We start from the raw sequence: 53,901 nt of genomic DNA, 5'->3' as shown, positions 1-53,901 counted from the left end.
ACAAAACCCCGATCGACGATTAGTATAGTATCAAGCAGCGGACTATAACTGATGCTTTCGTGATTTTGCAAAAAGAGTGTATAACCATTGGCACTTGAATCCACATAGATGTGGATATCCTGGGCAAGGCAGAGCCCTGCGCTTATTAACATTACACATAATATGTTTTTCATATCAACCCCCCCCTTTTTATTCTCCGGTGAAAACCAGAGAAACGAGATGGATACTTAAATGTAGTGGCTGAGCTTGCTCGACAATTTAAAGCGCAAACCTGAAGGTTTACCCTCCATTTTATCGCAACCCGAAGGTTGCGCTACATTCAATAGAAAGACCATGCGCAGGCTAAAGCCTGCGGCTACCATTTTACGGGCTATGACACAGGCTCTTCAGGTATGCGTTATTTCCATCCAAGGCATGGACAATATTCCTTATTAATGCTTTGACAAATCCTTATGGATAGATATAATTATCTGTGCAAAAGTCAAAATTTAATCTGTGGTATATAACACTTATCCTTATTTTTGCCTTTGTCTTTTGTCTTTCCCTGCGCAAGATCTATGACACCGATATTGGCTTCCATCTCCGGGGTGGAGAATGGATGCTCACCAATAAATCGTTTCACCACTATGACCAGTTTACCTATACCGTGCGCCATCACGAATATATCGCAATGTATTGGCTCTATCAGATAATTTTGTTTATTATTTTTAAAGTTTCAGGTGCTGGAGGTATTTCAATCTTCAACGGTATTTTGATTCTAATTTTTTTTACTTTATTATTTTTACGCCTGAAAAATTCCTCAATCCCTATCTGGTTGATATGTATTTTGATTCTGACGAGTCTTTTTTCATTTGAGATTAGATTCGGGGTGAGACCCGAGATATTTACTTATATTTTTATGGTACTGATGTTACTCATCCTTGACCTCTTTTACTTCCAAAAAAAGAATCTTCTCTTTCTCTTACCCATCATCCAGATGCTCTGGGTAAATCTTCATGGACTATTTATCCTGGGCTGGGGTATTCTGCTTTTCTATCTCATAAGCACATTTTTTAATGAAAGACCAAAATTCAAAGAATTACTAAAATGGACTATGTTATCCGTTTTCATTTCGTTTTTGAATCCTTATCATATCAAAGGCATTTTATTTCCATTCTATCTTTTTACAAGACTCCAAAATTCAAGCGTCTTTAAGGATGCAATAACCGAATTTGCTTCGCCCTTCTCGGCACGAGGATTTTTGCTTACATCGCATTCTGCACTTTTTATCTATTTCTTATTTTTAGCCTTGTCAATTTTTTGCCTGATTGTAAATCACCGCAAAAAAAGAATTCATGAATATCTCCTTTTCTTTACCTTTGGTTATCTATCTGCCACCGCGGTGCGTAATATACCTTTATTTATGATTGTGGCGATACAGATTATCGGGAGCAGTATTAACGAACTATTACCGGCGCTGAGAAAATTCTTAAAGATACCACGATTTTTAGAAAAAGGCGCAGCTTTGATTATATCAATATTTTCAATTCTCTTCGCTCTTCACATTATAAACAATGGCTATTATGCCCAGCGGGGTGGCGGGAAATTTGGCATCGGGTTTGACCCGGAAGTCCAACCCATTAAGGCCTGCGAATTTATAACCAAAAATGGTCTTAAAGGCAGAATTCTGAATGACCTGAACCGGGGAAGTTGGTTGATATGGTCGGTCCGCGAACCGGTTTATATTGACGGTCGCCTTGAAGTTATGAAAGAGGAATTATTCAAAGAATTCCATGAAAGTCATCAACCCGGAGGAATAATCAAACTCATTGAAAAATACCAACCTGATTTAATAATCTTTGATTATTCCTATCCTGAGGCATTCGTCTGGGATATTGATTTAGAAAATTCACCAGAGTGGGAAATCATTTACTGGGATGAAACCTCGGTTATATACGCAAGAAACGGTTATGCTGAACAATTTAAACCATTTGTTATTTCTAATACAATAAAGAATTTAGGAATTGATACTCAGTTAAATGAGCAAGAAATATGGCAGATATTGCGCAAACCTTCAAAATCTGGTTTTGTGCTTTTTTTTGAAAGTCTTTATAGAAAACAAATTTATCCTGTAGGTTTAACAAAAATGGCATTCTTTGCTTCTTTAAAACTGGATTTTCCCAGTGCCGAAATTCTTTACTTGAATGCCTTAAAGATTGCCGAATACCACCGTGCCGAGATATATTTTCGCCTCGGACTTATTTACCATTTTATGCAAAAATTTGATAAGGCAGAATACTGCTATAAGAGAGTTTTGCGCGAAAATCCTAAACATAGAAACGCCCAAGAAATGTTGAATCTACTGCGGCAAGGATTACCACCGGTGAGGTAATAAATTTTTAATCAATAACTTCACTGATTATTCCGCCTCCTAAGACAATATCATTTTCATAAAATACTACAGATTGTCCCGGGGTTATTGCCCACTGAGGCTTCTCAAAACATACCCTTGCCCGGTTGCCCTCAAAAGAAACCTCTGCTGGACTGAGTTGTGCCACATACCTGGTCTTTGCCAGCACCTTTATTTTCTTACTGAAATCCACCGGAACGACAAAACTCAGCTCATCGGCAATCAACATTCTTTTATATACATCCTGTCTTTTCCCCACATAGATTGCATTATTTATCGGATCGATCTTTAGCACATAATAAGGTTCTTTATCGCTTATCCCGATCCTTTTGCGCTGTCCCCAGGTGTAATGGAAGATACCTTTGTGTTCACCGATTTTCTTCCCATTTTTGTCATAAATCGGTCCTTTTTTCTCTTGAATAACGCCCCTCAAATATGTCGTATAATCCATATCAGGCAAAAAGCAAACATCCTGACTTTTTTTCCTGTGCGCAGTAGGTAAACAAAATTCTTTCGCAAGCTTCCTGACTTCTTCTTTTGTATAATCACCAAGTGGTAGTAGCATCCTTGATAATTGATTTTGATCTAACCGGTATAAAAAATAGGACTGCTCATTTTTATCTTTTCCCTTTTTTAGCAAATAAAATCCATCTTTCTTTTCGATTCTCGCATAATGTCCGGTCGCAATCATATCAAAGCCCATCTCAAGTGCCTTTTTTAGAAATAAGCCAAATTTTATGAGTTTATTACACAATACACAAGGATTGGGGGTTCTACCCGATTTATACTCTTCTACAAAATTATCTACAATAGTTTTTTGATAATAATCACTAAAATCAAATAAATAAAATTTTATTCCGAGCACTTCGCAGGCGCTTCGAGCCAAGGCAACCTCATCATCACCCACCCCCCTGAATATCATCGTTGCACCCGCAACCTCATATCCCTCCCTTTTCAATAAAGCAGCAGTAGTGCTGGAATCCACCCCACCGCTTAATGCAACAAGAATTTTCATTTTCTATTATAGTTTTTTATTTCTTTGTGAGAGGTGATATTGCTCTCAATTCTTTTACAATCTTAGGAAAATGTTCACAAACAAAGTCTATATCTTCATCGGTTGTGAGTCTTCCCAGTGTTATGCGGATGGAGCCACGGGCATCTTCAATCGGAACACCAATTGCAGTAAGAACGTGGGAAGGCTCAAGGGACCCTGAAGAACAGGCAGAACCTGTGGCAACTTCAATCCCGATCTGGTCAAGGCGCATCAACAATGCCTCGCCTTCAATATATTTCACAATCAGATGGCAGTTATTCGGCAGCCGCTTTTCCGGGTGGCCATTCAGAATGATATCATCAACATTATTGAGCAGTGATTTAATCAAGCGATCCCGCAGCCGTCTGGTATGCTCCACTCTTTGTGGCATCTCCTTCACCGCCAGTTCCGCTGCCTTTGCCATACCGACAATCCCCGGGACATTATGGGTTGATGCCCTTTTCCCCATCTCCTGAGCGCCGCCATGCAGGAGCGGTTCTATTCGTGTACCCTTTCTTATATATAATGCACCCACCCCCTTTGGTCCATAAAACTTGTGGGCAGAGATTGATAATAAATCAACACCGAGTCTATTAACATTTGTCTCTATCGCCCCAAAAGACTGGACCGCATCGGTATGTAAATATACCCCCTTTTCCCGACATATCCTGGCGATCTCTTCAATCGGCTCAATCGTTCCAATTTCATTATTGGCATGCATGATAGAAACGAGGATGGTTTTATCGGTAATTGCCCTTTTTACATCATCGGGGTCTACTATACCGTATCGATCTACCGGTAAAAATGTAGTTTGAAAACCCTGGGTTTGTAGAAAATGGAAGGGCTCAAGGACGGCATGGTGTTCTATTTTGGTGGTTATTAGGTGATTACCCTTTTTAGCCAGGGCATAAGCAACTCCTTTTATTGCCATATTATCCGATTCGCTACCACCGGAGGTGAATATGATCTCATCTGGACTCGCGCCCAGCGCTTCGGCAATGGTTTGACGTGCTTTTTCAATAGCATCCCGCGCCCGCTGGCCCGAGGTATGGAGGCTTGAAGGATTGCCAAACTCCTCCAGGAAATAAATTTTCATTGCATCCAGAACCTCGGGATGGAGGGGGGTTGTTGCTGCATAATCAAGATAGATTCTCTGTTGGTGTCTTTCCATCCCCAGATTATATGCCTAAATGGTTATCCTGTCAATATTCCGAATGCAAACGTAAAGGGACCTTGTTATCACTGTAAGAAAGAACTTAATAATAGGCCTCCCGGCTAATATTAAAGAGTTAACAAAACTTACTAAATATAGGGAGGCCTTATGGAAATAAATAGACTAAATTATTATAATCGTTGCTTTAAGGAAAATCAAGTAGTAAATTGCACTCTTAAGATATCTAAGAATGTGAGAGTGCAAAATTGCAAGATAGATAGATATAGTCCTCAGGTAGTGAAGAAAAGTTTAAGAAGCTGCGGCTTGAAAAAATCCTTAAAAATGCGCATTCGAATCCGCCATAGGTGTGAAATATTTGCCTGTCCTTTGAAAGGCGTTTATAATGCATTTAATAAAGCGATAGAGCCATTTTGAAAATCATCCTGGAGGTGCAAAAATGGTTAGCTTAGAATACAACCAACTTTTAAAGTTACACCCCTTATTAGCCCATCAGAAGATCGTAGATTGTTATTTTTATCAAGCCAATCGGAATATCTCCAGGACGGCTCAGATAATTTGTGTTTCACGGTCCACGGTTTCAAAATGGCTTAAGCATTTTTCCTTGATAGTGGGGTGGGTTTAAAGAATCGTTCTTCTCGTCCCCATTATTCACCGAATAAGACCCCGGAGCATGTTGAGCGTTTGGTTTTAGAGATTTTCCAGAAGACTAATTATGGTTTTCGGCGGACGGGTCGGCGCTATTACAATCTCTTAGATTTTAGGCCTTTTGCATTTTTCCAGGTGGATGTGAAGGAGATCAAGGATGGTGATACTCTGCCGGCTGAGGTTTATTGCTTACGGTCAAGAGGAGAGTTTTGCTAATGGCTGGGAGTTTATTGTCTTAGTGGTTTTATGGTTGCGGTCGTTTGGCATTAAAGGGCATATTGTGTTGCAGAGTGATTGGGGTGGTGATGAGGGTAAGATCGAGTGGGTGAATCGGTGTTTGGGGTCTCTGGATGCGGAAATCACGCGGATTCAGAAGGGTCGGAAAGAGCAGAATGAAAGATATCAATTCCCTATTTTTGATTGCTTACAGTTGGATAAAATGCTACAATACCCAGCGGAGACATATGGGAGATAATCTTGACAACAAGACACCCCTTGAGTATGCTAAAGAGATTATGCCTGAATTAAATCCCAATATTGCGCTATTTCCACCAGTGATATTGGATAATCTGACTACAAGTTCTTACTGGAGAACTGTAAATAAGGTGCCCAAACATTACATGGAGAGGTAAAATCTATTGTGATTGACTTTTAACCGCGGTTGGATATAATTTAATCATGGCGCGCACAAAAAGCATAAAAAGAGATATCTCTTTATCGGCAAGGGCCGAGCGTATGCCTTATTCGCCTATTCGCAAGTTATCCGCATTTGCAGATGAAGCGAAGAAAAAGGGTTTAAAGGTTTACCATCTAAATATTGGTCAACCAGATATTGAGACACCCATTGAAATTTTCGAGGCAATCGGCAATTACCGAGAAAAAGTCCTCGGCTATGGTCCATCTGGGGGGATCTTAGACTTACGCCTTGCGGTTCTTGATTATTACCGGAATCTGGGCTTTGATCTGGATCTGGATAACATCTGGATAACAATAGGTGGGAGTGAAGCGATAGTATTTGCCATGATGACCGTATGTGACCCTGGAGATGAAATAATTGTTTTTGAACCCTACTATACCAATTATAACGGCTTTGCGGTGATGTCTAATATCAAACTCGTCGCAATCGAAACCAAAATTGAGAACGGTTTTCACCTTCCTCCCGAATCAGAAATCAAAAAGAAAATCAGTTCCCGAACCCGAGCAATTCTTATTAACACCCCCAACAATCCAACGGGCACAGTTTTGACCGAAGAAGAAATGTTCATCCTCCAGCGGCTATGTAAAAGACACAATCTTTTTCTCCTCTCTGATGAAGTCTATCGGGAATTCATCTATGATGGTAAGCAACACATAAGTGCACTATCTTTACCAGAGATTGAAGACCGGGTAATATTAATGGATTCCATCTCCAAAAGATTTTCCGCCTGTGGTGCTCGGGTTGGTTGTATAATCAGCCGAAATAAAAAAGTAATGGATGCACTACTCCGATTCTGCCAAGCGCGGTTATGCCCACCAACCCTTGAACAGATTGGTGCGGTAGCGGCTTACAAGTATATCGACAAATATATCACCCCCATGATTAAAGAGTATGAGCACCGTCGGAATGTCTTATTTGAATGCTTAAAAGAAATTCCCAATGTCTATGGGCATAAACCAGAAGGTGCTTTTTACACGGTCTTGAGTTTACCGGTAAAAAACGCCGACCATTTCTGCCAGTGGTTATTGACTGATTTTAATCATCAGAATGCAACGGTAATGCTTGCTCCGGCAAATGGCTTTTATTCCACACTTAAAAAAGGTAAGGATCAAATAAGAATTGCTTATGTGTTAAAAGAAGAAGACATCCGAGCTGCCATCACCGCACTTGGCGTTGCCTTAAAACAATACCGGGGTTAATTGTATCAGAAAGTGTGAATATTGCGGTCAAACTCCAGAAATGTGGTATTCTGATCACCCGCCTTCTTCCGCTATCGGTCGCAGATAAGATCGGCAGGTTGCTCGGTGGTTTGAGTTACTTTATGTTGAAAAAGAAACGGAGTTATATTCTGAAAAATCTGCACTATATAGTGCCCGAAAAAGGCTACCACCATTATCTTTGCCGTAAAACGTTTGAAAAATTTGCCCGGTGTATGGTGGACTTTTTTCGGCTCGGTTTTTTGACAAAAGAGCAAGTGATAGAAGAGGTTATTGCCTCGGGATTAAAAAACCTTGATGATGCACTGACCTTTAACCGGGGATGTATTCTGCTCACCCTCCACATCGGCAACTGGGATTATGCAGGTAGTTATCTCGCAGCCCGTGGCTATCCGATGAATGCGCTCGTTGAAGAAACCGAACCCGAGATGTTCCGCTTGTATACCAGACACCGGGAAGCCACCGGCTTAAAAACCTATCCTCTATCCCGTGCCCAGGTGGCATTTTTGGATACCATTAAAAATAACCGAATTCTGGCGGTCCTTGCCGACCGGGATTTGACAAAACAAGGGATGGAGTTCCGTTTCTTTTCGGGCAAAAGAAAATTTCCCAAAAATCTTGCGGAGATAGTTGTAAAAAGAAAAATTCCCGTCGTTTTTGGATATATGGTCTTAACTGGAGAAGGAAGAAAAAGGTATTACGGTATTGTTGAACCGGTCCAATTATTTGAGAGTGTGGATAAATTCCATCGATACATGCTCTCCGCTTTTGAAAAGACAATAAAAAAATATCCGGACCAATGGTTTGTCTTTCATCCGGAATGGATAGAATGAAACCCAAAAGTGCGAAGAGTGTGGTTGGAACAGGCAAAAATAAGATTATATTAGAAGTAAAAATCAATGGGCTAAGGATTCCTGAATATCAAACAGCACATGCCGCGGGATGCGATTTATATGCCGATGTTGAAAAACCAGTGCTGCTGGAGCCTAATAGTTATTGTATCATTCCCACGGGGATAAAGATAGAAATTCCTGAAGGCTATGAAGCCCAGGTACGCCCCAGGAGTGGTCTTGCCGCAAAATATGGCATCGGGGTGTTAAATAGTCCGGGCACGATTGATGCCGACTATCGGGGTGAAATAAAAGTGGTATTGTTCAACTTTGGTAAAAAGAGCATAAAAATAAAAAAGGGAGACAGGATTGCCCAACTTGTCTTTGCTCCGGTTATAAAGGCAAATTTTAAAAAAGTAAAACGCCTGAGCCAAACAAAACGCGGAACTGGAGGCTTTGGACATACCGGAGGTATCCGGTGAAGATTCTGCTCGTCTCCGATATCTTTTATCCCCATACCGGTGGCATCTCGGAGCATATCTACCATCTCTGGAAAAACTTTAATCTAATGGGACACAATGCAAAAATCCTCGCCCCCTCTTATGGAAGAAACTACCCCTATGTCGATGAAAATATAATCCGGATGGGCCGGGCAATTAAGTTCCCCAAAAACCGTTCATTTTCGGTCTTGAGTTTTGGTCTTACCCTTCCTTGGCAGGTGCGCCATTTCTTGGATTCGGAAAAATTTGATGTGATCCATATCCATGGTGCGATTGCACCTACATTGCCATACCTGGCATTAAAATATTCCAACGCCAAAAATTTTGTAACCTTTCATTCCGCTTATGAAGAAAGCTTTGGGTATGTATTATGGGAGCCGGTTCTGGAACAATACTTCCGTCGGATTGATGGGATGATTGCAGTCTCCACTGTTGCCCGAGATTGCGTCCGCCGTTATTTTCAGATTGGTGAATGTCGTATCATTCCCAATGGTATTGATACCCAGAGGTTCCGTCCGGATATCCCGGAGATTGAAGAATTCAAAAAGTATTCACCCAAGATTCTGTTTGTTGGTCGGTTTGAACCACGCAAAGGTTTGAAATACCTTTTGATGGCTTTTCCCGAGATCGTGAAAGAATTCCCCGAGGCAAAGTTGATCGTCGTGGGCGAAGGCTTCCTGGAGCATTATTACCGGCGCTATATTGAAGAAAATATCAAGGAAAATGTAATATTTGTCGGTTATGTCAAACCCGAAGATCTACCCCGCTATTATGCCTCTTGTGATATCTATTGCTCCCCTGCCACCGGTGCCGAAAGCTTTGGCATCGTCCTGCTTGAAGCGATGGCAAGCGGCAAACCAATTGTCGCTTCGGACATCCCTGGTTATCGGACAATTTTAACTGAGGAAAGCGAAGGGCTTTTTTTTGAACCGATGAATGCCGAAGCGCTTGCAGAAAAAATTATCTTTCTTTTACGCCATCCGGACTTGATGAAAAAAATGGGCAGGGCTGGAAGAGAAAAGGCTGAAAAATATGACTGGAAGATTGTATCCCGAATGGTTCTTGATTTCTATGAGGAGGTATGCCATCGCCCGGATTAAATTTTGGAATATCTTAAAAATCAGGGATTTTTCAATATTTCTCTTCTCCCAGACGATCAGTCAGTTCGGTGATAAACTTGATTATATCGCTCTCATTGCCTTGATTGGATTGTTCCCAAAGGAACGGACACCATTATTGCTTTCCCAACTTGCCCTGTTCATTACCCTTCCTGTATTATTATTCGGTCCAATCGCCGGGGTCCTGGTGGACCGCTGGCACAAGAAGAAAGTAATGGTGATATGCGATACCCTGCGGATGTTATGTGCTTTTTCTTTACCCATCACTTTTTTGTATACAAAAAATATTTATCCGGTCTTTGCCATTGTTTTTTTTATGTTCCTGCTTGCCTTGTTTTTCAATGCGGCACGCAGTGCCATCATTCCCAATCTCGTCTCCAAAAAGCGCCTGCTCACAGCCAATTCCATATTAAATCTCGTAGGTCGGGGAGCAACATTTTTAGGAATGGCCACCGGTGGGCTGATAATCGATTGGCCCTTATGGAAAAATGTCTTTGGAATTGCGGGCTGGATTGTGGCTTTTATAATTGATGGCATAACCTTTGGCATCTCGGCAGTCATGCTTTATATCATGAAGGTGAATCTAAAGGAAAAGATAAAAATGAAAGAAGAAACCCATCTGCAGCCGAAAAGCTTATTCTTGATGTTGAAAGACAGTCTGGCAAAAATTCTAAAAGAAATAGCCTTCGCCCTCGCCCACATCATCAAGAAAAAAAATCTTTGCTTCGCAATGGCCACGATATTTTTGATGATCGTTGCGGGAAGTGTGGTTTATGTCCTTGCCATTCCCACTATTCAACAGGATATGGCATGGGGTACAAGAGGGGTTGGGGTCCTGGCTGCGGTCGGCGCCGTGGGATTATTACTGGGCGCATATCTTGCCGGAACACTTGGTCATTATTTTGATTTAAGGAGATTTATCATTTATTGCTTTATACTGATCAGCGCCGGATTATTTTTCTTTCCTTTTATTCACGAATTTTATCAATTCATCATCATTGCCCTGCTGGTGGGTATCGCCGCATCACCAATATTTATCGGACAGGATACCTTGATCCATCAATATGCTGATGAAGAGGTTCGAGGGAGAATTTTCTCTTTCCGGGACTGGCTTTTGAATCTAACCTTTGTTGTCGGCGCTTTGATCGTGGGCTCCCTCTCTTCGTTTCTCACCAAAAAATATCTCTTCATCATTTTCGGCGGCATCATCCTCGGTGCATCCATAACTTTCTGGGTCCTCATTACCAGGATTCGTGATGCTGAAAGCCCTGCAATTTCATAGCATAACAAAAAATTTTAAATTCGGAGGGACATGGAACTATCCCGCACAGCTTGAAAATTTCATCAAAACCATCCATAAGCTGGGTTATGAAATCGTTCTCCCGGATATGAAAAAGGAAGGCGTGGTGCTCGTCTTTGATGATGGTGAAGAAAACCTTTATCATTATGCATTTCCCATCTTAAAAAAATACCGCTGTCCAGCGATAATCTTTTTGATCGTGGGTTACATCGGCAAAAAAAATCTATGGGATATTTCACTTTTTTCCCGCCACCACCACCTCAACTGGCGGCAAATCATGGAAATGAAAGAAAATGGAATCGCATTCGGTTCCCATACCATGAGCCACCCCGATCTAACCAAATTATCTGCCGCGAATTTAGAATATGAACTATCCGAATCTAAACGTATATTAGAAAAATATCTCGGACCGATTGATTTTATCTCTTACCCCTTTAACCGGGTAAATCAACGGGTGATTAAAAAGGTGAGGGAAATTGGTTATAAATTTGGTTTTGGCGGTAAAGGAGAGGACAATTTGACAATAAAAAAAGAAGGTGTGTATATTACGGATAATGCGCGCAGCCTCAAAATAAAAATCACCGAAAAGCCGCGATCTTTCTACCACTATGCCCGGATTCAGCAAAAAGTCATAAACCTTTTCTCTATCGCCACACTGCTAAATAGGAGGAAGGCGAAATGATAAAAATGATTTGTATCACTTTTGTACTTTTCTTCACCTTTATTCAAGGGCAAACCACAGAGGAGATGATCGACCATGCGATAAACCTTTATACCACTCGTCACTTAACCAAAAACAATCTGATGAAAAGTTATGAAATACTCACGGATATTGTGCAAAAGGACCCTGATAATCTGCGGGCCCATTATGAACTATCACGGGTATGTTACCTTCTCGGCGATGAGCAAATTAATAAAGAGGATAAACTTAGATTTTATGAAGAGGGTATCATCCAGGGCAAGAAGGCAATTGAATTAGATAAAAATTCGGTCTGGGCTCATTTCTGGTATATGGTAAATTTAGGCCGCAGCGGTCAAACCCGAGGAGTTCTCAATTCTTTGGAACTGGTGCCAACAATAAAAAAAGAGATTGAGTTGATACTCAAGATCGATCCCCAGCATACCGGTGCACTGGCAGCAGCAGCGAATCTCTATTATGAATTGCCCAAACTCATGGGTGGTGATCTCAACAAATCCATAGCATATCTCAATCAGGCACTTGCCCTGGATTCAAATTACACAGTGCTTTATGTGGATATGGCAAAAGTGTATATTAAAAAGAAAGATTATGAAAAAGCCCGTTGGTATTTAAACCGGGTACTGACGATCCAAAAGCCCACTTATGAAGCTGATTATCTACTTGAAGACAAGCCCCATGCCCTAAAATTATTGGAGCAGATAAAAGATAAATAAATTTAATCCCGGATAACAAATTCCCAAGCACAGTAGTATTCTCCAGGATGAACATCAGGAGGACAGCAGAGACAATTGGTTTCTATACGCGGGTCAATCGTCTTAGCAAAGTAAGCATATTCCACCAACCCCACGGGTTTACAGGGAAAATCTGGTAGATTTTTTCTTTTACGTGCCTCCTGAACCCGGCATTCGTTCATCCGCAATACACACCTTTTTTCGGATACCTCAACGATCTCTTGTTTGTTGATAAATGCATACAGCCTAAATTTAAGTGCCTGGATCAGTCCCGGAATGCCACTGTATGCCGGAATCTTAAAGCGCTTCATTATTCGCTCGGCTTCAATCACCGTAAATTTCTCCCATGCCTTTTTATCCAATTCAATCGCCACTTCCATGCCGTACTTCTCCTCAACCCCTAAAAACCACAGTCCATCGTGGGCGAGCCAGTTCTTTGCCAAATCGGGTAGAAATTGAAGCAATTCTTCTTTTGTTAAGTCCTCAGGTTCAATTATCTTAAATTCTTTCATAGTAAACTACACCTCCATATTTTTTCTTTCTTATCTTTCCCGCCCGCCATAATTGAGCAAGGTCTTTGATCAATTCATTTTCATTGACCCCCAGACTTTTACTGATATCCTTGCGCGTTCCTGGACGGCGCTGTAGATAGCGAAGAATTAAATCCCTCTTATCTTTAATTTTTGCTACATTAATTTCTTTTTTAAATTCCGCCACCACCTCACTCGGTCCGCTGATCATCCTCTTTATCTGATTCAAATCTTGCATTTTGAGCGGCTGAGCGTAATCTTCGCTCGGTGGTCGGACCACGGTGTTGAGATGTACTTTATCCGGTTTGATTCTTGCTATCGCTTCTTTCAATTTTAAAATTTCCTCTGGTGAATCATTAAATCCCTTTATCAGCATCAATTCTAAATAAATCTTACCCGGATATTTCTTACGAAAATTGATAAGCCCGCCGATAACTTTTTTTGCCCGGATTTTTGCCAAAGGACGGTGGATTTTCTTAAAAGTCCTTTCGTCAGTGGTGGTTAGTGTGGGAAGAACTACATCGGCACCCATTAGATTTTTTTGAACTGCCGGATTGCTGAGCAAAGAGGAATTGGTAATCACGGCAACAGGAATATCCGTAAAGGTCTTTATCTTTTTTATCAAACGCCCCAGATTCTTATAAAGGGTGGGTTCACCTGAGCCCGAAAAAGTGATACAATCAATTTTGATTTTTTGTTTTAATACCTCTTTTAACTCCGCAATTAAAGCCTTTTCCGAAACATAATTTTTTCTTCTATTGGTAAGGTGGGTCGTATGCCCCAGCTGGCAGTAAATACAGTTATAGGTGCAGGTCTTGAAGGGAACAACATCTATGCCCAGGGAGTATCCCAGGCGGCGAGAAGGAACGGGCCCGTAGATATATTTCGGGTTACTTGATTTTTTTGATGTTGTTATTTTTATCAAGAAGGACAATCCTGGGTTTAAATTCTTCTACCTCATCTTGGGGGAGGAAGGTGTAAGCGAGAATACAGAGTCGCTGACCGATTTTTCCCTTTAGTGAAGCAGGTCCGTAAAGCACAAATCTTCGGGACTTCGGTTTTTCGGCGATCACATAGGTCTCAAGCCTTTCTCCATTATCGTAATTTAGCACCTGGACTTTTTCTCCGGGTTTAATATTGGCAGCCGCCAATATCTCGGCATCAATCCCCATACTCCCCTGATAGAATAACACTGTGTCGGTGATTGTGGCTTCGGTAATTTTTGATTTTAAAACTTCCAAATAGGGGACATAACGTTTTTGGATATTTATTCCTTCCTGAATTATCGCCCGATGACTGGCAAAGGGTATTGTAGGTAGTCGGTTCTCAGGAAAAAATCGTACATCCACACTGTCCGAATTTGGTCGCAGCCTGCCTCCGGTCATTTGCACCCGATAACCCAAAAGGAGTACTTCACCATAGACATCGGTATCCTCAACATAAACTCCGAGCAATTCCTTCACCGCTCCGCTTAAACCCGTCTCCTCTTTCAATTCTCTCAATGCACTCTGCTCCGGAGTCTCGCCCAGTTCAATAAAGCCAGAAGGCAACGCCCATTTTCCTTTTCCGGGCTCAATCCCACGTCTCACAAGCAAGATCTCTTTGCGCTCATTCTGAACGAAGACTGCGACCGAAGGAAGAGGATTGAAGTAATAATGCCAACCGCATCCCCCACATCTCACGAATCCTTTTTGAACCATCAAATTGCCCCGACAGTGTGGACAATAATGCCATTTTTTCATCATCATACTCCCTTGTTTTCGTCTTGGTTAAGATGCTCCAATAAAAGATTCACATCAACTTTATATTTTTCACATAACTCTTCAAGCGTCCCCCAGAAAGGCTCACCACAAACCAGACAGGGTAGCCCAAATTTAACAAATATCTTCACCTTATCCGGTGTCTGACTGATAATCTCTTCAACCCGGCTTGTTTTGGTTATCATATAAGTTTTATTTCATCACCTCTTTTTTTGAATAGTCCCTTTTTAAGGCGAATTCACTGATGTCATAGGGTGGGCTACCGGTTGCGATGTACTCTGCCGCAATATATCCGATTTCTGGACCAAGCATAAATCCGTGACCACAGAACCCGCCGATTACCCATAAGCCTTCTATATCAGTCTTATCCACAATCGGGTTACCATCGGGTGTCATCTCATAGCTGCCTGCCCACTGACGAATAATCTTCACTTGCGCCAGTTTCGGAATCAACCTTGCCATTCGCTTCCCCATCTCTCTGATAAATTCAAAAGAGGAACGTATATCGGTTCCAGGAATGTTAGGCACCGGAGTATAACATCCAATGATACTCCCTTGATTAGCCTTCTGATGAAAATAGCAGCCATCCGGGCGGTAGTCAACGATCATAGGCCGAAAAAATATCTCTATCGGTTCGGTGATAAGCGCTTCATGCCGCTCAGGAAATACCGGAATGTCTAAACCGAGATGCTGAGAAAACTCCCGGATAAAAGGACCGGTGGCATTGACAACATTCGGAGCATAGAAAGTATCTCCGTTAATGGTCGTCACCGACAAAACCCTGTGACCATCGAGATTTACCCTCTTCACTTCGCAATAAGTAAATATCTTCCCCCTTTCTTTTATTTTCCGGGCATATCCGTCAACTACTAAAAATGGATTTGCCTGGCCATCTGAGGGACAGTAGGCACCTCCGAGCAAACCTTCGGTATTTATTCCTGGGACAATCTCCTTTATCGTTGGAACATCAACATATTCCACATCCAGCCCCATTCGGCGTTGCAATTCAATTAACCTTTTATAAGTTTTTTCTTTCTCTTCACTGTGGGCGAGAAAGAGATAACCATCTTGTTCAAATTCTACATCCACGCCAAGTTCTTCCTTCATCATTTTAAATTTCTTCACCGACTCCATCGCCACCTTGATACTCAATTCCGTGGAGTATTGCTGTCGGATACCGCCGATGCATCTACCGGTGGAACCTGCGGTGAGATATTCTTTCTCAAATAGATAAACCTTTAAACCTCTTTTGGTCAGATAATAGCCAGTCGCACATCCGATTATCCCGCCGCCGATAATAATGACATCTGCAGTATTATTCATGAAGGAAAAAAGGATGATGATCAGGCTGCATCCAGATATGGATTATAACCCATACATAGCGATTATCTCATCTTTTTTCTTGCCAAGGATATTGTATTTAGCACCCACTTTTTTGAATGCTTCTATCGCTTTATCCAGATGCTCCTTTTCATGGATCGCCGAAATCTGAACGCGGATACGCGCCTGTCCTTGGGGAACAACTGGATAAGAAAAGCCGATCACATAGATTCCTTCATCATATAAATCCCGCGCCATATCTTGAGCAAGTTTGGCGTTGTAAAGCATGATTGGGACAATCGGGTGTACACCTTCTTTAATGTCGAACCCAGCTTCCTTTATCTTCTGACGAAAATACTTAGTGTTTTCTTCGAGTTTATCCCGCAAGGCGGTGGTAGTACCGATGATATCCATCACTTTATTTGCTGCAGCCACTACCACCGGCGGAATGGTATTCGAAAAGAGATATGGGCGTGCCCGCTGCCTGCAGAGTTCCACAATCTCTTTGCGACCACTTACACATCCACCACTTGCCCCGCCCATTGCCTTGCCAAGGGTGGTTGTGATGATATCAATTTTACCCATCACCCCGCAGTATTCATGGGTTCCCCGCCCATTTTTGCCCAGAAATCCGGTGGCGTGGGAATCATCCACCATCACCATTGCATCATACTTTTCTGCCAATTCACAGATTTTATCCAAGGGTGCAATGTCGCCATCCATGGAGAAAACCCCATCGGTGATGATCATCCGGAAACGACAATTCTGGGTCTCCTGGAGTTTTTCTTCTAAATGCGCCATATTGAGGTGTTTATAATTGTAGGTCTGTGCTTTACATAATTTCATCCCATCAACGATTGAGGCATGGACCAAGCGATCGGCGATCATCGCATCCTGCTGGTCTAAAACAACATCAAAAACCCCGGCATTGGCATCCATGCACGAAGGGAAAAGCACTGTATCTTCAGTGCCTAAAAATTCAGTAAGTTTCCTTTCCAATTCTTTATGAATATCCTGGGTGCCACAGATAAAACGAACCGAGGACATGCCGTAACCGCGGTTTTCCAACCCTTCATGTGCTGCCTTGATGACTTCAGGATGGCTGGATAAACCCAGATAATTATTGGCACAGAAATTAATCACCTCCCTTGGTGGTGAACCTGCTGGATATTCCACCTTGATCACTGCTGATTGCGGTGAAGCTATGAAACGTTCTTCCTTGAAAAGACCTTTTTCTTTTATCGCCTTGAGTTCGTTAGCAAAAAATTCGCGCACCCGATCGCTGAATGCCATATTCCCTCCTTTTAGGTATCAATCTTTACAAATTCACTGAGCAGTTTGATGATGTTGTTAACAGTATCAAATGCTTCAGTGGTTGCCTTTTCATCTGGAATTTTAATGTTGAATTTCTTTTCCAGAAATGTCTTCAGTGAAACCATGGAAAAGGAATCAACGATCCCACTGGAGATGAGCGGTGTATTCTCATTTATCTCTTGGTCCGAATCTTCATCCAGATACTCCCTTTTCACATAATCAATGATTAATTTCTTTAAATCTTCTCCCATTTTTCCTCCTTAATCATTTTCCAAAGTTGATATATCACCAATCTCTTCACCCCATTCCTTTGCCCGCAAAAGCCGACGCATGATCTTGCCGCTGCGGGTTTTTGGCAATGAATCCACAAATTCAATTTCTTGGGGCATTGCCAGGGGTGAAAGCTTTTTACGGATGAAGTTCATAATATCAAGTTCTAATTCGTCGCTCGGTTTGTATCCGGGTTTTAAAGCCACAAAGGCCTTTACCACCTCCATGTTAACCGGATCCGGTTTGCCCACTGCTGCTGATTCAGCAACTGCTGGGTGTTCCAGGAGTGCTGATTCAATCTCAAAAGGTCCTACTAGATGTCCCGCGGTATTTATCACATCGTCATCCCGACCCACAAACCAAAAATAGCCGTCATTATCAAGATAGGCACGATCCCCGCAGATATACCAGTTATTTTTAAATTTGTTTTTATAGGTTTCGGGGTTATTCCAGTAGGCGCGCATCATCGAGGGCCAGCCCGGTCTTAATGCGATCAACCCAATTACACCCGGGGTATTAACCGGTTCATAATTCTTGGGGTCAACGACCGTAGCAATGATACCTGGAAATGGTTTTCCCATGGAACCCGGTTTTATCTTCATACCCGGATAGTTAGAAATCACAATCGCACCGGTCTCGGTCTGCCAATAAGAATCATGGAAGGGTAATCCAAAGACCTTCTCTGACCAGATGACTGCCTCGGGATTTAACGGTTCACCCACACTTACCAGATGACGCAGCGAACTTAGATTATATTTTTTAACCACCTCATCACCTTCTTTCATTAACAACCGAATGGCAGTAGGAGCAGTATACCAGACCGTAATTTTATGACGCTCGATGAATCCATACCATTTTTCCGTATTAAAACCTATATCATAAACTGCTTGGGTTACACCATTAGACCAAGGTCCAATGATCCCATAGGAAGTACCTGTCACCCAACCTGGATCTGCAGTACACCAGTAGATATCATTGGGTTGCAAATCAAGCACCCATTTTGCGGTAATATACTGGGCGATGATGGAAGAGTGGACATGAAGGGCACCTTTCGGTTTACCGGTCGTTCCCGAAGTGTAGTGCAAAACCGATGGTGTTTCCCTGTCTGCGGGGAATATCGCAAACTGCTCTATACGGTCGTATGCCTCCATATCAAATTCAATCTCACGCTCTTCCAAAGGTTTACCTTCGTTATGAAGCACGATGATAAATTTTAGGTGGGGAAGCTGGGCTTTTATTTTCCGGACTTTAGAAAGGTGCTTACGGGTAGTTAAAATCGCAGTAGTCTGTGCATCCTCCAGACGGGTAAATAACGCCTCCTCGCCAAATGCAGAAAATAACGGCTGAACGATGAATCCCGCCTTGAGAATACCCAGAAATGAAATATATAATTCCGGTATCCGGTCCATAAAGATACAAACCCGCTCACCGCGGTTTATTCCCAACTTTGTAAGAAAGTGTGCAAATTTGTTACTATAGATTCTAATATCGTGATAGGTAAAATGTTTCACCTCCCCACCGAACCCCTGCCAGATCAGTGCCAGTTTCTCACCCAGCCCGAGTTCGCAAATACGGTCACTACAATAATAACCGATATTGAACATCCCGTTTTTGCCATACTCCAGTTCCTGCTCGCTCAATTTCCAATCAAAATTTTTATATCTCTCCTCATAGGACCCGATGTTTGCCATATCAATAAACCTCCTGTTTATTTTCAATTATTGCCACAGCCCAGGCATATTTTTTAGACCTGCCTGTTCCGGTATGGATTCCGATTTTATTCTCTTTCCCCTTAAAAACCTCATCCAGTTTATTATCCTCACCCCTTATTTCCACCTTCTTCCAGAAAAACCCTTGAGAGAGTCCTATGCCCAGTGCTTTTAAAATCGCTTCTTTAAGGGCAAATTTTAAACTCGCCAAAAGATGATTATTCTTAATCTCCTTTATTTCACTCTCAGTAAAAACTTGCTGATAAAAATCAGTGCCAACCTTAGCAAAGCGCCCTATTTCAATAAGGTCAATCCCAATTCCTTCTATCATCTATGGGTACAGCAAAATCTTTCCACAGTTACCGGATTCCATCAATTCCATACCCTTTTGAAATTCTTCGAGCCGGAAGCGGTGGGTGATCAGGGGTTCCAGATCAATCCGTCCTGCGGCAAGAAATCGGGTGGTTTTATACCAAGTGGAGTACATCAACCGGCCGTTAATCCCTTGAATCGTGAAATACTTGAAGACTATTTCTGCAAGGTCAAATTTGAAAGGTTTATCCGGAATTCCCAAGATTGAATACCGACCCCCGGGTCTTAAAGCCTTAAGTCCTTCGTTGATGGCACTCGGATTTCCAGACATTTCTAAAACCACATCTACCCCTCTTCCTTCGGTATTTTCCAGCACCACCTCCACCACTTTGTCCTTTTTGGGATTTAAAATCACATCTGCACCCAGACGTTTCGCCATATGCAGTCGGTATTCATTGACTTCCGTAACGATGATCTTTGTCGCACCACAGGCCCGGGATACAACGATGGACATGAGTCCGATTGGACCACACCCAGTGATAAGGACAGTATTCCCAGCAATCTCACCAGCAAGGACCGTATGAATCGCATTACCCAAAGGTTCCATCAGTGAGATATAGTCCTGGGGAATTTTTTCATTTATCACCCAGGCATTGTTTGCGGGAACTACGGCGTATTCAGCGAAAACACCGTCAACATCTACCCCGAATATTTTACCATTTTCGCAGATATGGGCAAGTCCATTCCGGCACATAAAGCAGTGACCGCAGGCGATATGGGTCTCAGCCGATATCAAATCGTCTTTTTTGATGTTTTTAACATTAGCACCGATCTCTACCACCTGACCACAAAGTTCATGCCCCATAATCTGAGGGAGTTTCTTTATACGGCGTTGCGCCCATTCATTCCACTGATAAATATGGAGATCGGTTCCGCAAATTGAGGTAGCCAAAACTTTGACCAGGACCTCATTGGGTCCTGGTGTTGGAATTGGAACATCTAATAATTCCGCACCTGTCTCGGGTTTGGTTTTGACGATCGCTTTCATGGTTGGCATAGGTTATTATACCGAAAAAAGGATTAAAGTCAAGATTGCCCAAATTTTATTTTATTTTCTCGGATGATGTGTGTTGATATATAGAATTTAGGCAGATTTATTTTTCTACCTGGCTATCTCCGTAGCTCGGGTTTCCCGCACCACCGTGACTTTTATTTGTCCTGGATACTGAATCTCTTTCTCAATCCGCCGCGCAATATCATTGGCAAGGTTTGCCACCTCATTGTCCGAAACCACCCCAGGATTCACCATCACCCGCACTTCCCTTCCAGCCTGAATTGCATAGACTCTCTCCACTCCATTGAATGCCGAAACGAGTTCCTCCAGGGCTTTGAGACGTTTGATATAAGCCTCAATCGTTTCCCTTCGGGCACCGGGTCGTGCACCAGATATGGAATCTGCAATTTCTACGATAAAAGTGTAAGGGCTGATGGGCTGAACTTCTTCGTGATGGGCTGCGATCGCATTGACGATAATCTCGCTCTCGTTAAATTTTGCAGCGAGTTCGGCGCCGATCTGGGCATGTGAACCCTCCATGCTCATATCCGCCACCTTTCCCAGATCATGCAAGAGACCGGCCCTTTTTGCAATCACCGGATCCAAACCGAGTTCTTGAGCGATGAGGGCTGAGAGATAAGCAACTTCTTTAGAATGCTGCAAAAGATTCTGTCCATAACTCGTTCGAAAACGCATCTTCCCCAGATGTCTTACCAGCTCCGGTGCCAGACCGATAATCCCGAGTTCTAAACATATTTCTTCACCGGTGTTCTTGATGACACTATCTATCTCTTTTTCCGCACTCCGGACCACCTCTTCAATCCGTGCCGGGTGAATCCGGCCATCGGAAATAAGTTTGGTCATGGCAATCCGTGCAATCTCGCGCCTTATCGGATCAAAACAGGAAAGAGAAATCGTCTCCGGCGAGTCATCGATGATGACCTCCACTCCGGTGAGATTCTCAAAAGCACGAATATTTCTACCTTCCCGACCGATAATACGACCCTTCATTTCTTCTGAGGGAATGGAAACGACCGCAATCGTCGTCTCAGTAGTATGGCTCGTAGCACAACGCTGAATCGCCTGGAGAATTATTTCCCGTGCCGTTTCTTCCGCCTTCTGTTTTGCTTCTTCTTTTATCCGATTCAAAAGGGCTGCAGCCTCATGTCGTGCTTCGGCTTCCAAGTTACGGAGCAATGCGGCTTTGGCTTCTTCTTTGGAAAGATTGGCAATCTTCTGTAATGCCTCGGTTTCTTCTTTGATCAGCTGATCCAACCTTTCAGATTTCACCTGGATTATCTTCTCACGGTTCTGGAGATTATGTTCTTTATTTAGCAACTCTTTCTCTTTATCAATAATTAACCGTTCTCGCTTTTCTAGATTATTCTCCTTCTCTAACAGACGCCGTTCCGCTTTTTCAATCTCGCGCCGGCGGTTCATTGTCTCTTTTTCGAAATTCAATTTTTCCTGATACCAATGTTCTTTAGCAGCGATCTCCGCCGATTTCCGGTAGTTCTCCGCCTCTTTCTTGGCATCTTCAATTATCTTCCGGGCCTCTTCCTGAGCACTAAGGATTTTGGCGCGGTTATACCGGAAGTAAAAAAATATCACAAAAATGATTTCTAAAGCCAACAAAAATAGGGCAATTATTAGCAACGTCATTGTAACCTCCCCCGGGACCATGGCGACGGTCCCGGTAAATTTTTTAAAGTCCCCGCGAATGCCGTGTGGGAAAAAGTCTCTGAACCCAAAGTTAAAGTGGGCGCCTGTCAGTTACAGACGCAGTCTGCAACCGAACTCAGCTCCCTAACGATGGGTGTTGGCTCAAGACTTAATGCCCATCACGAGCATCGCAGGGAACGAATTAAGTGACTACCTCGTCAATCCTGAGGATTAATGAATTAATCCTCTGCTCAAGTTCAGAAATCCTTTTATTTAAATGTTCCTCTTTTTGCAAAAATTCGTCCACAAGATTCAAACAGGCAAGCACCGCAATTTTGGTCGTTGAGGGCAGCGGGAATTCACGATGGATATCCCGCATTTTCTTATCTACGATCTCCGCAATCTTCTTAATTCGTTCCTCATCAATATCTTCGGAAGTTATCCGATAATCATTTCCGAAGATATTAACCAACACCTCGTGGGTATGACCCTTCTTCAATTTAACTCCTAAAATTTACCAAATACTCCATAAAATTACAGGGTCATCGTATCAATTTTCTCAATTAGCCCATCAACTTTTTTTCTTACCTCTTCTTCTCTCTCGCGCAACTGCCTATTTTCTTCTTCAAGTTCACTTATCTTCTGTCTTAATTCATAGATTAAATTAATCATCCTTTCAATCTTCTCTTCCAGTTTTGCTATCCCATTCAATTTGTCTCCTTTGTTCTTAATATTGCCCCAAAATTGTTGGTGACTTCCTGGACAATCCGTGAAACGAATCTATCAACCTCTTGATCCGTGAGGGTTCGGTCCGGTGCCTTGAAATAAAAACGGAATCCCAGATTCTTTTTACCGGGGGGAAGATTTTTGCCTTGATAATAATCGAAGAGCACCACTTTTTCTAAAACCGGTCCTGCAATGGTGATGAGAAATTTTTTGACCGTCGGTACCTCCACACTTTCATCGAAGAGGAACGCCAGATCGCGGATATTAGCTGGAAACCTCGGTGGAGGATTGTAGAAAGGCTCACTAACGAGACCAAGCATCTGGTCAATTGATAATTCAAAGTAGTAAAACTCGCGCTCGCAGAACTCTGGAGCTACCATCCCCAAGAAGCCAAGTGTGCGGTCTGAAGACATGATCTGCACCGGGTTAACGAATCCTTTCTTTTCAAAGTGGCTGAATTCGATCTCCGGAATGTGCAAAGCCTCAAGGATTGTTTCCACCACCCCTTTGGCATCATAGTAATCGAGTTTCTGGACAGAACTCTCCCAGAAATTGGGGTAGCGTTCACCACCCATTATCGCTCCGAGCCGTTTTTCCTCAAAGGGCTCGGATTTTAAAAGGATATTACCTACCTCAAAGAGTTTTAAGGAAAAATTACCCTTTGAGAGGTTGTATTGGACCGCATCTAAAAGACCCAAAAAGAGTGTGGGTCTTAAGGCATTAAACCGCTCATTGAGCGGATTTTTCACCTTAACAAATTCACTATATCCAAGATCTTCGAGCCTTTCACTGGATACCAGTGAGAGGTTATATGTTTCGCTGAAACCGAGTCCGAGCATATAAGATTTCAAATGTTTTATCAAACTCCTTCCCCGCTCCAGGATTGGAGTAATACCCCAGCGTTTTGGAGGAACATCCGGGATATTCATATAACCATAAATACGTGCTACTTCTTCATAGATGTCTTCTTCAATCTGGAGGTCATAACGGTAATGGGGTATTACTGCGCGCATATTATTTTTGCCCGAAACTTTTATCGCGCACTTACTTAAAAGATTTTTGACTTCATCGGATTTGAGATTCAATGAAAGGATGGTATTTAAACGCCCGAGATTGAATGCCACTGTGCGCGACTTTGCCTTTTTCCCGGCACTAACAAATGAAACTTCACGTGCCCCGGCCAACCGTTTGAAATCTTCACCGGTTATCCGAGAAATTTCGTCAACGATTGATAGGTCCGCCCCTCTTTCAAAACGCAAAGAGGCTTCGGTCTGAATTCCCAGGCGGCGCCGGGTATGTGCGATCCGCCGAGGGTTGAAATAGGCACTTTCGAGCAGAACCCGTCGGGTAGAATTGGTGATCTGGGAGCACCGAGCACCGATAATACCAGCAAGGGCAATAGGACCATTTTTATCGGCAATCACCAGGTCATCTTCGTTAAGCTTAAAAACCGTCCCCTCCAAGGTCACAAACTGCTCGTTTTTCTGCGCCCGCCTTATCACCACAGGCATCTTGAGTAAATCAAGATCAAAAGGATGGAGGGGATGTCCGTAGAGCAACATGTTGATGTTGGTCAGGTCCACCACATTATTGATTCCTCTCATCCCCATGCAGTAAAGTCGCCATTTTATGGAAAACGGCGATTCCTGAATCTTGACATCCTCAAATATCCTTGCGGTATACCTTGGGCAACCCTCATGGTCGATTATCTGAATGAGTGAGGGATCGTTCTTATTCCTCTGCTCCGGATTTTTTTCTTTTAGACTAAGATTTATCCCCAGCCCGACACTGAATTCACGTGCCACTCCCACCACCGAGAGTAAGTCTGGCCGATTGGTACTGACTTTTACATCCAAAACCACATCATCAAAATAATCACGAAAATGCACACCTTCCTTTCCCCGGTCTAAAACAATCACTCCTGTAGACTTTTCGGCCATCCCCAGTTCTTCTTCGCTCACCAGCATCCCGGTGGATTTTATTCCGGCAAAATCCCGCTCACCCACAATCTCTTCTTTAAACCTTTTTCCTGCCTCCACAACCAGGACCAGATCACCCAATTTGACATTGGTCGCAGCACTCACTATTTGATGATGAGTTTTTGTTTTGATCTCAAGGATGATAAGATTCTTTAGCGTGGGATGGGGTGTAATCTTCGTAATCCGGCCGATTACTACATCCTGCGGGGCATAATTTTTTTGCTCACTTATTTCCATTCCCAGTCTATTAGCCACTTTCACAAGTTCCTTGACCTCCAATTCAGTGCCAAGGATTTCTTCCAACCATTTGACCGAGACTAACATTCTCTCTCCCTTGCGCGCATTTTTTAAAATTGTCCTAAGAACCGGATATCGTTATTATAAAATACCCGGATATCATCAATCAGATATTTTACTATCGCCACCCGCTCAATACCCATGCCTAAGGCATAACCCGAATACTCCTTCGGTGAGATCTTCACATTCTTTAAAACTTGGGGATGAACCATCCCACAACCCAAAAGTTCCAGCCAGCCGGTATTGCCGCAGACCGGGCATCCGGTTCCTTGGCAGACAGAGCAACTGATGGCAAGTTCTCCAGAAGGTTCGGTAAAGGGAAAGAAACTCGGTCGGAGTTCATATTTGGTTTTGGGACCAAAGATATGTTTGACGAATTCACCCAATAGCCATTTTAATTCGCCAAAAGAAACCCCTTTGTCTACATACAAAACTTCCACTTGATGGAATACTGGAGAATGGCTGGGATCAAAGGGATCAAACCGATAACACCTACCTGGACAGATGATCTTTATCGGCGGCTTATACTTTTCCATCACCCTTATCTGAACCGGTGAGGTGTGACTCCTCAGGAGCAATTCGTCGGTGATATAGAGACTTGAAAAATTATCCCGTGCCGGGTGGTCCTTGGGGATATTCAAAGCCTCAAAGTTATACCAGTCGTATTCAATTTCGGGTCCGGATGCCACGACAAAACCGAGATTTTCAAAAAAAGATTCAATCTCTTCCTGGATAATACTCAGCGGATGGCGGTGGCCCACATAGCCCATTCTTCCGGGTAATAAAGGATCAAATTTCGGTTTCTCTTTCTTTAAAAGCTCACTCTGACGCTGATTTATTATTGCGGTAAGCTGAGTTTTCAAAAGATTTATCTCGTTCCCGTATTTCTTACGTTCTTCAAGAGGGAGATTCACCAGTTCTTTAATCAACTCATTTAGTACGCCCTTTCTACCTAAAAACCGTATCCGAAAAGATTCCAGTGTCTGAGCATCTTTAATATTACCTAACTCCAGTTCTATCGTTGACCGAACTTCCTTTAATTTTTCTTCCATAACCTATGCCCGTGCCTCTCCCTTCATACCCTTACATACTTCAACCAGTGAATTGAACTCCTCAGGATGTTCATATGCGAGCATTGCCAGGGTCTTTCGGTCTATTTCAATGTTATTCTTTTTCAACGAATTAATAAACTCAGAATACTTCAACCCCTGCTGTCTCAATGCCGCATTAATTCGCGTTATCCATAATGCCCGGAATACCCGTTTTTTCCTTTTGCGCTCTCGGTACGCAGAAAGCCACGCCTTCATCACTTGGAGGCGGGCGCTTTTATAAAGACGGTGTTTACCACCCCAGTAGCCCTTTGCGGCTTTAAGCCACTTTTTTCTGCGTTTGCGCGTATAAGGTCCGCACTTTGTTCTTGGCATATCGCTTGCTCCTTTCTTTGATTTATGCCTTCAGATTTTATCGCCTGAAATCTTAAGGATTTAGGCTCATCAAAACATTATAACCAAATTAAAAATTCTGTCAAGTCCTGTTGGCAAAATTGTTATTTAAAATCTTTGAATTTTTTTAGGTCCGCCTTGGAAATCGGCACTAACTTCGAAAGACGCCTCTTTCTTTTTCGGGACTTTCCGGTCAATAAATGTCTCCGGCCTGCTTTCCAATGTAAAATCTTACCATCTTTTTTTATCTTAACCCTTTTCAACCAACCCCTTTTACTTTTCAGTTTTCTCATCCTTTCTTCTCCTTTTTCTGGGGAATAAGGGTGACCTGGATGACCTGATCTTCCTGCTTCGGAGGAGCCTCCTCACGGGCGATATCTTTTAGGTCATTAATCACCCTTTCCATAAGATTCATCCCGAGGTGGGCATGGAGCAATTCCCGGCCCTTTAATCTCAATTTCACCTTTACCCGGTCGCCTCTGGCCAGAAATTCTTTCATCTTGTTTAACTTCACCCGGTAATCATTATCCGATATTTTCATTGAAAGTCTGATTTCCCTTACCTCGGTCTGGTGCTGGTGCTTACGCGCTTCCCGTTCTTGTCGCTTCTTTTCATAAACATACCTACCAAAATCCATCAAACGGCAGACTGGTGGTTGGGAATCCGGGGCAACTTCCACCAGGTCATAGCCCCGTTCCCGGGCAATGCGCAGGGCAATCGCCAGATCAAAAATACCCATATATTGGCGATTTTCATCCACCAGTTTTACCTTTTCGGCTTTTATCTCATGATTAACCCTCGGTAGATTCTTAATCTTCGCCCCCTTGTTCTGAATCGCAGAGATTAAAAAAATCTTTTAACTTCATGGCGCCGAGGTCTCCCCGTCCCCGCTTACGGACCGAAATCGTCTTACTTTCCACTTCTCTTTTACCAACAACCAGAATATAGGGAATTTTTTTAACCTCGGCTTCTCTTATTCGATAATTTATCTTCATGGACTTAGTATTCAATTCCGCACGCAATCCATGTTTCAGACAGCGTTGATAAACCTCTCGGGCATAAGTCGCCTCTTTATCAGTTATCGGCATGACAACCACTTGGACCGGTGCAAGCCAGAGGGGAAATGCCCCTGCATAATGTTCGATAAGGGTGCCGATAAACCGCTCCAATGAGCCATACAGCGCGCGGTGGATTACCACTACTTCCCGGTGTTGCCCTTGGGCATCCATATATTCAATTTTAAAGCGCTTAGGCAGATTGAAGTCAAACTGGATGGTTGTCGCCTGCCAGGGCCGACCCAAGGCATCAAGAATATTGATATCAATCTTTGGACCATAAAATACTGCCTCGCCTAATTGCACCTTATATGCCAGGTTGACCTTTTCTAATGCTGAAGTAAGCGCTTTTTCAGCCCTTTCCCACTCCTCATCCGAACCCATAAATTTATCTTTATTCTTAGGATCGCGCACCGAAAGGTTCACCACAAAGTCTTCAAACCCGAATTTCTTAAATATTTTTAGCGTCAATTTCAATATCTTCACCACCTCATCCTCAATCTGATCCGGACGGCAGAAGATATGGGCATCATCCTGGGTAAAACCCCGGACGCGCAAGAGACCATGGAGTGTGCCTGATAATTCATTCCGGTAGACTGTGGCTAATTCAGCAAACTTGATCGGCAACTCCTTATAACTCCGCACCTTTGATTTATAAATCAGTATATGGCCTGGACAGTTCATCGGTTTTAAAACATATTCTTCGTTCTCCACCGGCAGGGTGAACATCTTGTCCCGATAATAATCATAATGTCCAGAGGTATGCCAGAGGTGACTCCGAGCGATGTGTGGGGTGGTGATCAACTCATAACCTTCCTTTAAATGTTCTGTGATCCAGTATTGTTCAATCAACCTTCTGATGATCGTACCCTTGGGGTGCCAGAATACCAGCCCTGCTCCAGCCTCTTCAAAGATTGAAAACAATTCCAGTTCCGTACCCAATCGGCGGTGGTCACGCTTTTGTGCCTCTTCCAGTTTGAAAAGGTATTTCTTCAACTCTTCCTCGGTTGTAAAAGAGATGCCGTAGATTCGGGAAAGCATTGGTAAACGGGCATCACCCCGCCAGTACGCACCAGCAACACTGAGAAGTTTGAATGCCTTAACCCGGCCGGTGCTCGGGATATGCGGTCCCCGGCAAAGGTCAACGAAATCCCCATTGCGGTAAAGGCTTATCTCTTTATCCGGAATTTCCTTGGCGAGTTCTACTTTGTATGGCTCATTACGCCGGTTGAAAAATTCAATCACCGCTTCTTTGGTCATCACCAGACGTTCAAATGGTATATCCCCTTTTATTATCTCTAACATCTTTTCTTCAATCTTTTTCAAATCATCGTTGGTGAAAGGGGGGCTTCGGTCGAAATCGTAATAAAAGCCCTGGTCGATCGCTGGTCCTATTGCCAGTTTCGCCTCCGGATATAAAGATTTCACCGCCATTGCCATGATATGAGAAGTGGAGTGCCAGAATACTTGCTGACCCTCCGGTTCGGAAAACTTTACTGGAGTCAATTCACAATCCGCATTAAGTACGGTACTCAAATCCCTCAATTCACCGTTGATCCGCACCGCAATGCATTCTTCATCCTGAATCAGTTCCGATGCCTTCACGCCCGGTGCAACTTCCATGATACTATTATTCAATCTGACCTTTATCATCGCTCAATTATAAATCATTTTTTTGTTTTGTCAATGGCTCTCAAAATAACAAAAATTAGGAAATCCTGCTGCTTTTTACATTTTTTTCGCATGAATTTAGGGTGGCAGAAATTGACTATGCCTGTCTTTCTCTTCCAAATAATTTTCGATGTCCCTCAACAATCCGCTGTTCAAAAGGGGACATGCGGATAGTTTTTAATTCCTGTTTGGCAGTTGATACAATCTCCTCGGCCCGGTCATTTTTTCCATAAAGATATTCATAGGCACGTGCACCCGCAATTTTGCCTTCCAGCATTGCTGTAGAAGCCTCCTCCACAGAAGCAAGGTCCCCGCAGACAAAGATATGAGGTCGGGAGGTTTGGAGGTCTTCATTATAGTAAGGGACATTGCCCCCAAGTTCCGGAATATATCTTATCTCACATCCTGCTTGATAAAGCAACTCACATAAAGGTGATAAGCCTACTGCAATAAGAATCATATCGCATTCGATGATCTTCTCTTTTCCTTTGATACATTCAAACTGGTCATCCACCTCGGTGATGACCGCGGATTCCACGCATTCTTTACCCCTCGCCTCAATGATGGTATGCCTTAAGAGAATCGGAACACCTGCCCGTTTTATTTTGGCGGCGTGAACATAGTAGCCACCAACTCTGGGCAGAATCTCAATTATTGCCGCAACCTCAACACCTGCCTGTAATAATTGGTAGGGCACGATCAAGCCAATATTACCGGAGCCCACCACCAGGGCTCTTTTTCCCGGTATAACCCCGTAGACATTCATCATCGTCTGGACTGCGCCGGCACCATAAACCCCGGGCAAGTCGGAGTTCTCGAATGCCAACATATTTTCACTCGCACCCGTGGCAAAGATATAACATTTCGCCTTTATCGGAATAAGTTCCTCATTCTTTAATACCCCAATGGAATCATCGTCATAATAACCAACCACGGTAGCATTGAGCAATACTTCAATACCGAGTTCTTCCACCTTTTGAGAAAGGATCTTCGCAATATCTATACCCCGAACCCCACAGTAGTGATCTTTAGAACCAAAAAATTTATGCGTTTGTTTTATCAGCTGACCACCGAGGACCGGATTATCATCGATGATCAAGACCGAAGCACCCAGTTCCCTTGCCACAATCCCCGCATTCAAACCCGCGGGTCCGCCTCCAATTACACAGATATCAAACACCTAACCTCCCCTTTCCTTTCTGCCGTCGCACCTGCATTCCTTCTTTTAATGGTTCCATACACACCATCACATTCGCTCGCCCATCCACTTCCATCAAGCAGGAGGAACATTTGCCGACAGCACAAAAAAACCCGCGCGGCCGGTGATATTTTTCTGAATAGCGAAGCACCCTTATCCCTGCAGCATGGAGTGCAGCCGCGATGGGCATTCCTTCATAACCCTCGAGTTCCTTATCTTCAAAATAAAATTTAACTTTTTTGCCCCTTTTAAATTCTAGAATCGGATGATGGGTAATGTATCCATTCATAATTATTTGAAATAATTTACCGCATTTTTAAAAATTTTAAAACCATCGCCCTCCTCCGCAAGTCTTTTTCGCGTGTGGAGCGGGTGTTGTAAATAGGAGATATACCGTTCGGGATGAGGCATGAGTCCCAGGATCCTTCCGGTCTTATCCGCGATGCCCGCAATATTCATTACCGAACCATTAGGGTTATAGGGATAGCCAGCCAATCGCCCTTCTTTATCCACATACTGGAAGACGATCTGTTTTTCCACCAATCTTAAAACCCTTTTGTTCTTAACCACGAACTTGCCTTCGGCATGGGCCACCGGAAGGGTGATAATCCCATCGATCCCCCTGGTAAAAATTGAACGTTCGGGATAAACCTTCAAATCTACCCAGCGATCTTCAAATCTTTCAGAATCATTCGTAATCAAACTCACGCTCTGTTCTTCAAAATAGCCATTAAAACCAGGCAGTATTCCCGCCTTTACCAACACCTGAAAACCATTGCAAATCCCTAAGATGAGGTTCCCCTTTTCAATAAACTTTAAGACTTTATCCTTCAGTTTATATTTAATTTCATTGGCAAGAATCTTCCCGGCACTGATATCATCGCCGTAGGTAAAACCACCAGGGAAGACGAGAATCTGATAATCGAGTAAATCCTTTCTTTTCACTTCATCAATGTAGACCCGCTCGGGTTGAGCACCTGCAAACTCAAAGGCGTAGGCAGTTTCCAGATCGCAATTCGTTCCCGCCGCGCGCACAATGAGAACTTTTATTTTCATTCTTTTAAGGAGACGTAGATCGTTCTTCTCTCTTTACGGAATTTTACTTTATCCTCCCGGGCTAACCAGCCCAAGCCCATATAAAACATATTTATCGGTAAACCACTCTTACGTAGTAGCCGGGTGATTACCATTTCACCCTCTTCTTTTAATTTTCTCCAAATATTACCAGCCGCAAAACCAATTTCGGTAATCATTACCACCTCCTGAGGAGCGTATTTTTTACGAATTTACATGGAGAATTAAAGTTTGATTTCGGTGCCAGTGCGTGCTGCATCAAGGTCATAATCAGGGAACTGTTTACGGAGCTTAATTAAAATATTATTTATAAACTCATCACTGCTTGAAGGGTCATGGTGAGTAAAAATAACTTTCTTTACACCGCCCTCCACTGCCAATTGCATCACCTGATTAAATGTTGAATGTCCCCAACCGATTCGGTTTGGATAATTCTCGTCCACATACTGAGCATCGTGGATCAACAAATCCGCGCCCTGAATAAATTTAACAAATTTTTTATAAGGAGTTCGTGGTTTAGGGGCATAGAGCTCGTTATCTGTGAGGAATACAGCGCTCTTTTTATCTTCGCTGAATCTCAATCCAAATGTATAATTGGGGTGGTTGTTTTGAATCACCTGGACAGCGACATTCCCGATTTTGAATCGGTTTTTAACTCTTTTAAATGCAAGTCGGGCAGGGAGGTCGGTTAATTTTATAGTTGGGAAGAAAGGAACATGCATCTGATAAGAAAGTGCCTTCTGAGCACCTACCTCATTCTCTGGTCCATATATATTTATCGCCGTATTCTTAGAATAAACCGGAGCAAAGAATGGGAAACCCTGAATATGATCCCAGTGGTAGTGGGTAAAGATAAGGTGGAGATTGTACTTTTGATTTTGCATCAAATAAATGCCGAGTTCTCTTATCCCGCTTCCAGCATCAATGATTATTGATTGGCCACTTTTGGTTTCAATATAGAGACATGTAGTGTTGCCACCGTATTCAATCGTTGTAGGACCAGAAACTGGGATTGAACCGCGTGTTCCATAAAAGCGAATAACCATTTACTCCTTTTCCTTTGTTTTATGACCCATCCGGCAATTGCCGTCAAAGAAAACACCTGACTGAATAATCAATCCCTTGCAGGTTATATCACCATACATCTGGGCACCGCTCTGGAATTCAAGCACCTCTTCGGCCTGGATATTACCTTCGATCTTGCCACCAATCACACCCGATTTGCAAGTGATGTTGCCTTTAACAAATCCGGTGCTTCCACAGAATAAGTGGTCTTTCACCGTAACATTACCCTCAACCATCCCATCGATCTTTATTGAACCCGTAATCTTCAAATCACCGTTAACAACTGTATTGCGACCAATTATCGTATCAATCTTACTTTCTTTTTCCATGTGCTCCTTTCTCAAAGAGATATTATATCTAAAAAGATGGATAAGTCAACCTCTTCGATACTCACCATTTCCCATACCGGATTTCAAAACTTTTGAATTCGTGGGTTGGCTCTTCATAGAAAATCTCTACATCATCAACCCGGGCACCCGGCGGACCATGCCGGCACCAGTCGATCAAACGCTGGAGATCCGCTCCTTCACCTTCTGCCACTATCTCTACCCTGCCATCATCAAGATTCTTAACCCACCCTACCAATCCCAATTGGTGGGCAACTTCTTGGGTATGGGCACGAAAAAAAACGCCCTGAACCCGTCCAGAAACGAAAAGATGAATACGCATAACTTCCATAAGGCAATTATATTGATTCTTATTGGTATAGTCAATCATTGATTTTCATCAATTTAGGGAGTGATCGCAGCGACCAGCGAATAGATTTCTTTCGCACCCGCCGTCTTCAAGATCCGCGCACATTCTTTTATCGTCGCACCAGTCGTCATTACATCATCAATGAGAATAACCTTTTTTTCTGCCACCGTTAAACCCTTTTTAATGCGGAATGCACCTGCGACATTTCTTCGGCGTCCTTTTGGGTCAAGGCGAGTCTGCGTCCGGGTGGGTCTTATCCGGACGAGGGCATCCATTAAGGGGATTGAAGTCTGCTGACTTATTATCCTTGCGAGCAATTCTGCCTGGTTATAGGAACGATGTAACTTTTTCCACCAGAACAAAGGAACAGGTACAAGCAAATCGGCATGGCAGAGATAAAAATCATTTTTTAATAGATAGGCCATCCCCATGCCGAAAAACTCTGCAATCTTAGTTTTATGGCGATATTTAAAATGGTGAATCATCGTATCTACAGGCGGTAAGTAAAGGGTAAAAGCGCGGCCGTGATCAAGAATACTATCCTCTCGACAATAGCCGCAATAATGTTTATCATCAACCGGTCTCCCGCAACACCGACATAGAGGGGACTTCGGCTCTTCCACAAGATTCAAACAATCGTTACAGATAAGACCTTTTCCAATCTCTTTTTTACACACAATGCAGTTACCAGGAAATAGAAAATCTATAAAAAAACCGAGATACTCTCTCATTCTTCCAAAAAACCTCTTCATCAGAATCTCTATCATTATCTTATGTAGATTTTTGTTCTGGTCAATAGCCATCCTGCATAATTTTGCAGAAAATACTTGAAATCCGGTAAATTTTTTCTATAATCCTATATGCTCAGGGTATTATATGCCTCAGATCCCCGTATTGGAAAAGGTGCACTGCTTCTAAAGATAAACCGAAATGCTATTTACGATATATTTGACTATTATTTCCATAATGACAACTCCAAAATTAGAAAGCTATTGTTTTTAAAAAATGGCGTGAAAAAATCTATCTATCTAAAGCCCGGTGAAGAACTATCTTGTATTTTTGAAGAACCGAAATATCAAAGTTGCAACAATGATTGTAACTATTGTTTTGTCAAGGGTCTACCAAAGGGGTTGCGTCCTGAATTATATTTCCGCGATGATGATTATCGCCTTTCATTTCTCTTTGGAAACTTTATCAGCCTCACCAATCTAAAAGATGCTGATATCAGCCGTATAAAAAGACTGAAACTCTCTCCTTTATATGTTTCAGTCCACACAACTGATCCTGCCTTGCGGGCGCGGTTATTTAAAAATCAAAAAGCCCGTCAAGTGCTTGAACAGTTAAAAAAACTCGTTGAAGGTAATATCCAAATCCATTGTCAGATTGTCGTGATACCCGGACTCACGGATGGTATCAATCTCTCCAAAACGGTCCAAGACCTGTCTGAATTATATCCAGGAGTGAATTCGGTGGGCATCGTGCCCGTGGGACGGACAAAATTCTTAAGGCATTTGCCAATGGTAAATAAAAAAATTGCCCGCATAATTATCTACGAGATGAATCGGATGCAGCAAGATTTGCGGAAAAGATTCAACAGAGGCTTTGTCTACCTTGCCGATGAGTTCTTCATCCAGGCCGGTTTGGCAATCCCTGAGCGGAGTTATTATGATGACTTTCCCCAATACGAAAATGGTATTGGTATGGTCCGCGAATTGCTTGATGAGATCGCCGCTCTCCCAAATCCAGGCCGACTCCACGGCAAATTTCTCTTGATCACCGGTGAACTCGCCTATCCCTATATAAAGCGTCTTAAGTTCCGTTTGAATAACAAAAAACTGAAACTCGATGTCTTGCCCATTAAAAACAAATTTTTCGGTGACACTATCACCGTCTCTGGTTTATTGGTCGGTCAGGATATCCAAGAGGCAATAAACGAAGTAGGGCGGAGATACGATAGAATAATCCTGCCCCCAAACTGTGTAAATGATAAAGGTAAATTTCTTGATGACTTTGAACTAAAATCTAAACAGATTATTATCGCGCCCTATTCGATCAAAGAGTTGCTTCTATGGCTACAGTAGCGATTGTGGGTAGAAAAAATGTAGGTAAATCTTCAATATTTAATCGCCTCGTCGGTCGGCGCTTGAGCATCGTCCATAAGACTCCGGGAGTGACCCGGGACCGGATTTATGGTGAAGTGATATGGAGGGGTCGGATGTTCAATCTTATCGATACCGGTGGTTTCTTTCCCGAGGAGAACAACATTCTCGCCTGCAAAATTATGTATCAGATTGAACTGGCGCTCAAACAAGCAGATGTGATATATTTTGTCGTGGATGGAAGAGCTGGCTTGTTCCCCTCAGAAATGGAAATCGCCCAGACGCTTCGTAGCTTGGGCAAACCCGTGCTATTGCTGGTAAACAAGATTGATAATAAATCGCTCGAGCCCGCGGTGGGCGATTTTTACCGCTTAGGGTTTGATAAAGTTTTCCCGGTTTCAGCCGAGGCGGGCATCGGCTTTGGGGCTGTGCTGGATGAAACGATAAAATTCCTACCGGAGAAGCCGATAAAGAAAAAAATTAAAATGATAAAGATTGCGATATTAGGCCGACCCAACGCTGGAAAATCAACCTTGCTTAATACCATCATCAAGGAAGAAAGAGCAGTTGTGGATGAACAACCTGGCACGACACGGGATTTGGTTAATGCCTGGTTTACTTTTAACGGGAAGAATATTGAACTCATCGATACCTATGGTTTAAAAAAGCGCACTCGGATAAAAGAGCCGATTGAATTCTACTCCATGATGCGGGTGATGCATGTCATCGATGAAATTGATATCGGCATTCTAATCTTTGATGCCACTCAGGGTGTAGTGCATGAGGATTGTCACATCGCTTCACTGCTCTTATCCAAGGCAAAGGGTATCATCATTGCTCCCAACAAGATTGATTTGTTGAATAAAAAGTTTTACAAAAGAATCATTCAATCTACGCTTACATCTTTCCGTTTCGTGGACTTCGCTCCGGTCGTTTTAATATCCGCCAAACTGAATCTGGGGATAGAAAAATTGCTCCAGACCGTCCTTGATGTTTACGCTGAACTAAATAAATATGCAGATGTCCGGGTTTTGAAAGATCTCCCGACTATCCTGAAATCCCCGCCCGATGGTGAATTATTGAAAATCAGCCAGACTGGTATAAAACCACCTCAGTTCAAAGTGGTAGTCACCACGCAATTAAAAGAAAATTATATCCAGTATTTGCGCAATTCCCTCCGTGGCTACTTCGGTTTTTCCGGGACTCCAATACTAATAAAGACCGAATTAGCAAAAAGGGGAAAACGATGTTGATGCTCAATCTGTTTGGCTCCTTCTTTTTCGGTTTTATCTGGGGATTAATTCCCTTCTCCTACCTCTTGGGCAGACTCAAGGGGGTGGATATTAAAAAAATAGGTAGTGGTAATATCGGAGCGACAAATCTGGGAAGGGCACTCGGTCTTCGATTTTTTATCTTTGGGTTTTTGCTCGATGGACTCAAGGGGTTTTTGCCTGTCATGCTTGGACAACACCTTACCCTCTCTCCGGCATTATGCGGGGCAGGAGCAATAATGGGGCACATCTTCAATCCATTTTTTAAATTCAAGGGGGGTAAAGGTGTTTCCACAACCCTGGGGGTGACACTGGGCATCGTTCCTATCCCCTTTCTCCTTTCCATTAGCGTCTGGCTTATCGTTTATCTGGCGAGTTATATCGTCTCAATCGCATCGCTAAGTCTGGCCATCGTTCTTTTGATTACCACCATCTTTTTCAGTTCGGTATCGGCAGGTGAAAAACTTTTGATTGCAACTGTGAGTCTACTAATCATCTTCGCCCACCGTGCCAACATCAAAAGAATCATCAACCGCACCGAACCGCGAACGATTTTCTGGGAGAAAAAATGAATCTTGCCATCCTCGGCTGCGGTAACTGGGGTTCAGTTTTTGGTATTATCCAGCATCAGAAAGGTCATCGGATAAAGATCTGGGAATTTAACAAAAAAAGGGCTGAGTATGTACAAAGAACACGGGATAATCGCCCCTTCCTCAAGTATTATAAAATACCCAAGGCAATCTGGGTGGACTGGCGTCTGGAAAATGTGTTACGGGATTCAGAACTTATCGTATTTGCAGTCCCCTGCCAGACTCTGAATACCGTTCTCCACGAAATGAAAAAATTAAAATTTCCCACTCGAGAATTGTTGAGTCTGATAAAGGGAATTGATCTTAAAACTCTAAAACTTCCTTCAGAACTCATTCAGAGTATATTCCCGCACAAAAGATGTTTTGTCCTCTCCGGTCCATCAATTGCCAACGAAATAATCCGTAAAGAACCAACAGCGGTGGTTCTCGCCGGTGAGGATCAAGAAAAAGCAAGGCAATTACAATCGGAACTCGCCACCGAAAGTTTTCGGATTTATCTCGGTAGTGATATGCGCGGGGTGGAACTCGGTGGAGCCCTTAAGAATGTGATTGCCATCGCCTGCGGTATCAGCGATGGGTTGGGATTTGGAGCCAATGCCAAAGGTGCCTTAATCACCCGGGGTATTGTGGAGATACAAAGATTGGGTGTTAAAATGGGTGCCCAGCCACAGACCTTTTATGGGTTGTCCGGGCTGGGTGACCTTATCACCACCTCATTCAGCGAAGAATCACGAAATCATACCGTAGGCAAACTGCTCGGGCAAGGACATAAATTAAAAGAAATAAAAAAGAAATTGGTAATGGTGGCCGAAGGCATCCCTACAGTTCGGGCAGTAATGAAACTGGCAAGAAAATACGAAGTAGAGATGCCCATATCCAAAGTAGTATTTGAAATTTTGTATAAAAACCGAGCACCTTTAAAATGTCTGAAGAGCTTAATGCTCAGACCGTTGAAGAATGAATAATAAAGGAGGAAAGATGGGAGAAAAAGAGTTTTATTCAATAAAAGAGGTTGCGGATATGCTACAAATTCCCGCTTATGTCCTCCGTTACTGGGAGAAAGAATTTCCCATGCTCCGCCCGAAACGGAATCGCCTGGGAAGAAGATTTTATACCCCAAAAGATATTGAAATCGTCCGGATGATAAAGGTCATCCTCTACGAGCAGGGATTTACGATTGCCGGAGCCCGCAAAAAATTAGCCTCAATAACCCAGGCTCCAGAACAGCTTACCCTCCCTTTGAGCGATGCCATAAAAATTATCAAGGAGGTGAAAGAAGAACTTAAAAAAATTCGTGCCCTACTTGAATAAAAGATGTTTTATCCCTTTCTTGCCCTTAAATAATCCATCAAGTTTCATTCACTTCAATACCATGATATCCCTTCACCGCTTTAAAAAACCTGATTTTTCTCCACATTTTTATAGAATCTCTTATTTAGACAGAATGAGACATATAGAGAAAATTTGTAAAGATGACCAATCACCAAGTTTTTCGGGCAAGACCTTAGCGATTTTTTCTTTAGTAGGACAAGGTTTTAGCAATTTCCTCCTCTCGTAGGGCTTTAGTCCTCTCCATATTTTTTTATATCTTATGATGGACGATAAAACTCATAGGCAAGATTTGAAAGGGTAATCAATGATTTAGCGTTGGGTACTTTTGTAGGGCAAGGCTTTAGCCTGCGGATAAATTTTTTTAAATCTTAGGGTATTTCGCACCCTGAAGGTGCGGCTACCTCTAATAATCCAGCGCGCATAAAAATAATTTGACAAAAAAGTGGAAAGAACACGGTAAAAACACTGAGTTGACAATTTCCCGCTTTTGATTATAATTTAAGAAACTTGCAATGCCGGGATGATGGAATTGGTAGACGTAGCGGACTTAAAATCCGCTTCCCCGTAAGGGGAGTGCCGGTTCAAGTCCGGCTCCCGGCACATAATTTGTTTCTAAAGCAGTTAAAATTTATCCATTAATCTGTGCGTGTTCAAAAAGAGAAGGCAGAGTTTAAATTTGCGAAAAAACCCTATAACTTAGATCGTATAAAATCTTTAATTGGTGGATGGTAAAATTATTACCAGTTTTCTATTTATAGTAAACCTTTCTGCCGATACCGGGCAATTCGGTTTAAAAGTGTTTTGTAGGAGACCCTAAGCCTGCGTGCCGCCTCTGCCTTATTCCCTTCCGTGAGTTCCAAGGTCTTTTTTATAAGTTCGGCCTCCGCCATTTCTCTACCGTAATTGGCAGCCGTCTTTAAATCTACATCTTCAGGAATAATATTTATGGATTTTCTTGCCCGGGATGGAAGAAGGATGTGTTCACAGTCAATGGTCTCTCCAGCTAAAATATTCGCCCGCTCAATGGTATTTTCTAGTTCCCGGACATTTCCAGGCCAATCATACTCGATCAATTTCTGGAGTGCAGATTCGCTAACCTTTTTTTTGGATTTCAATTTTTTTAAAAAATGTTCTACGAGCAAAGGTATATCCTCTTTTCTTTCCCTGAGGGGTGGGATGGTTATAGGAAAAACGCTCAAGCGGTAGTAGAGGTCTTCACGAAATTTTTTTTCATTTACTAGCATCCCTAAATCTTTGTTGCTTGCAGCAATGATCCGCACATCTACTTTTATAGAAGCAGTCCCGCCCAGGCGTTCAAATGTTTTTTCCTGAACCACCCTTAAAAGTTTTGCCTGCAAGTCCAGCCCAAGATCTCCCACCTCATCAAGAAATATTGTCCCCCGGTGGGCCAATTCAAACTTACCAATCTTCCTGGCAACCGCACCGGTAAACGCCCCTTTTTCCGAACCAAATAATTCATTCTCCAATAATTCATTTGGAATTGCGGCGCAATTAATGGTAACAAATGGATTATCTTTGCGGGGTGATAGACTGTGACAGGCACGGGCAAATAACTCCTTACCTGTCCCTGATTCTCCCAAAAGAAGGACTGTGGTCTCGGTAGGTGCCACTTTTTTCAACAGTTCAATTGCGTTGCTAATTGCCGCACTTTTCCCCACTATCTCTGGAAATCCTTGGATGCTCTCTACCATCTCTTTGAGCAGAATATTTTCATAATAAGCCTTCTGCTCTTGGAGAATTTTTTTGATGAGATGGATAAGTTGTTCGGTATCAAAGGGTTTAGTCAAAAAATCGCAGGCGCCCAATTTCATCGCCTCGACAGCCCGCTCAATCGTCCCAAAGGCAGTCATGATTATAAATTTTGCATCAGGGTCAATATTTTTCAACTGGCGCAGAATATCAATTCCATCGATGTCGGGCAGGCGTAAATCTAAAAGCACCAGATTTATTTTTTCTCGTTTGAATATCTGAAGTGCTTCACGGCCGGTGCCTACAATAATTGTAGTAAAACCTGCATCATTAAGCGCTACCCGCAATACTTCGGCAAAACTCGCCTTATCTTCGACAATAAGAATATCCGCCATTAAATTTTAAAATTCTTAATCACCTGCGCCAGGCGCTCAGTAATATTCAACAATTCCTGACTGGTGGCAGCAAACTGCTCAGTGGCAGCAGATTGTTCTTCAAGGGATGCGAGAATTTCTTCAGCAGCAGTGGAATTTTCTTTTGAGATATTAAATGAGTCTTCAATCTGCCGAAGCATTGCGGTGATTTCTTCTTCTTCTTTTGAAATCACGGTCTTGATATTTTTTATTGCACTATTCAGTTCGATGACAGCATTGGAAATGGTACGCAGAGATTCGGTGGTGGCTTTGATAATCTGGTTACCGTCACTGATTGCCTTGCGCACTTCCTCTGAGCTTGCCGCGACACTCTGGATTGACTCAATCATTTCTTTAACTATTACCCCGATCTCCATCGCGGAATTTTGGGTATTATCCGCAAGTTTTTTTATTTCATCAGCCACGATTGCAAAACCCCGACCAAATTCACCTGCTCGGGCAGCCTCAATTGCTGCGTTCAAAGAAAGAATATTAATTTTTTCCGAAACACTGTTTATCGTCTCAATAATCTTAGTAATAGTAGCAGAAACCTCATGGAGTCTGGCTAGCAAACCGATGAGGTATTCATAGCGTGAACCAATCAATTCAATATTTTTCAATACCTCATCGCTCATCTTTAAACCGTTGCTTGCACTCGTTGAAAAACTCTCTGCATAGCCTTCTACCTTTTTTATATTGTCCACAACACTAAAACTTATTTCACTCAATGCCTTGCTCATTGATATTGATTTATCAAGTTCCTGGTATTGGCGATCAACTCCTTCCGTCATCCTTTGGGTAGTAGAAACAATCTCCGATATCGCAGTAGAGAGTTCATTTGATGTGGCGGCGATTTGAGCGCTTATTTCACTGAGATTTTTGGAAGTCTCTATGATCAATTTAATGATACTGGCTTCGGTTTCCAGAAGTTTATTTATCGTCCTGCTTAAAAAATATATTTCATCAGTAGACTTGCCTTCAGTAATCGTAACGGTTAAATCACCTTTTTCCACTTTCTTTAATGCCTCCTTCAAATGCTGGAGACGCATCTGGTCGTAATCAAAATCCATAATCAATAGAAAGGAAACGATGGTGAACAGGATCAATTTAACGAATTCCATGCCCAAGTTCACCTCGGGATAGATGTTCTGGGCTTGCAAAACCATTAAGGCATAAGCAACATCCACCATGAGAATGGCATAAATTCCGTTTTTCATACCCAAAAGATAACCAGGATGAACAGCGACATAAAAATAAATTAAAAAGAAAGGCAACCGGAACTGGGGTGGAATGTAGGAAAGGCAAAAGGTCAACACCAGAACTACGGTGGCTGTAATTATATAGGGCATTACCGGATGGTATATATTCTTCCGCGCCAGAAAATATACCACCAACCCGAATATGAAAATTGTCGTGGTGAGAATTACCACTATGGTGGGGACAATGAAGAACTTAAGGATTGCACCCAATAAAAAAACGATTTCAAACAAAAGGGAGAATAATATTATCGCACCACTTCCCTTTCGGATAAAATTTAAACCTTTCAAATGAAGTTCCTCATTTACTGACATTATGACCTCCAGAAAATCTCGCGGCTTTTTTTCATCGCGCAGAATTCACCACACATCGTGCAGGTAGCCGCTGAGCGGGAGTGTTTACGTTTGAAGATTGTTCGTGCCTTCTCAGGGTCGATCAGCTGACTCAACATCGCCTCCCAATCAAGTGCAAAACGTGCTTGTGAGACCTTAAAATCTTGCATTCTTGCCAAACCCAGCCCCTTGCCGATATCGGCGGCGTGGGCTGCAATCTTTAGCGCAATCACACCTTCTTTTACATCTTCCACAGTAGGTAAACCCAAATGCTCGGAAGGTGTCACATAACACAAAAAATCCGCCCCATAATATCCGGCAAGTGCACCACCAATTGCGGCTACGATATGGTCATACCCGGCACCGATATCTGTGACCAACGGACCCAACACATAAAATGGTGCTCCATGACAGATTCTTTTCTGTAATTTGACATTCGCCTCAATCTCATTAATCGGAATATGGCCCGGACCCTCAACAATCACTGATACTCCATACCGCCATGCCTCTTGCACCAGTTCCCCAATTATGACCAGCTCTCGGATTTGATATTCATCGGTCGCATCACTTATTGAACCCGGCCGCAGACCATCACCTAAACTCAAAGTTATGGAATATTTTTGAGCAAGTTTAAGAAGCCGGTCATAATGTTCATAGAGGGGGTTTTCTTTTTTATTTGCCTTCATCCACTCAATCATCATTGAGCCACCGCGACTCACCACACCACAGATGCGCTTTTTTCGTTCCATTCCCCGGATTGTCTCCCAGGTCACGCCGCAATGGACGGTTATGAAATCAACACCGTCTTCCAGATGCTTTTCAATCGTCTCAAATATCTGATCAACACTTGCCTGAACAAACGATTTTTTCTTTTTCCGCATATCTAACGCTACCTGATAGATTGGAACAGTTCCAACTGCGACCGGAGAAGCCTGCACAATCTCGCGGCGTATCCGATCTACATCTCCTCCGGTTGAGAGATCCATCACCGCATCTGCCCCATATTCCACAGCAACTTTCAATTTTTTTAATTCATATTTTAAATTGACAAAATCGGGCGAGGTTCCAATATTGGCATTGATTTTGGTCCGGCATCCTTTGCCTAGGACTAAGGGTTTGATACGGTGCAATCGGCTTTTGATTATTACCGCTGTGCCCTCCTTCAAATTTTTTTTCAAAATTTCAGGTTTTATTCCTTCTTCCCGGGCAAGCTTGGTAACCAAATCACTCATGGGCATACTCCACATTCACCCCAAGCGAAGTCTTGGGTACTGCATAGGCGACAAACTTCAAAATAAAATTCATTGCCTTTTCCTCATCAGCTGCCTCAAAAATCAAAATATAATCGGGTTTGCCAAACAGCGACAAAAACTCCCTTATCTTTATGCCTTCAGGAATCTTCAACTCTTTAACTGCCTTCAGCATCTCATCAGCACGACCGGGGATGACATCCAGCGTAGTGATGAAGGTCATTTATACCTCCTCATAAATCAGATTATATGCCAAAATATAATTCTGTCAAGGGAAAGTAATTTTTAAACCTGCCCCTGATAAATGCGGTATTTTTTGTATAACCTTCCCCCCATTTTTATTATTGTGTTGTTCACCGGATGATTATCTTCAAGGGTCCAGCTCAACTCACCGCTGTGATAACCCAGCTTCATACCAGCTTTAAAAGTCTCCAGAAACATCAATGCTTCAAGTCCCAATTTTTGATATTCATGCTTCACACCCATGATCATCAGCCGGGCTTCTTTTATTTTATTCTTGTAGTATAAAAATTTCAGAATGCTGATAAAGTTTAATTTGCCATTTAACTTTTTCAAAACAAAATTATAATTTGGTACCGCCAACGAAACTCCCACTGGAACATTATCAATTTCCACGATTATCACCAGTTCGGGCACGACTAGGTCTTTCAATGTTTTGGCAATATGATTAAACTCCGCATCGGTCATAGGCACAAATCCCCAATTCCGGCTCCAGGCATTGTTATATACTTCTTTTATCTTTTTTACTTCATTAGCGAAGTCATTAAGGTCCACATGGCGCACCTTTAAATCCCGCACCCTTAGGCGAATTGTAGAACACAATCGCTCCAAATATTCTAATGGAGCATTTTTTGTTTCAATATAGAAGGCGTATAAATCCTTTGCTTTGGTTAGACCGCTGGCAGCAGCAAGTTTATGATAATATTCAAAGGTGTAGGTCATCATAATCATCGGTTCCAGAAAATAACCCTCAAGAAGAAAACCAACTTCTTCGTTCGTGGAGGGATTAAATGGTCCCACAAATTTGGTCATTCCTTTTTCTTTGTGATATCTCCGCACCGCATCGAATAGAGCAATTGCCGCCTCTCCATCGTCCTCACACTCAAAAAAACCGAAATAGCCCGTCTTTTCGTTCCAGAATTCAATAAAATTATAGTCGACGATTGCACAAACCCGCCCAACTACTTCTTTATTACGATAAGCAAGATACATCTCTCGTTCCGCATGTTCCCAAAAGGGGTATTTCTTTCGATCAAAAAGGTTGTAGACATCCCGTCGTAAGGGGGGAACCCAGTAGCGATTATTTCTGTATAGCCGATAGGGTAGTTCAATAAATGTTTTTAACTCTTTCTCATCTTTTACCGGCGTAATCCTTATCACTTTACTAAACCAAACTCCTTGGCACAGCGGGCAAAGACATCAAGCACAATATCAATATCTTCATCAGTGTGGGTAGCCATATAACTCGTCCGGATGAGTGCTCGGCCCGGTGGTGTTGCCGGAGAAATCACCGGATTGGCAAATACTCCATTATCAAAGAGCATTTTCCAAAAGGCAAAACATTTTTCATCCTCCCCGATGATCACCGGAATCACCGGGGTCGTACTATTTCCGGTATCCAGGCCTATATCTTTGAATCCCTTCCGCACCCTTTCTGTTACCTTCCAGAGTCTTTCCCGACGTTCTGGTTCACTTTTTATTATCTCTAAGGATTTTAAGGCGCTGGCCACAGAAGCCGGTGTCATACTCGCCGAAAAAATCAGGGCCCGGGCGGTATGGCGGATATGCGTGATCACATCCTTTTCGGCAACTACAAAACCACCCAGCGAAGCGAAGGACTTACTAAAAGTTCCCATTATAATATCCACCTTGTTCAACAAATCAAAATGCTCACAAACACCCCGCCCCCTTTTCCCTAAAACACCAATGCCATGGGCGTCATCAACGAGCAATCGGGCGTTGTATTTTTCCTTCAATCTAACAACTTCCGGCAGATTAATTACATCCCCCTCCATACTGAAGACACCATCCACCACAATCAACTTGCCTTTATTGTGGGGTATTGATTTCAGTATCCGTTCCAAATCTCCCATATCATTGTGTTTGAATTTCTTTATTTCTGCAAAAGAGAGTCGGCAACCGTCGATTATTGAAGCATGGTCTTGCCGGTCGATGATTACGACATCATCTTTGCCCGCAAGCGCCGAGATTATTCCCAGATTTGTTTGAAAACCAGTTGAAAATACGATTGCCTCGTCTTTTTCAAAAAACTCCGCGAGTTCTCTCTCCAGTCGAACATGGATATCAAGGGTGCCATTCAAAAATCTCGAACCAGAGCAGGTGGAACCATATTTTTGCACCGCCTCAATCGCCGCCTTTTTTAATCTTTCATCTGCTGCCAGACCTAAATAGCCATTGGAACCAATCATTATATACTCGCGGCCGTTTATAATCACCCGATGGTCTTGAGCAGATTCTATCGGTGTAAAATAAGGATAAATATTGATATCTTTTGCCCTTTCTACCGCCTTAACCGTTGCCTGGCATTTCTTAAAGATATCCATTTTTCGATTATAATTAAATTATTTTTAAAGTCAATATCACAGAATATTTCTCAAAAACCAGTTCAGATCAAAAATCCTATTCAATTCCCCATCCTCAAGATATTTTTTCACTCGCGCATTATCTCCGGCAACGTCCTTTAGATGCCTTTTATTCGCTATTGCCGAGAAAGAAAGTGCCTGCACGAGGTCGTAAGCTTCCTTCCGGCTCATTCCTTTCTCAATCAATCGATTCATCAAATTCTGTGAGGCATAAAGACCCAAACTATTGGTTATATTCTCCATCATCCTCTCTGGAAAAACTTTCAAGTTCTTTAAAACCCAGATCATCTTTTTTGTGCAATAATGGACAAGATGAAAGGCATCGGGAATAATCACCCGTTCTCCTGAAGAATTAGTCAGATCCCGTTCATGCCAAAGATTGATATTTTCCAGGGCCGGAATGAGATAGCCCCTCAATACCTTCACCAACCCGCATACCCGTTCGCAAGTGATGGGATTTTGCTTATGGGGCATTGCCGAAGAACCTTTCTGGCCCTTGGTAAAAGGTTCTGATACCTCACCGATTTCGGAGCGTGAAAGATTTCTAATCTCTGTAGCAATCCTTTCCAATGCACATCCATAGAGAACAAGGGTCGCCACCAAATAGGCGTGTCGATCACGGGGTATTACCTGCGTAGAAACGGGCTCGGGCTTCAGCCCTAATCTTCTCATCACCTTCTTTTCAATGTCGGGTGATAAGATTGTATAAGCACCCACTGCACCGGAGAGTTTACCAAAAGCGATCTCATTTAAAGCCTGTTTGAGACGGCTTTGTGCCCGCAAAATTTCCTGATACCAGGATTTTATTTTGTATCCAAAAGTAATCGGCTGGGCAAATACACCATGAGTTCTCCCCATCTGCGGAGTACGTCGGTATTTTGATGCGAGGCGTTTTAAAATCTGCAATAGCTTCCCAACATCCTTAAGGACGACCTTTAAAGCCTCCTTTAAAATCATACCCCACGCCGTATCCACCAGATCATAAGAAGTCATACCAAAATGGACCCATCGTCCCTCTTTCCCAATCTTTTCCCTCACTGCTTCCAGAAAGGCAATGACATCGTGATTAGTGATCTTCTCTATCTCGGCAACCCGTTCTGGGTCGATCTTTATCCCTCTCAATTTCTTACTCAATCCCCTGGGGATTACTCTGAGTTCTTCCTGGATCTCGGCAACTGCTTTTTCAACCTGGACCCATACCTCCATCTTATGTTCTTCACTAAAAATCTTTCTGAGCTCTTCGGTCTCGTAACGCTTAATCATATAAACTCAATTATATCCAAAAAAAATCCATTTTCAATAAAAAACTCTTTAGCGGAGTAAAATCACTTTTAAAACCTTGAGCGATTCTTCATTTTGGATATGGCAAAAATATGATCCACTGGGCAGATGATTTTTTTCTGCGTCACATCCATCCCAGAACGCCTCGTATTCCCCGCACATTTTGAATTCATTAAGCAGATTTTTTATAAATCTTCCGGTCCCGTCATAGATATTGATTTTCACAATTCCTGGTCTTGTGACCGTATATTTGATGTTGGCACTCGTCAAAAATGGGTTGGGTTGGATCAGATCTTCTTTTCTAAAGTGACTGCTTACCCAATCTCCATGTTCACTAATTGGGATGTAACGAACTGGTTCACCAGGATTAAAACAGGCAAGGGTGCGATTAGGAATTTCTATCCATTCGGCGTTTAAGGTATCTAAAGGCTGAGAGGCAACAATCCAAAAATCCGAGATCACGGAATTTGGATAATAATAGAGAGTAATGGCTCTGGGTGCATCCCGGGTAAAATTAAGACCCCAGAGACTCGTTCCACTGGCCATGACAAAATTCAATTGTCCTTTACTCAGACCCAGGGCAGAATCCAGTTTGGTAACGGCTAATTTTATGCATTCTTCAACTGGTAAATCGGGATACTCATCCATGACTTCCACTAGGAGAATGGAATAAAGGTCGGAATCAAGATAATTGGGGATGTAATCTGGAGGATTCTGATCAAGATAAGATGAATTGATATCGGTTATCAATTTAAGTAAAACATCTACACTTATTGTCCCATTATGAGCAAAGAGCATATCAAATTTCCGGTTGATACACCTCCTTCTAAAAGGATGAGGATCAGGTATCCCTACGATCGGACCACTTGAACGCTTTCGTACATGGGCAATTGCTGAATTTTTCACATTTCTCAGCAATTCCAGTTTATCCAGGATATATCGCGGATCAGTAGGTGCCGCTGGTTCACCGCGCCGGATCACCGGTAGCAAAGTATCCGTGGCAGATTCAATATAATAACCCATACCCCAGCCATCAGGATTGAAGGCACCGAGTTTGCATAATGAATCAAGGTGATTGGATATAATACTGACTATTGTTGGAGTTTTTTCAGAAAAAATAACTCCCCAGAAACGACATTCGTGCTCGCTCTTTAGGGAACAGGCAATAAACATTCCCGATGCCCCAAATAGGAAGCATAAAAGCTTGATGAAATAAATCTTTCTATTTTTCACCTTCTCATTATAAAATAGAAATCAAATACTGTCAATCAGAAATTTACCAATTGGCGACCTTTTTCCGTCCAAACGTGGATGTAGACCGCCGTGGTTTACGATACCCAACTTCTTTAAATGAATGACAATTTTTTCAGAGCCTTTAATTTATCATTTGCACCGAGCTTTGCCTTTTTTATCGCTGACTCCAGAATGCTTATGGATTGATTGTAGACTTCGCGATCCACAGGATAGGGATGACCATCCTTTCCCCCATGGGCAAAGGAATATCTCGCTGGGTCCCGGAATGATGGGGTCACTCCATAGATTAACTCACCGATCAGTGCCAGAGCACGTAGGGTCTTGGGTCCGATACCTTCAATCAATAAAAGATCTTCAAAATCTTTCGGGGCATACTCATAGGTCTTCAAAAGAATTTTATAAAAATATCGGGGGTCAATGTCAATTGCCAACACCGGGTGGCGGGCAGGCATCCTCAAAATCAACTCCGTTTCCTTTAAGATCTTCTCTGGCTTTTCTTTTGAAAGCAGTGTTATGGTTCTTCTTGATGCCTCGCTTTCCGCAGCGACCATATTCAGGCAGGGCTGGATGATATCACAGCAAACCGCCTTATGAGGTTCACAGACGAAAGAATTAAGGCACAAGGAGAGCCAGTGATAACGCCGGGCAGTCCCCTTTTTATTTCTAACCCTTGCTTTTTTCTGAGGAATGCAAGGAGGTGGATGTTTTTCGCCCTTGGGAATAGTGTTTATAATCGTGGAGAACAAACCGTCTTTCTGAGAGCTAACATCTACCTGGGAACGGCTGATTGACATACCCTGTTGAATCACTGCCCATTTTAAATTCTTAGTAAAAATTAGCATGTGGTGATAAAGATTGTAGCCATCCTGGACACAGGTATTATCAACCTTGGCGGACATCTTGGACGCGTATATTAAATTTTTCGGATCTTTGCCTAACTTCAAGCAAATCTTCTCAATCTCTTCCGGCGTTTTTCGTGAAGTTCCGCCTTTACCGCCGCAAAAAAATAAACCCAACTCAAAAGCAATATCCTTTGTCCCTTCTTTCATCGCCCCGCAAACCGTAGTCGTAACACCAGATGAATGCCAATCAAATCCCAAGACAGCTCCGAAGGCCTGAAACCAGTAGGGATCAGAAATGCGTTTTAAAAATTCTTCTGGTCCATATTCAATGACTATTGCCTCGATGATTGCTCTTGATAACCGGGCCATCTTCTCAAATAGCCATTTCGGTGCCCTACCATAATGCAATGGTAAATCAGCAATGCCGGTGCGCATGGTAATGCAATTGTAAAAAAAAATTATAAGTAAGTCAATAGAATTATGATGATTATTATGCAAAAGTGATATGGTGTGCACCTTTTTCTTCTGATCTGGTAGTAAAGTCAATATCATGCAGAATTTCTTTTACTTTTTCAAAATAGTCCTTTCTAACCATTAATCTTATTGGTTCGACAATTGTTTAGATTGTCTGAAAGTTTTCACGAATAAAATAGTGTTTCTATGGTGATTTCAGCCAAAATTAACTTTACAAACATAATTTTGCATGATTGAAACCGATCTGTGTTTCTTTATAATCAATTTCTCTTTGGTCTCGTCAATTATTTTTATCCGCTTTTTTAGGCAATTTATCAACTGAATCCACATTACAAATCTCTACAAATCTGATTATTCCTGGCTTGTATTCCGCTTTTTTCCATATCGGGAGAGAAAATAAATCACCTCCTCATCTCTGAAAATCTCTGTGCATCTTCAAACATTGTTATATTATTAAACATCACATAACCAATTTTTCCTTTAATTTTTTCTGCGAGCACTTTAAGCTCGTCGTCAGTAAATTTATGCTTGTAACCCTTGCCACCATGCAATCGATAATAAAAAATTCTACCGTAGGTAGTTTCTCTTACAAACGGGTCAACCACATCAACAAGGTTAAGCCTTTCACAAACTTTTTTAATCTCTGCAGACTGCCATTTGCCTCTTGGTTCCCAACCCAGGATAAAATTTTTTCTATCTATCTTACCAAAAAATTTTTCCATATTTTTTATATTCTCCTCTGTCGGTTGGAAACTTGGGGGTGACTGGAAGATGATAACTTTTGCTTTTAAAATTTCGGCATATTCTTTTAGTGACTCATAACAGTTAAAAACCGCTTTAGTGGGCTGAAAATTACCCAGTTCTTCTAATCTCAGATTCCCAATATGTTTTGCCCGCTTATAGGTGGGAGAATTTGCAGGGTGGGTGATAAACTGGAATGCTTTTAGGACAAATTCAAAACCTTCTGGTGCTTCGGCACGCCATTTTTCTAATGTCGCAGGATTGATAAAATCATAGAATGTTGACTGAACTTCAACAACCGAAAATTTTTTGTAGTATCTTTCTCGCGCCACTGGAAATCCGCAACAACCGATTTTAATCATTTTCTCTATTCTTTTTATTTTTTTGGGTCCTGCTGCCAGGTGCGTTTTTCATCGATCAAATGAATGACTTCATAGCCATGTTCTATCAGCTTTTGGGCGATGAACCGCCGATGGCACTTCCAGGGGAAAGTTTCTGCACAGATGATACAGACATTCTTATTGCTCACCATACTGAGAAGTTTTTTGAAACCCTCCTCAAATTCTTTTGTTTTCATGTAATTTTCATACCCTCCCTTCCGATAGCCTCCCAGTTCATTCCCAAAATGAAAATAATCTATCCCGTTCTTCATCAAAATCTGGGTGAGTCTCTCTTTTTTAAAGTCTTCAAACCGACTCGTTGGAAATCGCCGGACATCGACCACCACATCGATGTTTTTATTTTTTATCAATCGCAAAAACATTTTCCTATTCCGTGTGCCGGTTCCAAGGGTATAAATTGTCCGTCCCATCTAAATTATTATAATTATAAAACTCAGGTGGTCAAGATGTTATTTAAATATTTTCATAAACTTGCATACCACATTTAAATTTTTTTTCGTTAACTTTTTGTCTTCTAAAATTGTATAACGTCCGGGTCGGATTTTTTGGGCATATAAAACAATTTTTGGAAAATCTTTGGATTTAATCTTTAACCCTGCCAGGCTTAGGGGAAATTTAACCTTCTCTAATAACCTTTTTGCCGCTTTTAAATAAGGGTTCTTTTGGAGCGCCATGGTAAAGAGTGTTGCAATTCCGACCTGTTCACCATGAAGGGCATCACGCCCCGGGAATAAATAGTCCATTGCATGGCTGATCTTATGCTCACTCCCGCTTGCGGGCCTTGATGAACCAACAAGGCACATTGCCAGACCGCTTTTGAGCAGACCATCACAAAGTGCTTCAAGAAATTTCTGACTCTTAATATTTTTCGTTTTTAGTTTTAACAATTTCTTCGCACCGATTTCCGCCAGTCTCAGGATTTTATTATCGATTTTTTCTCTCTTTTTTCTTTTCGCCAGCCGACAATCAAATACGGCGGAAAGATTGGAGATCAGATCGCCTACTCCTGACCGCAGATGCCTTATTGGTGCTTTTTTTATTATGTTAAAATCTATGATTATTCCGTAAGGGGGATTGGTCAGATGGCTCACTGGTATTCCTTTTTTATTTAGGATCACTGAAACCGGTGAGGCAATGCCATCATTAGATAGAATTGTCGGTATACTTATAAATTTTATTCTGTTCTTTCCTGCAGCAATTTTTGCGACATCAAGAACCCGACCACCTCCGAAACCGATAACTAAATCAAATTTTTGGCTTTTAATCAGATTTGCCACCAATCTTACAGTCTCCTCATCGCTCTTTTTGATGAACTTGTTTGAAATCAAAACATTTTTTTCTTTTAATAATTTGACAATTCTTCTGCCGCCAATCTTAAATGTTTTTTCGTCACATAAAACAAGAATCTTTTTGAAACGAACATGCTGCTCTTGCAAGATTTCATAAATCCTGTCAATGATATTATGTCCCTGAATAATGAACTCTGGCACTTTTACAGATTTACGTTTATCATTCATCAATCTAATTTTCTTTGTCATTTTTTAAGATTACTGATATTTACCTTTAAGTCAATATGCTTCTGCTAATTTCAAAAAGATTATCCAACCACTTGACTTTTTTTTGGGGGGTATAATATTATTGTGTAATAAGGAGGAGTTATGAGAAATATTTGTTTCTTTCTTATTCTCATTCAAATTAGTAGGGCAGTGACGATTAGTATCCCTATTAATCCACCTGAGCTAGTGCTATTAAATCAAGAGCATAAAACTTACAATCTATCACACACTCCGATAGTTAACTCAAATTCCTTTTCACCTGTTGACTCCTCTGTTTACGCCTACTCTCTTTGGACACAAAGTCATGAATGTCTGGCATACAATGCTTTAGTCGGTAGTCTATTATTTGTTTGCCATGAATTTGGAACCGGCTTATATTTGAATGTTTCCCAAACAGATAACCTCTTTTCTTTTTCATTAACTGATATCGGCGTATACACAGGTCAATTTGGTGGGTTTATATATCCATCTGCCATTGCCTCAGGTTTTGATATTGCAGGTTCTGGACCTCATGTCTCTCTTTCTTGTGGTTATCTAACATATTCCAGAATGGTAGGAATATTTGAAACTGGTGGTCGGTGGTCTTCATATTGGGATCCACCGGTTGACCTCGGACCAGGAATAAATAAAGCCTGGTGGAATATCGGTAAGCAATTTCCGAATGGAAACATATTATTTATTGCGGTTACTATAGAAAACTATTCTGATGATAGAAAAATTATCTATCGCACCTATAATTGCAATCTCACGACCCAGCTGGCTGGTGGTTATATCAATCCTGATTATCGTAGATACTGGGGATTTGATATTAATAATGGTATTGCCTATGTCTTTTACTATGATACACTCTTGAATATCTACTACCGCACGACAACCGATGGCATAAACTGGTCATCAGAGCAGGTTTACAATATGGTCTGGCCCGAGCCCTTTGATTCCAATTTGGTCTTCTGGACCCAGGCCGTGGTTATGGACAATGGTGAGCCCAAATTGATATTTGATAATA

General features: G+C 42.2%; 57 protein-coding genes, 1 tRNA gene and 1 other RNA gene. 17 read left to right on the top strand and 42 right to left on the bottom strand.

What is annotated here, in order from left to right; all coding sequences use genetic code 11:
* Nucleotides 1-472: 472 nt before the first annotated feature.
* The gene (locus ABIL39_04560) at nt 473-2,371 is read left to right on the top strand and encodes a tetratricopeptide repeat protein (protein ID MEO0165392.1); all 1,899 of its coding nucleotides are present in this window, start codon (nt 473-475) and stop codon (nt 2,369-2,371) included.
* Between the two features lie 7 nt (nt 2,372-2,378).
* On the opposite strand, the gene mnmA is transcribed toward ABIL39_04560, so the two are convergent.
* Both mnmA and nifS read right to left on the bottom strand, forming a co-directional pair.
* Nucleotides 2,379-3,404, bottom strand: coding sequence for a tRNA 2-thiouridine(34) synthase MnmA (gene mnmA, locus ABIL39_04555; protein MEO0165391.1), 1,026 nt, complete (start codon nt 3,402-3,404; stop codon nt 2,379-2,381).
* A 16-nt stretch (nt 3,405-3,420) separates the two neighbouring features.
* Nucleotides 3,421-4,593 carry a cysteine desulfurase NifS gene (gene nifS / locus ABIL39_04550; GenBank protein MEO0165390.1) on the bottom strand — a complete coding sequence of 391 codons (1,173 nt, stop codon included), beginning with the start codon at nt 4,591-4,593 and terminating at the stop codon, nt 3,421-3,423.
* Nucleotides 4,594-5,208: 615 nt separating this feature from the next.
* Between nifS and ABIL39_04545 the strand changes: the two genes are divergently transcribed.
* The 9 genes from ABIL39_04545 (at nt 5,209) to ABIL39_04505 (ending at nt 12,316) form a co-directional block, all read left to right on the top strand.
* A complete protein-coding gene (locus ABIL39_04545) occupies nt 5,209-5,457 on the top strand; it encodes a hypothetical protein (GenBank protein MEO0165389.1) in 249 nt (82 codons plus the stop codon).
* Between the two features lie 176 nt (nt 5,458-5,633).
* Complete coding sequence (locus ABIL39_04540) at nt 5,634-5,873, top strand: hypothetical protein (GenBank protein MEO0165388.1); 240 nt, start codon at nt 5,634-5,636, stop codon at nt 5,871-5,873.
* Nucleotides 5,874-5,919: 46 nt separating this feature from the next.
* Nucleotides 5,920-7,137 carry a pyridoxal phosphate-dependent aminotransferase gene (locus ABIL39_04535; protein ID MEO0165387.1) on the top strand — a complete coding sequence of 406 codons (1,218 nt, stop codon included), beginning with the start codon at nt 5,920-5,922 and terminating at the stop codon, nt 7,135-7,137.
* Nucleotides 7,138-7,151: 14 nt separating this feature from the next.
* Nucleotides 7,152-7,988, top strand: a complete 837-nt coding sequence (locus ABIL39_04530; GenBank protein ID MEO0165386.1) for a hypothetical protein — start codon at nt 7,152-7,154, stop codon at nt 7,986-7,988.
* Nucleotides 7,985-8,467 (top strand): dUTP diphosphatase, encoded by a 483-nt coding sequence (gene dut, locus ABIL39_04525; protein ID MEO0165385.1) that lies wholly within the window; start codon nt 7,985-7,987, stop codon nt 8,465-8,467. Before ABIL39_04530 ends, dut begins: the two co-directional genes overlap by 4 nt.
* On the top strand, nt 8,464-9,585 hold the full coding sequence (locus ABIL39_04520; protein MEO0165384.1) for a glycosyltransferase family 4 protein: 1,122 nt from the start codon (nt 8,464-8,466) through the stop codon (nt 9,583-9,585). The genes dut and ABIL39_04520 overlap by 4 nt, the downstream gene beginning before the upstream one ends.
* Nucleotides 9,518-10,885 carry an MFS transporter gene (locus tag ABIL39_04515; protein ID MEO0165383.1) on the top strand — a complete coding sequence of 456 codons (1,368 nt, stop codon included), beginning with the start codon at nt 9,518-9,520 and terminating at the stop codon, nt 10,883-10,885. Before ABIL39_04520 ends, ABIL39_04515 begins: the two co-directional genes overlap by 68 nt.
* A complete protein-coding gene (locus tag ABIL39_04510; protein ID MEO0165382.1) occupies nt 10,860-11,585 on the top strand; it encodes a polysaccharide deacetylase family protein in 726 nt (241 codons plus the stop codon). The genes ABIL39_04515 and ABIL39_04510 overlap by 26 nt, the downstream gene beginning before the upstream one ends.
* On the top strand, nt 11,582-12,316 hold the full coding sequence (locus ABIL39_04505) for a tetratricopeptide repeat protein (protein ID MEO0165381.1): 735 nt from the start codon (nt 11,582-11,584) through the stop codon (nt 12,314-12,316). Before ABIL39_04510 ends, ABIL39_04505 begins: the two co-directional genes overlap by 4 nt.
* 2 nt (nt 12,317-12,318) lie before the next feature.
* Here ABIL39_04505 and ABIL39_04500 read toward each other — a convergent pair whose 3' ends face one another.
* From ABIL39_04500 to ABIL39_04365, 28 genes are all read right to left on the bottom strand, one after another.
* A complete protein-coding gene (locus ABIL39_04500; protein MEO0165380.1) occupies nt 12,319-12,846 on the bottom strand; it encodes a DUF6125 family protein in 528 nt (175 codons plus the stop codon).
* Nucleotides 12,833-13,789, bottom strand: coding sequence for a radical SAM protein (locus ABIL39_04495; GenBank protein ID MEO0165379.1), 957 nt, complete (start codon nt 13,787-13,789; stop codon nt 12,833-12,835). The genes ABIL39_04500 and ABIL39_04495 overlap by 14 nt, the downstream gene beginning before the upstream one ends.
* The gene (locus ABIL39_04490; GenBank protein ID MEO0165378.1) at nt 13,755-14,606 is read right to left on the bottom strand and encodes an aspartate 1-decarboxylase; all 852 of its coding nucleotides are present in this window, start codon (nt 14,604-14,606) and stop codon (nt 13,755-13,757) included. The genes ABIL39_04495 and ABIL39_04490 overlap by 35 nt, the downstream gene beginning before the upstream one ends.
* 2 nt (nt 14,607-14,608) lie before the next feature.
* Nucleotides 14,609-14,809, bottom strand: a complete 201-nt coding sequence (locus tag ABIL39_04485) for a DUF1858 domain-containing protein (GenBank protein ID MEO0165377.1) — start codon at nt 14,807-14,809, stop codon at nt 14,609-14,611.
* A gap of 7 nt (nt 14,810-14,816) precedes the next feature.
* Complete coding sequence (locus tag ABIL39_04480; protein MEO0165376.1) at nt 14,817-15,947, bottom strand: FAD-binding oxidoreductase; 1,131 nt, start codon at nt 15,945-15,947, stop codon at nt 14,817-14,819.
* Nucleotides 15,948-15,989: 42 nt separating this feature from the next.
* Nucleotides 15,990-17,237 carry a glycine C-acetyltransferase gene (gene kbl / locus ABIL39_04475; GenBank protein ID MEO0165375.1) on the bottom strand — a complete coding sequence of 416 codons (1,248 nt, stop codon included), beginning with the start codon at nt 17,235-17,237 and terminating at the stop codon, nt 15,990-15,992.
* An 11-nt stretch (nt 17,238-17,248) separates the two neighbouring features.
* Nucleotides 17,249-17,509 (bottom strand): acyl carrier protein, encoded by a 261-nt coding sequence (locus ABIL39_04470; GenBank protein ID MEO0165374.1) that lies wholly within the window; start codon nt 17,507-17,509, stop codon nt 17,249-17,251.
* Between the two features lie 9 nt (nt 17,510-17,518).
* Nucleotides 17,519-19,219: an acetate--CoA ligase gene (acsA, locus tag ABIL39_04465; protein MEO0165373.1), complete on the bottom strand. Its 1,701-nt coding sequence runs from the start codon at nt 19,217-19,219 to the stop codon at nt 17,519-17,521.
* A gap of 1 nt (nt 19,220) precedes the next feature.
* A complete protein-coding gene (locus ABIL39_04460) occupies nt 19,221-19,568 on the bottom strand; it encodes a 4'-phosphopantetheinyl transferase superfamily protein (GenBank protein MEO0165372.1) in 348 nt (115 codons plus the stop codon).
* Nucleotides 19,569-20,606, bottom strand: coding sequence for an L-threonine 3-dehydrogenase (tdh, locus tag ABIL39_04455; GenBank protein MEO0165371.1), 1,038 nt, complete (start codon nt 20,604-20,606; stop codon nt 19,569-19,571).
* Between the two features lie 105 nt (nt 20,607-20,711).
* Nucleotides 20,712-22,265, bottom strand: coding sequence for a ribonuclease Y (rny, locus tag ABIL39_04450; GenBank protein ID MEO0165370.1), 1,554 nt, complete (start codon nt 22,263-22,265; stop codon nt 20,712-20,714).
* A 45-nt stretch (nt 22,266-22,310) separates the two neighbouring features.
* A non-coding RNA gene (ssrS, locus tag ABIL39_04445) (6S RNA) lies at nt 22,311-22,465 on the bottom strand.
* A gap of 2 nt (nt 22,466-22,467) precedes the next feature.
* Complete coding sequence (locus ABIL39_04440) at nt 22,468-22,764, bottom strand: cell division protein ZapA (protein ID MEO0165369.1); 297 nt, start codon at nt 22,762-22,764, stop codon at nt 22,468-22,470.
* Between the two features lie 35 nt (nt 22,765-22,799).
* A complete protein-coding gene (locus ABIL39_04435; GenBank protein MEO0165368.1) occupies nt 22,800-22,976 on the bottom strand; it encodes a hypothetical protein in 177 nt (58 codons plus the stop codon).
* Nucleotides 22,973-25,294 carry a phenylalanine--tRNA ligase subunit beta gene (pheT, locus tag ABIL39_04430; GenBank protein MEO0165367.1) on the bottom strand — a complete coding sequence of 774 codons (2,322 nt, stop codon included), beginning with the start codon at nt 25,292-25,294 and terminating at the stop codon, nt 22,973-22,975. Before pheT ends, ABIL39_04435 begins: the two co-directional genes overlap by 4 nt.
* Before the next feature lie 23 nt (nt 25,295-25,317).
* Nucleotides 25,318-26,319, bottom strand: coding sequence for a phenylalanine--tRNA ligase subunit alpha (gene pheS / locus ABIL39_04425; GenBank protein ID MEO0165366.1), 1,002 nt, complete (start codon nt 26,317-26,319; stop codon nt 25,318-25,320).
* Nucleotides 26,320-26,322: 3 nt separating this feature from the next.
* Entirely contained in the window at nt 26,323-26,691 is a 369-nt protein-coding gene (gene rplT, locus ABIL39_04420; GenBank protein ID MEO0165365.1) for a 50S ribosomal protein L20, read from the bottom strand.
* A 122-nt stretch (nt 26,692-26,813) separates the two neighbouring features.
* Nucleotides 26,814-27,002, bottom strand: coding sequence for a 50S ribosomal protein L35 (gene rpmI, locus ABIL39_04415; GenBank protein ID MEO0165364.1), 189 nt, complete (start codon nt 27,000-27,002; stop codon nt 26,814-26,816).
* A complete protein-coding gene (infC, locus tag ABIL39_04410) occupies nt 26,999-27,523 on the bottom strand; it encodes a translation initiation factor IF-3 (GenBank protein MEO0165363.1) in 525 nt (174 codons plus the stop codon). The genes rpmI and infC overlap by 4 nt, the downstream gene beginning before the upstream one ends.
* Nucleotides 27,519-29,417 carry a threonine--tRNA ligase gene (gene thrS / locus ABIL39_04405; GenBank protein MEO0165362.1) on the bottom strand — a complete coding sequence of 633 codons (1,899 nt, stop codon included), beginning with the start codon at nt 29,415-29,417 and terminating at the stop codon, nt 27,519-27,521. The genes infC and thrS overlap by 5 nt, the downstream gene beginning before the upstream one ends.
* Nucleotides 29,418-29,532: 115 nt before the next feature.
* Entirely contained in the window at nt 29,533-30,615 is a 1,083-nt protein-coding gene (locus ABIL39_04400) for an NAD(P)/FAD-dependent oxidoreductase (GenBank protein MEO0165361.1), read from the bottom strand.
* Entirely contained in the window at nt 30,608-30,922 is a 315-nt protein-coding gene (locus tag ABIL39_04395) for a (2Fe-2S)-binding protein (protein ID MEO0165360.1), read from the bottom strand. The genes ABIL39_04400 and ABIL39_04395 overlap by 8 nt, the downstream gene beginning before the upstream one ends.
* 2 nt (nt 30,923-30,924) lie before the next feature.
* Nucleotides 30,925-31,689: a phosphoribosylformylglycinamidine synthase I gene (purQ, locus tag ABIL39_04390; protein ID MEO0165359.1), complete on the bottom strand. Its 765-nt coding sequence runs from the start codon at nt 31,687-31,689 to the stop codon at nt 30,925-30,927.
* A complete protein-coding gene (locus tag ABIL39_04385; GenBank protein MEO0165358.1) occupies nt 31,686-31,886 on the bottom strand; it encodes a winged helix-turn-helix domain-containing protein in 201 nt (66 codons plus the stop codon). Before ABIL39_04385 ends, purQ begins: the two co-directional genes overlap by 4 nt.
* Nucleotides 31,887-31,931: 45 nt before the next feature.
* The gene (locus ABIL39_04380; GenBank protein MEO0165357.1) at nt 31,932-32,753 is read right to left on the bottom strand and encodes an MBL fold metallo-hydrolase; all 822 of its coding nucleotides are present in this window, start codon (nt 32,751-32,753) and stop codon (nt 31,932-31,934) included.
* A complete protein-coding gene (locus ABIL39_04375; protein ID MEO0165356.1) occupies nt 32,754-33,116 on the bottom strand; it encodes a polymer-forming cytoskeletal protein in 363 nt (120 codons plus the stop codon). It abuts the gene before it with no gap.
* A 46-nt stretch (nt 33,117-33,162) separates the two neighbouring features.
* Nucleotides 33,163-33,450: an acylphosphatase gene (locus ABIL39_04370; GenBank protein MEO0165355.1), complete on the bottom strand. Its 288-nt coding sequence runs from the start codon at nt 33,448-33,450 to the stop codon at nt 33,163-33,165.
* A 53-nt stretch (nt 33,451-33,503) separates the two neighbouring features.
* On the bottom strand, nt 33,504-34,271 hold the full coding sequence (locus ABIL39_04365) for a ComF family protein (GenBank protein ID MEO0165354.1): 768 nt from the start codon (nt 34,269-34,271) through the stop codon (nt 33,504-33,506).
* Nucleotides 34,272-34,328: 57 nt separating this feature from the next.
* Between ABIL39_04365 and ABIL39_04360 the strand changes: the two genes are divergently transcribed.
* From ABIL39_04360 to ABIL39_04335, 6 genes are all read left to right on the top strand, one after another.
* Nucleotides 34,329-35,549 carry a DUF512 domain-containing protein gene (locus ABIL39_04360; protein MEO0165353.1) on the top strand — a complete coding sequence of 407 codons (1,221 nt, stop codon included), beginning with the start codon at nt 34,329-34,331 and terminating at the stop codon, nt 35,547-35,549.
* Nucleotides 35,537-36,820: a ribosome biogenesis GTPase Der gene (gene der, locus ABIL39_04355; protein MEO0165352.1), complete on the top strand. Its 1,284-nt coding sequence runs from the start codon at nt 35,537-35,539 to the stop codon at nt 36,818-36,820. The genes ABIL39_04360 and der overlap by 13 nt, the downstream gene beginning before the upstream one ends.
* Nucleotides 36,814-37,410, top strand: a complete 597-nt coding sequence (gene plsY / locus ABIL39_04350) for a glycerol-3-phosphate 1-O-acyltransferase PlsY (protein ID MEO0165351.1) — start codon at nt 36,814-36,816, stop codon at nt 37,408-37,410. Before der ends, plsY begins: the two co-directional genes overlap by 7 nt.
* Entirely contained in the window at nt 37,407-38,393 is a 987-nt protein-coding gene (locus ABIL39_04345) for an NAD(P)H-dependent glycerol-3-phosphate dehydrogenase (protein ID MEO0165350.1), read from the top strand. The genes plsY and ABIL39_04345 overlap by 4 nt, the downstream gene beginning before the upstream one ends.
* A 13-nt stretch (nt 38,394-38,406) precedes the next feature.
* Complete coding sequence (locus ABIL39_04340) at nt 38,407-38,739, top strand: MerR family transcriptional regulator (GenBank protein ID MEO0165349.1); 333 nt, start codon at nt 38,407-38,409, stop codon at nt 38,737-38,739.
* Between the two features lie 535 nt (nt 38,740-39,274).
* Nucleotides 39,275-39,360: transfer RNA gene (locus ABIL39_04335), tRNA-Leu, on the top strand.
* Nucleotides 39,361-39,512: 152 nt separating this feature from the next.
* On the opposite strand, the gene ABIL39_04330 is transcribed toward ABIL39_04335, so the two are convergent.
* The 12 genes from ABIL39_04330 to ABIL39_04275 form a co-directional block, all read right to left on the bottom strand.
* On the bottom strand, nt 39,513-40,865 hold the full coding sequence (locus ABIL39_04330; GenBank protein MEO0165348.1) for a sigma-54 dependent transcriptional regulator: 1,353 nt from the start codon (nt 40,863-40,865) through the stop codon (nt 39,513-39,515).
* Nucleotides 40,865-42,454, bottom strand: a complete 1,590-nt coding sequence (locus tag ABIL39_04325) for a methyl-accepting chemotaxis protein (protein MEO0165347.1) — start codon at nt 42,452-42,454, stop codon at nt 40,865-40,867. Before ABIL39_04325 ends, ABIL39_04330 begins: the two co-directional genes overlap by 1 nt.
* Nucleotides 42,454-43,704 (bottom strand): phosphomethylpyrimidine synthase ThiC, encoded by a 1,251-nt coding sequence (gene thiC / locus ABIL39_04320; GenBank protein MEO0165346.1) that lies wholly within the window; start codon nt 43,702-43,704, stop codon nt 42,454-42,456. The genes ABIL39_04325 and thiC overlap by 1 nt, the downstream gene beginning before the upstream one ends.
* Nucleotides 43,697-43,945, bottom strand: a complete 249-nt coding sequence (locus tag ABIL39_04315) for a hypothetical protein (protein ID MEO0165345.1) — start codon at nt 43,943-43,945, stop codon at nt 43,697-43,699. Before ABIL39_04315 ends, thiC begins: the two co-directional genes overlap by 8 nt.
* A 62-nt stretch (nt 43,946-44,007) precedes the next feature.
* Nucleotides 44,008-45,123, bottom strand: a complete 1,116-nt coding sequence (locus ABIL39_04310) for a hypothetical protein (GenBank protein ID MEO0165344.1) — start codon at nt 45,121-45,123, stop codon at nt 44,008-44,010.
* Entirely contained in the window at nt 45,120-46,307 is a 1,188-nt protein-coding gene (locus ABIL39_04305) for an aminotransferase class I/II-fold pyridoxal phosphate-dependent enzyme (protein ID MEO0165343.1), read from the bottom strand. Before ABIL39_04305 ends, ABIL39_04310 begins: the two co-directional genes overlap by 4 nt.
* Before the next feature lie 36 nt (nt 46,308-46,343).
* Complete coding sequence (purB, locus tag ABIL39_04300) at nt 46,344-47,609, bottom strand: adenylosuccinate lyase (GenBank protein ID MEO0165342.1); 1,266 nt, start codon at nt 47,607-47,609, stop codon at nt 46,344-46,346.
* A 48-nt stretch (nt 47,610-47,657) separates the two neighbouring features.
* The gene (locus tag ABIL39_04295; protein MEO0165341.1) at nt 47,658-48,860 is read right to left on the bottom strand and encodes a class II glutamine amidotransferase; all 1,203 of its coding nucleotides are present in this window, start codon (nt 48,858-48,860) and stop codon (nt 47,658-47,660) included.
* A 113-nt stretch (nt 48,861-48,973) separates the two neighbouring features.
* Nucleotides 48,974-50,158 (bottom strand): DUF763 domain-containing protein, encoded by a 1,185-nt coding sequence (locus ABIL39_04290; GenBank protein ID MEO0165340.1) that lies wholly within the window; start codon nt 50,156-50,158, stop codon nt 48,974-48,976.
* A gap of 440 nt (nt 50,159-50,598) precedes the next feature.
* Entirely contained in the window at nt 50,599-51,300 is a 702-nt protein-coding gene (locus ABIL39_04285; protein ID MEO0165339.1) for a DUF72 domain-containing protein, read from the bottom strand.
* Between the two features lie 14 nt (nt 51,301-51,314).
* Nucleotides 51,315-51,749, bottom strand: a complete 435-nt coding sequence (locus tag ABIL39_04280; GenBank protein ID MEO0165338.1) for a DUF488 domain-containing protein — start codon at nt 51,747-51,749, stop codon at nt 51,315-51,317.
* A gap of 39 nt (nt 51,750-51,788) precedes the next feature.
* Nucleotides 51,789-52,856, bottom strand: a complete 1,068-nt coding sequence (locus ABIL39_04275; GenBank protein MEO0165337.1) for an iron-containing alcohol dehydrogenase — start codon at nt 52,854-52,856, stop codon at nt 51,789-51,791.
* Between the two features lie 141 nt (nt 52,857-52,997).
* Between ABIL39_04275 and ABIL39_04270 the strand changes: the two genes are divergently transcribed.
* A partial coding sequence (locus ABIL39_04270) for a hypothetical protein (GenBank protein MEO0165336.1) occupies nt 52,998-53,901 on the top strand: 904 nt, incomplete at its 3' end.

Source organism: candidate division WOR-3 bacterium (assembly GCA_039802205.1).
In the GTDB taxonomy this organism is placed as follows: Bacteria; Hydrothermota; Tepidihabitantia; order SM23-42; family JAOAFX01; genus JAOAFX01.
This window is presented reverse-complemented; position numbering and strand designations above follow the sequence as displayed.

Coding starts and splice junctions, on each gene's coding strand:
- mnmA (MEO0165391.1), bottom strand. CDS start 3,404: ATGAAAATTCTTGTTGCATTAAGCGGTGGGGTGGATTCCAGCACTACT.
- nifS (MEO0165390.1), bottom strand. CDS start 4,593: ATGGAAAGACACCAACAGAGAATCTATCTTGATTATGCAGCAACAACC.
- ABIL39_04540 (MEO0165388.1), top strand. CDS start 5,634: ATGAAAGATATCAATTCCCTATTTTTGATTGCTTACAGTTGGATAAAA.
- ABIL39_04535 (MEO0165387.1), top strand. CDS start 5,920: ATGGCGCGCACAAAAAGCATAAAAAGAGATATCTCTTTATCGGCAAGG.
- dut (MEO0165385.1), top strand. CDS start 7,985: ATGAAACCCAAAAGTGCGAAGAGTGTGGTTGGAACAGGCAAAAATAAG.
- ABIL39_04515 (MEO0165383.1), top strand. CDS start 9,518: ATGACTGGAAGATTGTATCCCGAATGGTTCTTGATTTCTATGAGGAGG.
- ABIL39_04510 (MEO0165382.1), top strand. CDS start 10,860: ATGCTGAAAGCCCTGCAATTTCATAGCATAACAAAAAATTTTAAATTC.
- ABIL39_04505 (MEO0165381.1), top strand. CDS start 11,582: ATGATAAAAATGATTTGTATCACTTTTGTACTTTTCTTCACCTTTATT.
- ABIL39_04500 (MEO0165380.1), bottom strand. CDS start 12,846: ATGAAAGAATTTAAGATAATTGAACCTGAGGACTTAACAAAAGAAGAA.
- ABIL39_04490 (MEO0165378.1), bottom strand. CDS start 14,606: ATGAAAAAATGGCATTATTGTCCACACTGTCGGGGCAATTTGATGGTT.
- ABIL39_04485 (MEO0165377.1), bottom strand. CDS start 14,809: ATGATAACCAAAACAAGCCGGGTTGAAGAGATTATCAGTCAGACACCG.
- ABIL39_04480 (MEO0165376.1), bottom strand. CDS start 15,947: ATGAATAATACTGCAGATGTCATTATTATCGGCGGCGGGATAATCGGA.
- kbl (MEO0165375.1), bottom strand. CDS start 17,237: ATGGCATTCAGCGATCGGGTGCGCGAATTTTTTGCTAACGAACTCAAG.
- ABIL39_04470 (MEO0165374.1), bottom strand. CDS start 17,509: ATGGGAGAAGATTTAAAGAAATTAATCATTGATTATGTGAAAAGGGAG.
- acsA (MEO0165373.1), bottom strand. CDS start 19,219: ATGGCAAACATCGGGTCCTATGAGGAGAGATATAAAAATTTTGATTGG.
- ABIL39_04460 (MEO0165372.1), bottom strand. CDS start 19,568: ATGATAGAAGGAATTGGGATTGACCTTATTGAAATAGGGCGCTTTGCT.
- tdh (MEO0165371.1), bottom strand. CDS start 20,606: ATGCCAACCATGAAAGCGATCGTCAAAACCAAACCCGAGACAGGTGCG.
- rny (MEO0165370.1), bottom strand. CDS start 22,265: ATGACGTTGCTAATAATTGCCCTATTTTTGTTGGCTTTAGAAATCATT.
- pheT (MEO0165367.1), bottom strand. CDS start 25,294: ATGTTAGTCTCGGTCAAATGGTTGGAAGAAATCCTTGGCACTGAATTG.
- pheS (MEO0165366.1), bottom strand. CDS start 26,319: ATGGAAGAAAAATTAAAGGAAGTTCGGTCAACGATAGAACTGGAGTTA.
- rplT (MEO0165365.1), bottom strand. CDS start 26,691: ATGCCAAGAACAAAGTGCGGACCTTATACGCGCAAACGCAGAAAAAAG.
- rpmI (MEO0165364.1), bottom strand. CDS start 27,002: ATGAGAAAACTGAAAAGTAAAAGGGGTTGGTTGAAAAGGGTTAAGATA.
- thrS (MEO0165362.1), bottom strand. CDS start 29,417: ATGATAAAGGTCAGATTGAATAATAGTATCATGGAAGTTGCACCGGGC.
- ABIL39_04395 (MEO0165360.1), bottom strand. CDS start 30,922: ATGAATGGATACATTACCCATCATCCGATTCTAGAATTTAAAAGGGGC.
- purQ (MEO0165359.1), bottom strand. CDS start 31,689: ATGAAAATAAAAGTTCTCATTGTGCGCGCGGCGGGAACGAATTGCGAT.
- ABIL39_04385 (MEO0165358.1), bottom strand. CDS start 31,886: ATGATTACCGAAATTGGTTTTGCGGCTGGTAATATTTGGAGAAAATTA.
- ABIL39_04380 (MEO0165357.1), bottom strand. CDS start 32,753: ATGGTTATTCGCTTTTATGGAACACGCGGTTCAATCCCAGTTTCTGGT.
- ABIL39_04370 (MEO0165355.1), bottom strand. CDS start 33,450: ATGGAAGTTATGCGTATTCATCTTTTCGTTTCTGGACGGGTTCAGGGC.
- ABIL39_04365 (MEO0165354.1), bottom strand. CDS start 34,271: ATGGCTATTGACCAGAACAAAAATCTACATAAGATAATGATAGAGATT.
- ABIL39_04360 (MEO0165353.1), top strand. CDS start 34,329: ATGCTCAGGGTATTATATGCCTCAGATCCCCGTATTGGAAAAGGTGCA.
- der (MEO0165352.1), top strand. CDS start 35,537: ATGGCTACAGTAGCGATTGTGGGTAGAAAAAATGTAGGTAAATCTTCA.
- plsY (MEO0165351.1), top strand. CDS start 36,814: ATGTTGATGCTCAATCTGTTTGGCTCCTTCTTTTTCGGTTTTATCTGG.
- ABIL39_04345 (MEO0165350.1), top strand. CDS start 37,407: ATGAATCTTGCCATCCTCGGCTGCGGTAACTGGGGTTCAGTTTTTGGT.
- ABIL39_04340 (MEO0165349.1), top strand. CDS start 38,407: ATGGGAGAAAAAGAGTTTTATTCAATAAAAGAGGTTGCGGATATGCTA.
- ABIL39_04330 (MEO0165348.1), bottom strand. CDS start 40,865: ATGGCGGATATTCTTATTGTCGAAGATAAGGCGAGTTTTGCCGAAGTA.
- ABIL39_04325 (MEO0165347.1), bottom strand. CDS start 42,454: ATGTCAGTAAATGAGGAACTTCATTTGAAAGGTTTAAATTTTATCCGA.
- thiC (MEO0165346.1), bottom strand. CDS start 43,704: ATGAGTGATTTGGTTACCAAGCTTGCCCGGGAAGAAGGAATAAAACCT.
- ABIL39_04315 (MEO0165345.1), bottom strand. CDS start 43,945: ATGACCTTCATCACTACGCTGGATGTCATCCCCGGTCGTGCTGATGAG.
- ABIL39_04305 (MEO0165343.1), bottom strand. CDS start 46,307: ATGGATATCTTTAAGAAATGCCAGGCAACGGTTAAGGCGGTAGAAAGG.
- purB (MEO0165342.1), bottom strand. CDS start 47,609: ATGATTAAGCGTTACGAGACCGAAGAGCTCAGAAAGATTTTTAGTGAA.
- ABIL39_04290 (MEO0165340.1), bottom strand. CDS start 50,158: ATGCGCACCGGCATTGCTGATTTACCATTGCATTATGGTAGGGCACCG.
- ABIL39_04285 (MEO0165339.1), bottom strand. CDS start 51,300: ATGATTAAAATCGGTTGTTGCGGATTTCCAGTGGCGCGAGAAAGATAC.
- ABIL39_04280 (MEO0165338.1), bottom strand. CDS start 51,749: ATGGGACGGACAATTTATACCCTTGGAACCGGCACACGGAATAGGAAA.
- ABIL39_04275 (MEO0165337.1), bottom strand. CDS start 52,856: ATGAATGATAAACGTAAATCTGTAAAAGTGCCAGAGTTCATTATTCAG.